Source organism: Bacillus sp. M5A3_1b, from assembly GCF_053345335.1.
Map to the genome: position 1 here is coordinate 1 of NZ_JBKEZY010000012.1, position 57,671 is coordinate 57,671.

53 protein-coding genes, 2 rRNA genes and 3 riboswitches (1 of these 58 running past the window's edge) are annotated in these 57,671 nt (G+C 37.0%); of the genes, 40 read left to right on the forward strand and 15 right to left on the reverse strand.

The window, feature by feature from the left end; genetic code table 11:
- Window positions 1-85 (forward strand): 23S ribosomal RNA (locus ACLBWW_RS24675); the annotation flags it as partial.
- 49 nt (window positions 86-134) lie between these two features.
- Window positions 135-250, forward strand: a 5S ribosomal RNA gene (gene rrf, locus ACLBWW_RS24680).
- Between the two features lie 43 nt (window positions 251-293).
- On the opposite strand, the gene ACLBWW_RS24685 is transcribed toward rrf, so the two are convergent.
- Window positions 294-560: a hypothetical protein gene (locus ACLBWW_RS24685; RefSeq protein ID WP_088110124.1), complete on the reverse strand. Its 267-nt coding sequence runs from the start codon at window positions 558-560 to the stop codon at window positions 294-296.
- A gap of 250 nt (window positions 561-810) precedes the next feature.
- Window positions 811-912: riboswitch (purine riboswitch) on the forward strand.
- Window positions 913-1,022: 110 nt separating this feature from the next.
- On the opposite strand from ACLBWW_RS24685, the gene purE reads away from it, so the two are divergent.
- The 12 genes from purE (at window position 1,023) to purD (ending at window position 14,001) form a co-directional block, all read left to right on the forward strand.
- Window positions 1,023-1,508, forward strand: a complete 486-nt coding sequence (purE, locus tag ACLBWW_RS24690; protein WP_000839368.1) for a 5-(carboxyamino)imidazole ribonucleotide mutase — start codon at window positions 1,023-1,025, stop codon at window positions 1,506-1,508.
- On the forward strand, window positions 1,505-2,656 hold the full coding sequence (gene purK, locus ACLBWW_RS24695; RefSeq protein ID WP_048542068.1) for a 5-(carboxyamino)imidazole ribonucleotide synthase: 1,152 nt from the start codon (window positions 1,505-1,507) through the stop codon (window positions 2,654-2,656). The genes purE and purK overlap by 4 nt, the downstream gene beginning before the upstream one ends.
- Window positions 2,653-3,960: an adenylosuccinate lyase gene (gene purB, locus ACLBWW_RS24700; RefSeq protein ID WP_000625686.1), complete on the forward strand. Its 1,308-nt coding sequence runs from the start codon at window positions 2,653-2,655 to the stop codon at window positions 3,958-3,960. The genes purK and purB overlap by 4 nt, the downstream gene beginning before the upstream one ends.
- A gap of 88 nt (window positions 3,961-4,048) precedes the next feature.
- Window positions 4,049-4,768, forward strand: coding sequence for a phosphoribosylaminoimidazolesuccinocarboxamide synthase (purC, locus tag ACLBWW_RS24705; RefSeq protein ID WP_001170543.1), 720 nt, complete (start codon window positions 4,049-4,051; stop codon window positions 4,766-4,768).
- Window positions 4,761-5,015: a phosphoribosylformylglycinamidine synthase subunit PurS gene (gene purS / locus ACLBWW_RS24710; protein WP_000278821.1), complete on the forward strand. Its 255-nt coding sequence runs from the start codon at window positions 4,761-4,763 to the stop codon at window positions 5,013-5,015. Before purC ends, purS begins: the two co-directional genes overlap by 8 nt.
- Window positions 5,012-5,695 carry a phosphoribosylformylglycinamidine synthase subunit PurQ gene (gene purQ / locus ACLBWW_RS24715; RefSeq protein ID WP_000666772.1) on the forward strand — a complete coding sequence of 228 codons (684 nt, stop codon included), beginning with the start codon at window positions 5,012-5,014 and terminating at the stop codon, window positions 5,693-5,695. Before purS ends, purQ begins: the two co-directional genes overlap by 4 nt.
- The gene (gene purL / locus ACLBWW_RS24720) at window positions 5,679-7,898 is read left to right on the forward strand and encodes a phosphoribosylformylglycinamidine synthase II (RefSeq protein WP_098049504.1); all 2,220 of its coding nucleotides are present in this window, start codon (window positions 5,679-5,681) and stop codon (window positions 7,896-7,898) included. The genes purQ and purL overlap by 17 nt, the downstream gene beginning before the upstream one ends.
- Window positions 7,883-9,298, forward strand: coding sequence for an amidophosphoribosyltransferase (gene purF / locus ACLBWW_RS24725; RefSeq protein ID WP_000879030.1), 1,416 nt, complete (start codon window positions 7,883-7,885; stop codon window positions 9,296-9,298). The genes purL and purF overlap by 16 nt, the downstream gene beginning before the upstream one ends.
- Window positions 9,299-9,399: 101 nt before the next feature.
- The gene (gene purM / locus ACLBWW_RS24730) at window positions 9,400-10,440 is read left to right on the forward strand and encodes a phosphoribosylformylglycinamidine cyclo-ligase (protein WP_001262447.1); all 1,041 of its coding nucleotides are present in this window, start codon (window positions 9,400-9,402) and stop codon (window positions 10,438-10,440) included.
- Window positions 10,437-11,024: a phosphoribosylglycinamide formyltransferase gene (purN, locus tag ACLBWW_RS24735; protein WP_000088583.1), complete on the forward strand. Its 588-nt coding sequence runs from the start codon at window positions 10,437-10,439 to the stop codon at window positions 11,022-11,024. Before purM ends, purN begins: the two co-directional genes overlap by 4 nt.
- 24 nt (window positions 11,025-11,048) lie before the next feature.
- Window positions 11,049-12,584 carry a bifunctional phosphoribosylaminoimidazolecarboxamide formyltransferase/IMP cyclohydrolase gene (gene purH, locus ACLBWW_RS24740; RefSeq protein ID WP_048542062.1) on the forward strand — a complete coding sequence of 512 codons (1,536 nt, stop codon included), beginning with the start codon at window positions 11,049-11,051 and terminating at the stop codon, window positions 12,582-12,584.
- A gap of 145 nt (window positions 12,585-12,729) precedes the next feature.
- On the forward strand, window positions 12,730-14,001 hold the full coding sequence (gene purD / locus ACLBWW_RS24745; RefSeq protein ID WP_048542060.1) for a phosphoribosylamine--glycine ligase: 1,272 nt from the start codon (window positions 12,730-12,732) through the stop codon (window positions 13,999-14,001).
- A 36-nt stretch (window positions 14,002-14,037) separates the two neighbouring features.
- Here purD and ACLBWW_RS24750 read toward each other — a convergent pair whose 3' ends face one another.
- The 3 genes from ACLBWW_RS24750 to ACLBWW_RS24760 all read right to left on the reverse strand — a co-directional run bounded on the left by ACLBWW_RS24750 (window position 14,038) and on the right by ACLBWW_RS24760 (window position 15,661).
- Window positions 14,038-14,202 carry a toxin-antitoxin system HicB family antitoxin gene (locus ACLBWW_RS24750; RefSeq protein WP_001085171.1) on the reverse strand — a complete coding sequence of 55 codons (165 nt, stop codon included), beginning with the start codon at window positions 14,200-14,202 and terminating at the stop codon, window positions 14,038-14,040.
- 16 nt (window positions 14,203-14,218) lie between these two features.
- Window positions 14,219-15,064 (reverse strand): SPFH domain-containing protein, encoded by an 846-nt coding sequence (locus ACLBWW_RS24755; RefSeq protein WP_000660687.1) that lies wholly within the window; start codon window positions 15,062-15,064, stop codon window positions 14,219-14,221.
- Between the two features lie 219 nt (window positions 15,065-15,283).
- Entirely contained in the window at window positions 15,284-15,661 is a 378-nt protein-coding gene (locus tag ACLBWW_RS24760; protein WP_000812332.1) for a YgaP family membrane protein, read from the reverse strand.
- A gap of 338 nt (window positions 15,662-15,999) precedes the next feature.
- Between ACLBWW_RS24760 and ACLBWW_RS24765 the strand changes: the two genes are divergently transcribed.
- The 7 genes from ACLBWW_RS24765 (at window position 16,000) to ACLBWW_RS24795 (ending at window position 25,085) form a co-directional block, all read left to right on the forward strand.
- A complete protein-coding gene (locus ACLBWW_RS24765) occupies window positions 16,000-16,689 on the forward strand; it encodes a heptaprenylglyceryl phosphate synthase (protein ID WP_048542058.1) in 690 nt (229 codons plus the stop codon).
- A gap of 12 nt (window positions 16,690-16,701) precedes the next feature.
- Window positions 16,702-18,951: a DNA helicase PcrA gene (pcrA, locus tag ACLBWW_RS24770; RefSeq protein WP_002108861.1), complete on the forward strand. Its 2,250-nt coding sequence runs from the start codon at window positions 16,702-16,704 to the stop codon at window positions 18,949-18,951.
- A gap of 15 nt (window positions 18,952-18,966) precedes the next feature.
- Window positions 18,967-20,976, forward strand: a complete 2,010-nt coding sequence (ligA, locus tag ACLBWW_RS24775) for an NAD-dependent DNA ligase LigA (RefSeq protein ID WP_048542056.1) — start codon at window positions 18,967-18,969, stop codon at window positions 20,974-20,976.
- Between the two features lie 16 nt (window positions 20,977-20,992).
- Window positions 20,993-22,186: a CamS family sex pheromone protein gene (locus ACLBWW_RS24780; protein ID WP_048542055.1), complete on the forward strand. Its 1,194-nt coding sequence runs from the start codon at window positions 20,993-20,995 to the stop codon at window positions 22,184-22,186.
- Between the two features lie 98 nt (window positions 22,187-22,284).
- Entirely contained in the window at window positions 22,285-23,055 is a 771-nt protein-coding gene (locus ACLBWW_RS24785) for a TSUP family transporter (RefSeq protein ID WP_048542054.1), read from the forward strand.
- Between the two features lie 153 nt (window positions 23,056-23,208).
- On the forward strand, window positions 23,209-24,756 hold the full coding sequence (pruA, locus tag ACLBWW_RS24790; protein WP_000259557.1) for an L-glutamate gamma-semialdehyde dehydrogenase: 1,548 nt from the start codon (window positions 23,209-23,211) through the stop codon (window positions 24,754-24,756).
- 191 nt (window positions 24,757-24,947) lie between these two features.
- A complete protein-coding gene (locus ACLBWW_RS24795) occupies window positions 24,948-25,085 on the forward strand; it encodes a hypothetical protein (RefSeq protein WP_000521651.1) in 138 nt (45 codons plus the stop codon).
- Between the two features lie 244 nt (window positions 25,086-25,329).
- Here the strand turns inward: ACLBWW_RS24795 and ACLBWW_RS24800 are convergent, their stop codons facing one another.
- The gene (locus ACLBWW_RS24800; RefSeq protein WP_048542051.1) at window positions 25,330-25,893 is read right to left on the reverse strand and encodes a cysteine hydrolase family protein; all 564 of its coding nucleotides are present in this window, start codon (window positions 25,891-25,893) and stop codon (window positions 25,330-25,332) included.
- Window positions 25,894-26,290: 397 nt separating this feature from the next.
- A riboswitch (SAM riboswitch) is annotated at window positions 26,291-26,396 on the forward strand.
- A 123-nt stretch (window positions 26,397-26,519) separates the two neighbouring features.
- Here ACLBWW_RS24800 and ACLBWW_RS24805 point away from each other — a divergent pair.
- The 3 genes from ACLBWW_RS24805 to ACLBWW_RS24815 are packed head-to-tail and all read left to right on the forward strand — an operon-like array spanning window position 26,520 to window position 29,070.
- A complete protein-coding gene (locus ACLBWW_RS24805) occupies window positions 26,520-27,539 on the forward strand; it encodes a methionine ABC transporter ATP-binding protein (protein ID WP_447614288.1) in 1,020 nt (339 codons plus the stop codon).
- On the forward strand, window positions 27,529-28,194 hold the full coding sequence (locus tag ACLBWW_RS24810) for a methionine ABC transporter permease (RefSeq protein ID WP_001261880.1): 666 nt from the start codon (window positions 27,529-27,531) through the stop codon (window positions 28,192-28,194). Before ACLBWW_RS24805 ends, ACLBWW_RS24810 begins: the two co-directional genes overlap by 11 nt.
- A 21-nt stretch (window positions 28,195-28,215) precedes the next feature.
- Window positions 28,216-29,070 carry a MetQ/NlpA family ABC transporter substrate-binding protein gene (locus ACLBWW_RS24815; RefSeq protein WP_000721587.1) on the forward strand — a complete coding sequence of 285 codons (855 nt, stop codon included), beginning with the start codon at window positions 28,216-28,218 and terminating at the stop codon, window positions 29,068-29,070.
- 175 nt (window positions 29,071-29,245) lie between these two features.
- On the opposite strand, the gene ACLBWW_RS24820 is transcribed toward ACLBWW_RS24815, so the two are convergent.
- From ACLBWW_RS24820 to ACLBWW_RS24830, 3 genes are all read right to left on the reverse strand, one after another.
- Entirely contained in the window at window positions 29,246-29,437 is a 192-nt protein-coding gene (locus ACLBWW_RS24820) for a DUF3926 domain-containing protein (RefSeq protein WP_048542049.1), read from the reverse strand.
- Window positions 29,430-30,611, reverse strand: a complete 1,182-nt coding sequence (locus ACLBWW_RS24825; protein ID WP_088110123.1) for an ArsA family ATPase — start codon at window positions 30,609-30,611, stop codon at window positions 29,430-29,432. Before ACLBWW_RS24825 ends, ACLBWW_RS24820 begins: the two co-directional genes overlap by 8 nt.
- Before the next feature lie 75 nt (window positions 30,612-30,686).
- Entirely contained in the window at window positions 30,687-31,169 is a 483-nt protein-coding gene (locus ACLBWW_RS24830; protein ID WP_000942477.1) for a MarR family winged helix-turn-helix transcriptional regulator, read from the reverse strand.
- A 231-nt stretch (window positions 31,170-31,400) separates the two neighbouring features.
- On the opposite strand from ACLBWW_RS24830, the gene ACLBWW_RS24835 reads away from it, so the two are divergent.
- From ACLBWW_RS24835 to ACLBWW_RS24880, 10 genes are all read left to right on the forward strand, one after another.
- Window positions 31,401-31,637: a YiaA/YiaB family inner membrane protein gene (locus ACLBWW_RS24835; RefSeq protein WP_001254393.1), complete on the forward strand. Its 237-nt coding sequence runs from the start codon at window positions 31,401-31,403 to the stop codon at window positions 31,635-31,637.
- A gap of 141 nt (window positions 31,638-31,778) precedes the next feature.
- Window positions 31,779-32,069, forward strand: coding sequence for an Asp-tRNA(Asn)/Glu-tRNA(Gln) amidotransferase subunit GatC (gene gatC / locus ACLBWW_RS24840; protein ID WP_000086999.1), 291 nt, complete (start codon window positions 31,779-31,781; stop codon window positions 32,067-32,069).
- A 15-nt stretch (window positions 32,070-32,084) separates the two neighbouring features.
- On the forward strand, window positions 32,085-33,542 hold the full coding sequence (gene gatA, locus ACLBWW_RS24845) for an Asp-tRNA(Asn)/Glu-tRNA(Gln) amidotransferase subunit GatA (protein ID WP_048542045.1): 1,458 nt from the start codon (window positions 32,085-32,087) through the stop codon (window positions 33,540-33,542).
- A 14-nt stretch (window positions 33,543-33,556) separates the two neighbouring features.
- A complete protein-coding gene (gene gatB, locus ACLBWW_RS24850) occupies window positions 33,557-34,984 on the forward strand; it encodes an Asp-tRNA(Asn)/Glu-tRNA(Gln) amidotransferase subunit GatB (RefSeq protein ID WP_001047688.1) in 1,428 nt (475 codons plus the stop codon).
- 470 nt (window positions 34,985-35,454) lie between these two features.
- Entirely contained in the window at window positions 35,455-36,360 is a 906-nt protein-coding gene (locus ACLBWW_RS24855; RefSeq protein WP_000977669.1) for a diacylglycerol kinase, read from the forward strand.
- A gap of 137 nt (window positions 36,361-36,497) precedes the next feature.
- Window positions 36,498-37,244 (forward strand): HAD family hydrolase, encoded by a 747-nt coding sequence (locus ACLBWW_RS24860; protein WP_048542042.1) that lies wholly within the window; start codon window positions 36,498-36,500, stop codon window positions 37,242-37,244.
- Between the two features lie 154 nt (window positions 37,245-37,398).
- Window positions 37,399-38,763, forward strand: a complete 1,365-nt coding sequence (gabT, locus tag ACLBWW_RS24865; protein ID WP_048542080.1) for a 4-aminobutyrate--2-oxoglutarate transaminase — start codon at window positions 37,399-37,401, stop codon at window positions 38,761-38,763.
- 115 nt (window positions 38,764-38,878) lie between these two features.
- Complete coding sequence (locus ACLBWW_RS24870; protein WP_048542041.1) at window positions 38,879-40,246, forward strand: sigma-54 interaction domain-containing protein; 1,368 nt, start codon at window positions 38,879-38,881, stop codon at window positions 40,244-40,246.
- Window positions 40,239-41,690 carry an NADP-dependent succinate-semialdehyde dehydrogenase gene (gabD, locus tag ACLBWW_RS24875; RefSeq protein ID WP_048542039.1) on the forward strand — a complete coding sequence of 484 codons (1,452 nt, stop codon included), beginning with the start codon at window positions 40,239-40,241 and terminating at the stop codon, window positions 41,688-41,690. The genes ACLBWW_RS24870 and gabD overlap by 8 nt, the downstream gene beginning before the upstream one ends.
- 47 nt (window positions 41,691-41,737) lie before the next feature.
- The gene (locus ACLBWW_RS24880) at window positions 41,738-42,061 is read left to right on the forward strand and encodes a DMT family transporter (protein WP_000263262.1); all 324 of its coding nucleotides are present in this window, start codon (window positions 41,738-41,740) and stop codon (window positions 42,059-42,061) included.
- 40 nt (window positions 42,062-42,101) lie between these two features.
- On the opposite strand, the gene ACLBWW_RS24885 is transcribed toward ACLBWW_RS24880, so the two are convergent.
- The 4 genes from ACLBWW_RS24885 to ACLBWW_RS24900 form a co-directional block, all read right to left on the reverse strand.
- Window positions 42,102-43,331 (reverse strand): aminopeptidase, encoded by a 1,230-nt coding sequence (locus ACLBWW_RS24885; RefSeq protein ID WP_048542037.1) that lies wholly within the window; start codon window positions 43,329-43,331, stop codon window positions 42,102-42,104.
- Between the two features lie 116 nt (window positions 43,332-43,447).
- A complete protein-coding gene (locus tag ACLBWW_RS24890; RefSeq protein ID WP_447614289.1) occupies window positions 43,448-44,530 on the reverse strand; it encodes a polysaccharide deacetylase family protein in 1,083 nt (360 codons plus the stop codon).
- Window positions 44,531-44,681: 151 nt separating this feature from the next.
- Complete coding sequence (locus tag ACLBWW_RS24895; RefSeq protein ID WP_048542032.1) at window positions 44,682-45,785, reverse strand: polysaccharide deacetylase family protein; 1,104 nt, start codon at window positions 45,783-45,785, stop codon at window positions 44,682-44,684.
- Between the two features lie 276 nt (window positions 45,786-46,061).
- On the reverse strand, window positions 46,062-47,258 hold the full coding sequence (locus tag ACLBWW_RS24900) for a NupC/NupG family nucleoside CNT transporter (protein WP_001200511.1): 1,197 nt from the start codon (window positions 47,256-47,258) through the stop codon (window positions 46,062-46,064).
- A gap of 202 nt (window positions 47,259-47,460) precedes the next feature.
- Window positions 47,461-47,562: riboswitch (purine riboswitch) on the reverse strand.
- 121 nt (window positions 47,563-47,683) lie between these two features.
- On the opposite strand from ACLBWW_RS24900, the gene rlmD reads away from it, so the two are divergent.
- From rlmD to ACLBWW_RS24920, 4 genes are all read left to right on the forward strand, one after another.
- Window positions 47,684-49,060, forward strand: coding sequence for a 23S rRNA (uracil(1939)-C(5))-methyltransferase RlmD (gene rlmD, locus ACLBWW_RS24905; protein WP_016133496.1), 1,377 nt, complete (start codon window positions 47,684-47,686; stop codon window positions 49,058-49,060).
- Window positions 49,061-49,220: 160 nt separating this feature from the next.
- Window positions 49,221-50,210: a tRNA dihydrouridine synthase gene (locus ACLBWW_RS24910; RefSeq protein WP_098132567.1), complete on the forward strand. Its 990-nt coding sequence runs from the start codon at window positions 49,221-49,223 to the stop codon at window positions 50,208-50,210.
- A gap of 510 nt (window positions 50,211-50,720) precedes the next feature.
- Window positions 50,721-51,239 (forward strand): YehS family protein, encoded by a 519-nt coding sequence (locus tag ACLBWW_RS24915; RefSeq protein WP_048542023.1) that lies wholly within the window; start codon window positions 50,721-50,723, stop codon window positions 51,237-51,239.
- Between the two features lie 94 nt (window positions 51,240-51,333).
- The gene (locus tag ACLBWW_RS24920) at window positions 51,334-52,041 is read left to right on the forward strand and encodes a M48 family metallopeptidase (protein ID WP_098077998.1); all 708 of its coding nucleotides are present in this window, start codon (window positions 51,334-51,336) and stop codon (window positions 52,039-52,041) included.
- A 62-nt stretch (window positions 52,042-52,103) separates the two neighbouring features.
- Here the strand turns inward: ACLBWW_RS24920 and ACLBWW_RS24925 are convergent, their stop codons facing one another.
- Window positions 52,104-52,799 (reverse strand): GNAT family N-acetyltransferase, encoded by a 696-nt coding sequence (locus tag ACLBWW_RS24925; protein ID WP_262720689.1) that lies wholly within the window; start codon window positions 52,797-52,799, stop codon window positions 52,104-52,106.
- Window positions 52,800-52,813: 14 nt separating this feature from the next.
- A complete protein-coding gene (locus ACLBWW_RS24930) occupies window positions 52,814-53,923 on the reverse strand; it encodes a mandelate racemase/muconate lactonizing enzyme family protein (protein WP_098122754.1) in 1,110 nt (369 codons plus the stop codon).
- A 92-nt stretch (window positions 53,924-54,015) separates the two neighbouring features.
- Between ACLBWW_RS24930 and ACLBWW_RS24935 the strand changes: the two genes are divergently transcribed.
- Complete coding sequence (locus ACLBWW_RS24935; RefSeq protein WP_048542014.1) at window positions 54,016-55,287, forward strand: hypothetical protein; 1,272 nt, start codon at window positions 54,016-54,018, stop codon at window positions 55,285-55,287.
- Here the strand turns inward: ACLBWW_RS24935 and nhaC are convergent.
- Complete coding sequence (gene nhaC / locus ACLBWW_RS24940) at window positions 55,276-56,697, reverse strand: Na+/H+ antiporter NhaC (protein ID WP_048542011.1); 1,422 nt, start codon at window positions 56,695-56,697, stop codon at window positions 55,276-55,278. The genes ACLBWW_RS24935 and nhaC overlap by 12 nt on opposite strands.
- 266 nt (window positions 56,698-56,963) lie before the next feature.
- Here nhaC and ACLBWW_RS24945 point away from each other — a divergent pair, with 266 nt between their 5' ends.
- Window positions 56,964-57,671 carry the 5' portion of a M20 peptidase aminoacylase family protein gene (locus tag ACLBWW_RS24945; RefSeq protein WP_048542007.1) on the forward strand. Its footprint extends 408 nt past the window's final position, so 708 of the gene's 1,116 nt are visible here — the first part of the coding sequence; it begins with the start codon at window positions 56,964-56,966; its stop codon lies off the right edge, out of view.

Consider the following 57,671-nt stretch of genomic DNA (forward strand, 5'->3'; position numbering starts at 1 on the left):
AAAGATGATCAGGTTGATAGGTTCGAGGTGGAAGCATGGTGACATGTGGAGCTGACGAATACTAATAGATCGAGGACTTAACCATATAATATGAAGCAAATGTTATCTAGTTTTGAAGGAATATGCCTTCATAGTTTGGTGATGATGGCAGAGAGGTCACACCCGTTCCCATACCGAACACGGAAGTTAAGCTCTCTAGCGCCGATGGTAGTTGGGACCTTGTCCCTGTGAGAGTAGGACGTCGCCAAGCAAAAACCTAAGTCGATTCGACTTAGGTTTTTTTGTGTTTATTTTTATTTACTAAATGTCATAATCCATAAATTGAATGACGCTAAAGAAGTGAAAAGAATGGAATAGAGGCTGTTTAAAGTACTAGCAATGATTTTTTGTTTTCTAGGTTTTCCGAGTGTTTCTAAAATAATCGTTATGATAGGAAACGTTATTTCTACCACAAGTATATATTCAAAAAAGTGGGATGATATAAATAAGTATTCAATCATTACAGCAAAGACTGCGATAAAAAGGAATAAATACGAAAAAAGTGTAGTTCGTTTTTTCATTATTGTCTTCCGTATAAATAAAATGAATATAAATGATATGCTTTATATTAAAGCATACGGAATAAGTATACAAACCGTTATGTGTACAATAGATCTCTAGAAATATAAATTCTAATTTCTTATCCTTCTTGCATATAGTTACAATTATTCTTTTGAATATAACTAAAACACGAACGTTATTGGTGAGTAATAAAAAAACATTCGATTATTTATTGACATTGTTTATGAAATATTGTTAATATAGCCATAGAAAGAATAATATATAAGACCTCATATAATCGCGGGGATATGGCCTGCAAGTCTCTACCTAACGACCGTTATTCGTTAGACTATGAGGGAAAGTCACTCGGTATTTTTCTATTCACAAGGGATACGTATGCCTGAGTAGAGCACTTTCTCTCATAGTAAAAGAGAAACTGTTCTATTTCAGGCTTTTTTTATTTGAATCGGGGGGATTCTAATATGAAATCACTAGTTGGAGTCATAATGGGAAGCACGTCAGACTGGGAAACAATGAAATATGCTTGTGACATTTTAGATGAATTAAATATACCGTATGAGAAAAAAGTTGTATCTGCTCATCGGACTCCGGATTATATGTTTGAATATGCAGAGACGGCTCGTGAACGTGGGTTGAAAGTTATTATTGCTGGAGCTGGTGGAGCAGCGCATTTACCAGGGATGGTTGCAGCGAAGACGAATCTTCCTGTAATCGGAGTTCCAGTTCAATCAAAAGCGTTAAACGGCTTAGATTCATTATTATCCATCGTCCAAATGCCAGGAGGGGTTCCAGTTGCAACTGTTGCAATTGGTAAGGCTGGTTCAACAAATGCTGGTTTACTTGCTGCACAAATACTTGGATCATTCCATGATGATATACATGATGCATTAGAATTGAGAAGAGAAGCAATTAAAAAAGATGTGCGCGAAGGTAGTGAGCTAGTATGACGAGAATCATTTTACCTGGAAAAACAATCGGCATTATTGGAGGCGGCCAGCTAGGAAGAATGATGGCATTGGCAGCTAAGGAGATGGGATATAAAATTGCTGTTTTAGATCCTACAAAAAATTCACCATGTGCACAAGTTGCTGATATTGAAATTGTTGCACCATATGACGATTTAAAAGCAATTCAGCATTTAGCGGAGATTAGTGATGTTGTCACATATGAATTTGAGAATATTGATTATAGATGTTTACAATGGCTTGAAAAACATGCTTACTTACCGCAAGGCAGTCAGTTGTTAAGTAAAACACAAAATCGTTTTACAGAAAAGAATGCGATTGAGAAAGCTGGGCTACCAGTAGCAACGTATAGATTAGTTCAAAATCAAGACCAGCTTACTGAGGCAATCACTGAGTTATCATATCCTTCCGTCTTGAAAACGACGACAGGCGGATATGATGGGAAAGGTCAAGTTGTTTTAAGAAATGAGGCTGACGTTGATAAAGCGCGGGAGCTTGCGAATGCAGCAGAGTGTATTTTAGAGAAATGGGTGCCTTTTGAAAAAGAAGTATCAGTTATTGTGATTCGTAGTGTAAGTGGTGAAACGAAAGTATTTCCGGTAGCGGAAAATATTCATGTAAATAACATTTTGCATGAATCTATCGTTCCAGCTCGCATTACAGAAGAACTTTCTCAAAAAGCAATTGCTTATGCAAAAGTGCTCGCGGATGAACTAGAACTTGTGGGAACACTAGCGGTAGAGATGTTTGCTACAGCTGATGGTGAGATTTACATTAATGAATTAGCACCAAGACCTCACAATTCAGGACACTATACACAGGATGCATGTGAAACGAGTCAATTCGGTCAACATATTCGAGCAATCTGTAATTTACCTCTTGGAGAAACAAATTTGTTAAAACCAGTTGTCATGGTAAACATTTTAGGCGAACATATAGAAGGGGTCCTAAGACAAGTGAATAGATTAACCGGGTGCTATTTACACTTGTATGGAAAAGAAGAAGCAAAAGCGCAGCGAAAAATGGGGCATGTTAATATTTTAAATGATAATATTGAAGTCGCTCTAGAAAAAGCGAAGAGTTTGCATATTTGGGACCATCAAGAACAACTGTTGGAGGGAAAAAGATGATTAGTCGTTATACACGCCCAGAAATGGGTGCAATTTGGACGGAAGAGAACAAATTTAAAGCGTGGTTAGAAGTTGAGATTTTAGCTTGTGAAGCATGGGCTGAGCTTGGCGATATTCCAAAAGAAGATGTTAAAAAAATCCGTGAGCATGCATCATTTGATATTGATCGTATTTATGAAATTGAAAAAGAGACACGTCATGACGTAGTTGCATTCACTCGTGCTGTATCAGAAACACCAACATTAGGTGAGGAACGTAAATGGGTTCATTACGGTTTAACATCTACAGACGTAGTAGATACAGCGCTATCTTACATCTTAAAACAAGCGAATGAAATCATATTAAAAGACTTAGAAAACTTTGTAAGCATTTTAGCTAACAAAGCGAAAGAGCATAAATACACGATCATGATGGGAAGAACACACGGTGTTCATGCAGAACCAACAACATTTGGTTTAAAACTTGGTCTTTGGTATGAAGAAATGAAACGTAACGTAGAGCGTTTCAAACAAGCTGCTGATACAGTTCGCGTTGGTAAATTATCTGGTGCGGTTGGTACATACGCAAATATCGATCCATTCGTAGAAAAGTATGTTTGTGAAAACTTAGGCTTAGAAGCAGCACCAATTTCAACACAAACATTGCAACGTGATCGCCATGCTCATTACATGTCAACACTCGCACTAATCGCAACATCTATCGAAAAGATGGCAGTTGAGATTCGTGGTTTACAAAAGAGTGAAACACGTGAAGTTGAAGAAGCTTTCGCAAAAGGCCAAAAAGGTTCTTCTGCAATGCCACATAAACGTAATCCAATTGGATCAGAAAATATGACTGGTTTAGCTCGTGTTATCCGTGGTTATATGATGACAGCTTATGAGAATGTTCCATTATGGCATGAGCGTGATATTTCTCACTCTTCGGCAGAACGCGTAATTTTACCAGATGCTACAATCGCATTAAATTACATGTTAAATCGTTTCGGTAATATCGTTAAAAACTTAACTGTATACCCAGAGAATATGAAACGCAATATGACAAGAACATACGGCTTAATTTATTCTCAGCGTGTAATGCTTACATTAATCGACAAAGGTATGGTACGTGAAGAAGCTTATGATATCGTACAGCCTAAAGCGATGGAAGCTTGGGAAACACAAGTACAATTTAAAGAGCTTGTAGAAGCTGATGAGCGTATTACGAGCAAGTTATCACAAGAAGAAATTAATGAATGCTTCAACTATGAGCATCATATGCAACACGTTGATACAATCTTTGAACGCCTTGGGTTAAACGAAGCGTAAAATTTCATATGGCACAGAATAGAGTCATTCTGTGCCATTCTTTATAAAAATATTATTCACATTTTTCAAACTACAGGGGGCTTGCGAAATGCAAAAGCTAGAATTGCTGTATGAAGGTAAGGCAAAAAGAATTTATCGTACAGAATCAGCAGATATGGTTTGGGTAGAGTACAAAGATAGTGCGACTGCTTTCAATGGGGAGAAAAAAGAGACGATTACAGGAAAAGGTCGTTTGAACAATGAGATTACAACTTTATTGTTCAGAAAGTTACAAGAAGTAGGAATAAAAACACATTTTGTAGAGAAGTTATCTGAAACAGAGCAACTTGTTAAAAAAGTGAGTATTATTCCTCTAGAAGTTGTCACAAGAAATGTAATTGCAGGAAGTCTTTCAAAACGATTAGGAATGGAAGAGGGAACTGTACTTGCAGAACCAATCGTAGAATTTTACTTCAAAGATGATGATTTAGGAGATCCGCTTGTAACGGAAGATCATATTCGTGTATTAAACGTTGCATCACCAGAGCAAGTAAGCGTATTACGAGATATGGCTCTACAAATCAATCAAGTGTTGATTGATCATTTCGCAAGCTGTCGTGTAAGACTAGTAGATTTCAAATTAGAGTTTGGTGTAACAGATGAAGGAGAAATCATTTTAGCAGATGAAATTTCACCAGATACTTGCCGTTTATGGGATGAAACGAGCAATGAAAAATTTGATAAAGACGTATTCCGTCGTGACCTTGGAAATTTAACAGAAGCTTATGAAGAGATTTTAAAACGTTTAGGGGGAATTTCACATGTATAAAGTTAAGGTATATGTAACGTTAAGAGAAAGCGTATTAGATCCACAAGGAACAGCAGTAAAAGGGGCACTTCATAGTCTTTCGTTCACAGAAGTACAAGACGTTCGAATCGGAAAATATATGGAATTAACAATTGATAAATCAGTATCTGACCTTGACGCAAAGGTAAAAGAAATGTGTGAAAAACTATTAACAAACGTTGTAATGGAAGACTTCCGTTATGAAGTTGAGGAGGTTGTCGCACAGTGAAATTTGCAGTCATAGTATTCCCAGGTTCGAACTGTGATGTCGATATGTTCCATGCAATTAAAGATGAGCTTGGTGAAGAAGTAGATTACGTTTGGCACGATAGAGAGAATTTAGATGAATATGATGCAATTTTACTACCTGGTGGATTCTCTTACGGTGACTATTTACGTTGTGGTGCTATTTCTCGCTTCGCGAATGCAATGAAAGCAGTACAAAAAGCTGCTGAGCAAGGAAAGCCGATTTTAGGTGTATGTAATGGATTCCAGATTCTTGTTGAATCAGGATTACTACCAGGAGCGTTAATGAGAAACGAAAACTTAAAATTTATGTGCCGAACAGTTCAGCTGCGTGTTGAAAATAATGAAACGATGTTTACATCACAATATGAAAAAGATGAAGTAATCAATATTCCAATCGCGCATGGTGAGGGGAATTACTATTGTGATGAAGAGACTCTTAAACAATTAGAAGAGAATAATCAAATCGCATTCCGTTACGTAGAAAATCCGAATGGAAGCGTTTCAGATATTGCTGGTATTGTAAATGAAAAAGGAAATGTACTTGGTATGATGCCACACCCAGAGCGTGCTGTAGATGAATTACTTGGCGGTGCTGAAGGGTTAAAAGTCTTTCAATCTATCTTAAAACAGTGGAGGGAAACATATGTCGTTAATGCTTGAACCAAATCCAACACAAATTAAAGAAGAGCGCATATATGCGGAAATGGGGCTAACAGACGAAGAGTTTGCCATGGTTGAAAAGATTTTAGGCCGTCTGCCAAATTATACAGAAACAGGATTATTCTCTGTTATGTGGTCTGAACATTGCAGTTATAAAAATTCAAAACCAGTACTTCGAAAATTCCCAACAACAGGTGAGCGCGTTCTGCAAGGACCTGGGGAAGGTGCTGGAATTGTAGATATCGGTGATAATCAAGCGGTTGTATTTAAAATGGAAAGTCATAACCATCCTTCTGCTATTGAACCATATCAAGGAGCAGCAACAGGCGTTGGTGGTATTATCCGTGACGTATTCTCTATGGGAGCACGCCCGGTAGCTCTATTAAACTCACTTCGCTTCGGTGAATTACAGTCACCACGTGTGAAATATTTATTCGAAGAAGTAGTAGCAGGGATTGCAGGATACGGTAACTGTATCGGCATTCCGACTGTTGGCGGCGAAGTACAATTTGATCCATGTTATGAAGGAAATCCACTTGTAAATGCAATGTGCGTAGGCTTAATTAATCATGAAGATATTAAAAAGGGGCAAGCGCACGGTGCTGGAAACACAGTAATGTACGTAGGAGCATCAACTGGTCGTGACGGTATTCACGGTGCAACATTCGCATCTGAAGAGTTATCTGAAAGCTCAGAAGCGAAGCGTCCAGCAGTTCAAGTAGGAGATCCATTTATGGAGAAACTTCTTATTGAAGCTTGCTTAGAACTTATTCAGTCGGATGCACTTGTTGGAATTCAAGATATGGGTGCAGCTGGTTTAACATCATCTTCTGCAGAAATGGCAAGTAAAGCAGGTATGGGTATTGAAATGTACTTAGATGATGTACCACAGCGTGAAACAGGAATGACACCATATGAAATGATGCTATCTGAATCACAAGAACGTATGCTAATCGTTGTGAAAAAGGGTAGAGAGCAAGAAATAGTAGATTTATTTGAGAAGTATGGTCTTGCAGCCGTTACGATGGGGAAAGTAACGGAAGACAAAATGCTTCGCTTATTCCATAAAGGTGAAAAGGTAGCTGAAGTTCCAGCAGATGCTCTTGCAGAAGAAGCGCCAATTTATCATAAGCCATCAAAAGAAGCAGCATACTTTGCTGAATTCCAGGCAATGAAAATGGAAACACCAAAAGTAGAAAATTATAAAGAAACGTTATTCGCTCTATTACAACAACCGACGATTGCAAGTAAAGAGTGGGTTTATGATCAATATGATTATCAAGTTCGCACAAGCACAGTTGTTACACCAGGTTCAGATGCAGCAGTTGTACGTGTACGCGGTACAGAAAAAGGATTAGCAATGACGACAGATTGTAACTCTCGCTACATTTATTTAGATCCAGAAGTGGGCGGTAAAATTGCAGTAGCAGAGGCAGCACGTAATATCGTATGTTCTGGGGGAGAGCCACTTGCAATTACAGATTGCTTAAACTTCGGTAATCCAGAAAAACCAGAAATCTTCTGGCAAATTGAGAAATCAGTAGATGGTATGAGTGAAGCTTGTCGTACATTACAAACGCCAGTTATCGGCGGAAACGTATCAATGTATAACGAACGTAGTGGTGAAGCTGTATATCCAACACCGACAGTTGGGATGGTTGGACTTGTACACGATTTAAAACATGTAACAACACAAGAGTTTAAGCAAGCTGGCGATTTAGTTTATGTAATTGGAGAGACGAAAGCTGAGTTTGGTGGAAGTGAATTACAGAAAATGATTCACGGCAAAATTTTCGGTCAATCACCAAGCATCGATCTAGATGTAGAATTAAAGCGCCAAAAACAAGTATTAGCAGCAATTCAAGCTGGCCTTGTTCAATCTGCTCATGATGTTGCAGAAGGTGGTTTAGCAGTTGCAATTACTGAAAGTGCAATTGGTGCAAAAGGTTTAGGTGCTACTGTGAAATTAGACGGAGAAGCAACAGCAGCATTATTCGCTGAATCACAATCGCGCTTCGTTATAACTGTAAAACGTGAAAATAAAGAAGCGTTCGAGAAAGTGGTAGAAGCAATTCAAGTTGGAGAAGTGACAAATACAAATGAAGTAACAATTCATAATGAAGAAAATGAAGTATTACTTACAGCAAATGTAGATGAAATGAGAAAGGCTTGGAAAGGGGCAATCCCATGCTTGCTGAAATAAAGGGGTTAAATGAAGAATGTGGCGTTTTCGGAATTTGGGGGCATGAAAATGCAGCACAAGTTTCGTACTACGGATTGCATAGTTTACAGCACCGTGGACAAGAAGGCGCAGGCATCGTCGTAAATAATGGTGAGAAAATCGTCGGTCACAAGGGGTTAGGTTTAATATCGGAAGTATTTTCAAGAGGTGAGCTAGAAGGCTTAAACGGAAAATCAGCAATTGGACACGTACGATATGCGACAGCTGGCGGAAGTGAAGTTGCTAACGTTCAACCATTATTATTCCGTTTTTCTGATCATAGTATGGCATTAGCTCATAACGGAAATTTAATTAATGCAAAGATGCTTCGTCGTGAATTAGAGGCAGAGGGAAGTATTTTCCAAACAAGTTCAGATACAGAGGTACTTTTACATCTCATTAAACGTAGTACGAAAGATTCTTTAATTGAAAGTGTAAAAGAGGCTCTAAATAAAGTGAAAGGTGCGTTTGCATATCTTTTACTAACTGGAAATGAAATGATCGTTGCGCTAGACCCGAATGGATTCCGTCCTCTTTCAATTGGAAAGATGGGAGATGCTTACGTTGTAGCATCAGAAACATGTGCTTTCGATGTAGTAGGTGCAACATACATTCGTGATGTAGAACCAGGTGAATTACTGATCATCAATGATGAAGGAATTCACGTAGATCGTTTTACAAATGAAGTAGATCATGCAATTTGTAGTATGGAGTACATTTACTTTGCACGTCCAGATTCTAATATTGCAGGTATTAACGTCCATGCAGCACGTAAAAACATGGGAAAACGTTTGGCGGCAGAAGCTCCTATTGAAGCTGATGTTGTTACTGGTGTACCAGACTCTAGTATTTCAGCGGCAATTGGTTACGCGGAGGCGACAGGAATTCCGTATGAGTTAGGATTAATTAAAAATCGTTACGTTGGACGTACGTTTATTCAACCTTCTCAAGAACTGCGTGAGCAAGGGGTTAAGATGAAGCTTTCAGCAGTAAGAGGCGTAGTTGAAGGAAAACGAGTTGTGATGATTGACGATTCTATCGTAAGAGGAACGACGAGTAAACGAATTGTTCGTATGCTTCGCGAGGCTGGAGCGACAGAAGTCCATGTAAGAATTGCTTCACCACCTCTTAAGTATCCATGTTTCTATGGCATTGATATTCAAACGAGAAAAGAATTAATCGCAGCAAATAATTCAATAGAAGAAATCCGTCAAATCATCGGAGCAGATTCTTTAACGTTTTTAAGTGAAGATGGATTAGTAGATGCAATTGGACGTCCATATGAAGGGAAATACGGCGGTCTATGTATGGCGTACTTCAATGGAGATTATCCAACAGCTCTTTATGATTATGAGCAAGAGCTTTTAGAAAGTATGAAATAAGAAGAAAAAAGCTTCTACTTCTTTTGATGTAGAAGCTAGCTTCTTTCTTAAAATGGCCGGCCCTGAATAGGGAGAAATTAAAAGACGAGGTGTAGATAACGATGGCGAATGCATATAAGCAAGCAGGAGTAGATATTGAAGCTGGATATGAAGCGGTATCTCGCATGAAAAAACACGTACAAACAACAATGAGAAAAGAAGTACTAGGCGGTCTAGGCGGTTTTGGAGGTATGTTTGATTTATCAAAATTTGCATTAGAAGAACCTGTATTAGTATCTGGAACAGATGGCGTGGGAACAAAATTGATGCTCGCTTTTATGGCAGATAAACATGACACAATTGGTATTGATGCAGTAGCAATGTGTGTAAATGATATTGTTGTCCAAGGAGCAGAGCCGCTTTTCTTCCTTGATTATATTGCTTGTGGTAAAGCTGAACCTAGTAAAATTGAAAACATCGTCAAAGGTATATCAGAGGGCTGTCGCCAAGCTGGTTGTGCATTAATTGGTGGAGAAACAGCTGAAATGCCAGGAATGTATTCTACGGAAGAATACGATTTAGCTGGTTTTACAGTTGGAATTGTTGATAAAAAGAAAATTGTAACAGGTGAAAAAATTGAGGCTGGTCAAGTATTAATTGGCTTAGCATCTAGCGGTATTCATAGTAATGGCTATTCTTTAGTACGAAAAGTATTACTAGAAGATGGAGAACTATCTTTAGATCGCATTTACGGACGCTTAGAACTACCTCTTGGTGAAGAATTATTAAAACCAACGAAAATTTATGTCAAACCTATTTTAGAACTATTGAAGAAATATGAAGTATACGGTATGGCGCATATTACAGGTGGCGGATTCATTGAAAATATTCCACGTATGTTACCAGAAGGAATCGGTGCAGAAATTGAATTAGGATCTTGGAAAATTCAACCGATCTTCAGTTTACTTCAAGAAGTGGGAAAACTAGAAGAGAAAGAAATGTTCAATATTTTTAACATGGGTATTGGTATGGTAGTAGCGGTGAAGGAAGAAGAGGCAAAAGATATTGTTCGTCTTCTTGAAGAGCAAGGAGAAACAGCTCGTATTATTGGACGTACTGTACAAGGAACTGGCGTTACCTTCAATGGGGGCACGGCACTATGAGTAGATTAGCAGTTTTTGCTTCTGGAAGCGGCTCTAACTTTCAATCTCTCGTTAATGCGGTAGAAGAAAAAAGATTGGATGCAGAAATTAGTTTATTAGTATGTGATAAACCAGAAGCACGTGCTGTTGGACGGGCACATTATCATCATATTCCGTGTTTCGCCTTTTCAGCGAAAGCATATGAGTCAAAAGAAGCATTTGAAAAAGAAATATTAAAGAAGCTAGAAGAGTATGAGATTGATTATGTTATTTTAGCTGGATATATGCGTTTAATTGGGCCGACTTTATTAGGAGCGTATGGTGGGAAGATTATTAATATTCATCCGTCACTATTACCGAGTTTTCCTGGTAAAGATGCTGTCGGTCAAGCGTTAGAAGCAGGTGTGAAAGTAACTGGAGTAACAATTCATTATGTAGATGCAGGTATGGATACAGGTCCAATTATTGCGCAAGAAGCAGTAGTTGTTTCTGAAGGGGATACGAGAGAAAGCTTACAAAAGAAAATTCAACAAGTTGAACATAAATTATACGTAAATACAGTGAATCAAATTGTTCAGTCTGCGAAAGAAACAACTGTTAACTAACATACAACCAGGGGTGAAGGATAAATGAAAAAGCGTGCATTAGTAAGTGTTTCAGATAAAACAGGAGTAGTAGAATTTGTTAAAGGTTTACTAGAACAAGGGATTGAAGTTATTTCAACAGGTGGTACGAAAAAATTACTAGAAGAAAACGGCTTACAAGTAATCGGTATTTCTGAAATAACTGGTTTCCCGGAAATTATGGATGGACGTGTAAAAACATTACACCCAAATATTCATGGTGGTCTATTAGCGGTTCGTGATAATGAAACGCATGTAGCACAAATGAATGAATTAGGTATTCAAGCAATTGATTTTGTTGTTGTTAACTTATATCCATTTAAAGAAACAATCGCTAAGCCTGATGTAACATTTGCTGATGCAATTGAAAATATTGATATCGGTGGTCCAACAATGATTCGCTCTGCTGCGAAAAATCATAAATTTGTATCGGTAATTGTAGATCCAGTAGATTACGATGTTGTATTAGCAGAACTGAAAGAGAACGGTGAAGTAAAAGAAGAAACAAAACGTAAATTAGCAGCGAAAGTATTCCGTCATACAGCGGCATATGATGCGTTAATCTCTAACTACTTAACAGAGCAAATGGGGGAAGAAAGCCCAGAAACATTAACAGTGACATTTGAGAAAAAACAAGATTTACGCTATGGAGAAAATCCACATCAAAAAGCAACCTTCTATAAAGCACCATTCGCTGTAACTTCTTCTGTTGCATACGCAGAACAATTACACGGTAAAGAATTATCTTACAACAATATTAATGATGCAGATGCAGCACTTAGTATTGTAAAAGAATTTACAGAGCCAGCAGTAGTAGCAGTAAAACATATGAATCCATGTGGTGTTGGAGTGGGTACTGATATTCATGAAGCATACACACGCGCTTATGAAGCAGATCCAATATCAATCTTTGGTGGAATTATTGCAGCAAATCGTGAAATTGATAAAGCTACAGCAGAAAAGTTACACGAAATTTTCTTAGAAATCATTATTGCACCTTCTTTCTCAAAAGAAGCTTTAGAAGTATTGCAAAGTAAGAAAAACTTACGTCTACTAACTGTAAATATTGAAAAAGCGACAAGTGCAAGCAAAAAACTAACTTCTGTACAAGGTGGTCTTCTCGTTCAAGAGGAAGATACGTTATCATTAGATGAAAGTACAATTTCAATTCCGACAAAACGTGAACCATCAGAGCAAGAGTGGAAAGATTTAAAACTAGCTTGGAAAGTTGTAAAACATGTGAAATCAAACGCAATTGTTTTAGCGAATGATAACATGACAGTTGGTGTAGGCGCGGGACAGATGAACCGTGTAGGTTCTGCAAAAATCGCAATTACACAAGCTGGCGAAAAGGCACAAGGTAGCGCACTTGCATCTGATGCTTTCTTCCCAATGCCAGATACAGTAGAAGAAGCAGCAAAAGCAGGGATTACAGCAATCATTCAACCAGGCGGATCAATCCGTGACGAAGATTCTATCAAAGTGGCGGATAAGTATGGGATTACGATGGTGTTCACTGGCGTACGTCATTTCAAACACTAATAGAGGATATTTAAAAGGTCCGGTCAAGATAACTGTCGCATGTCGTCGTTGCTCTTGATCCTCCTTTTTAAACTTTTATTGATATGAAAACAAACTAGGAGCAGAGCTTCTAGTTTGTACTTATTTAAGTATTGGGGGATGAAATATGAATGTTTTAGTAATTGGCCGCGGTGGGCGTGAGCATGCTTTAGCTTGGAAGTTTGCGCAATCTGAAAAGGTGGAAAAGGTATATGTAGCACCGGGTAATGAAGGTATGCGCGATGTTGCAACACCAGTTGATATTGATGAAAATGATTTTGATGCATTAGTGTTATTTGCTAAAGAGAATAAGGTTGAATTAACTTTCGTTGGACCAGAAATTCCGCTTATGAATGGAATTGTTGATCGCTTTAAAGAAGAGGGACTTCGTGTGTTTGGCCCAAATAAAGCGGCTGCTGTTATTGAAGGTAGTAAGGCTTTTACGAAAGAATTGATGAAAAAATATGATATTCCAACTGCGGCATATGAAACTTTTACAGACTATGAAGAAGCAGTACAGTATATTCAAAAAGTTGGTGCGCCAATCGTTATTAAAGCTGACGGCCTAGCTGCTGGTAAAGGTGTAACGGTAGCAATGACGCTTGAAGAGGCATTACAAGCTGTGAAAGAGATGTTACAAGATGTGAAGTTCGGCGAAGCAAGCAAGAAGGTCGTTATTGAAGAGTTTTTAGATGGACAAGAATTTTCATTAATGGCATTTGTAAATGGAACAACTGTGCATCCGATGGTAATTGCGCAAGATCATAAACGAGCTTTTGATGGTGATAAAGGTCCAAATACAGGCGGAATGGGTGCATATTCTCCAGTACCACAAATTCCAGAATCAGCAGTTCAAGAAGCAATTCAAACAGTATTACACCCAACTGCCAAGGCGATGATTGCAGAAAACCGTTCGTTTACAGGTATTTTATACGCAGGTCTTATTTTAACAAATGATGGTCCAAAGGTAATTGAATTTAATGCCCGCTTTGGGGATCCTGAAACAGAAGTTGTATTACCTCGCTTAGAAAACGATTTAGTTGATGTATGTAACGCTGTATTAGATGAAAGTGAGCTAACGTTACAATGGTCAGAGAAAGCAGTAATTGGTGTTGTACTTGCTTCGAAAGGATATCCAGAAGTATATAAAAAAGGTGACATTATTAACGGATTAGATGCACTGCAAGATGCGATTGTTTTCCATTCGGGCACAGCGATGAAGCATGGTGATTTTGTAACAAACGGTGGCCGTGTATTATTTGTTGCTTGCAAGGCGGACAGTTTACAAGCAGCGAAAGATAAGGTGTATAAAGCAATTGGTAAAATTGAGAGTGATGGTCTATTTTACCGAAGTGATATAGGATATCGTGCAATTGGTCATGAGATGACGAGAAGCTAATATGTAAAAATCCCGCTGATTTCTCAGCGGGATTTTTTATGCGTCTTTATCTTTTTTCAATTTTCCTTTTTGCTTTGCCATTTCTCGAAGTAAATACTCGATGTGTGCATTGACGCTACGAAACTCATCATTCGCCCATTTTTCGATGACTGCGTGTAATTCAGGATCAATACGTAATGGAAAGCTTTTCTTTTTAGCCATAATGATTTACAACCCGTTAGTATAGGCTTCCTGTATTAATAACTGGTTGCGCACCTTTATCTGAAACGATGGCAACTAATAAGTTGTTCACCATATTCGCTTTACGCTCGTCATCTAATTCCAGTACGCCTTCCTCATCTAACATATGGATTGAATCTTTCGCCATCTTCACAGCACCTTCAACAATCTCTTTTCTAGCAGCTAATACTGCTTTTGCTTGTTGACGTTGTAGCATTGCATGGGCAATTTCTGTTGCGTAAGCTAAATGTGTTAAACGAGTTTCTAATACTTCTACGCCAGCGATTTCAAGGCGCGCTTCTAACTCACGTTTTAATTCTTCAGAGATTTCTTCAGTATTTCCGCGTAACGTGATGCAAGTTTCATCTTGGAAATTGTCATAAGGATATTTTGTTGCGACGTGGCGGATTGCTGTTTCACTTTGAATTTCTACAAATCGATCGTAATGTTCAACACCGAACATTGCTTTTGCAGAATCAACAACTTTATATACGATAACGGCTGCAATTTCAATTGGATTTCCTTCAACATCGTTTACTTTTAACTTCTTACTATTAAAGTTTTCAACACGTAACGATACAGTTTGACGGAATGCGAATGGAATTGTTAAAAATAAACCGTTTTGACGAATTGTTCCTAAATAATTACCGAAAAACGTAATGACTTTTGCTTGGTTTGGCTGAACAATACCAATACCTGTAGCAAGAACTGCGGCTAAAATAATAGTTAATGCCGCTCCTATAAAAATTTCTTGTACAAGGAAAAATACACCGATAGCGGCTAAAATTAAAATTCCGATAATACCGAGAAAACCATTTACATAAAAAACTTGTTTTTCTTTCATATGATCGCCTCCTGATATAAAAATGATATCACTTTTATATCATTTTATGCAAGGGCTTTACACCTAATTTTCTGAAAAAAATGATTGGATATTTCTTATGTATATTTTGAGGTCCGAAACGGGAATGTACGTTCTGTTTTGTGGTAAAATAAAGAAGACTTAACCGCCCACTGCAGCAGCTAAGTCCCTTTGAGAGCATCTTGCATCGTGACAAATGATTCAAAGCGGTTTTGCCAGGATTATATCTTCAATCGCTGACTCAATCTCTTTGTCAGAAGCGTCAAAACTTCCATTTGACTGTGGTTTGTCGTGATTGGAAGTTTGATTCACTTCTTCTTTAGCATGTCCCTTTTCAGTAAAATTCATGCTAGGCATTTTAAATGCCCCCATATTCATGTATTTTCCGAATTTCCACATTTCAACAACAGGGCAGAAACGAACAATTCCCTCTGCAATTTTCATTGCACCAATCCATAGCAAGACGTTAGACCAAGTGCACCACGGCTTGCGTACAAGTTTAGCGCTACTACAGCCGAAGAGGATAAGTCCGAGCGTAATTCGAATTAGGGCATTTATTGTACCGATGTTTTGCTTCATTAGAAAAACACTCCTTTTTATGAAAGTTGAAATAGATAATACTATTTCTCTTATTAGTATCCCTTGTGATTTTTGGGATATGTAATCCAACATTTGACGTTGAAAAAGATGTTGGAATGTGCGTGTGTGTAAGTAGCTTTTTTTGTTATAATGAAAGAATGCACAAAAGGAAGTTCAAAGTTAAATCCTCTCGTTTGAAAAACTATGGAAGAGGGAATTCCAAACTTAATTCTCCGTTTTAAACAAATATTTAAGATGAAGTTAAAAAAATCCTGATGAAAATAAACTGTTATTTTGAACAGAAATATATATAACTAGAGAAAAGAAAGGGTGTTTTCATGTACGATATTTCCGGGTGGAAACATGTATTTAAGCTTGATCCAAATAAGGAGTTAAGTGACGAACATTTAGAAATGATTTGTGAGTCTGGAACAGATGCTGTTATTGTAGGCGGAAGTGATGGAGTTACAATTGATAATGTATTACACATGCTAGTTAGCATTCGTAGATATGCAGTTCCTTGTGTGTTAGAGATTTCTGATGTGGAAGCAATTACACCAGGATTTGATTTTTATTATATCCCAAGCGTTTTAAATAGCCGAAAGGTAGAATGGGTAACAGGTGTTCATCATGAGGCTTTGAAAGAATTTGGGGATATTATGGACTGGGACGAAATTTTCATGGAAGGGTATTGTGTTTTAAATCCGGAAGCGAAAGTAGCTCAGCTTACAGATGCGAAATGTGATGTAACAGAAGATGATGTAATTGCATACGCGCGTTTAGCAGACAAGCTATTACGTTTACCGATATTTTATTTAGAATATAGCGGTACGTATGGAGACGTTGAACTTGTTAAAAATGTAAAAGCAGAATTAAAACAAGCGAAGTTATATTATGGCGGCGGTATTTCTAATGCTGAACAAGCGAAGGAAATGGCACAATACGCTGATACAGTAGTTGTTGGAAATATTATTTATGATGATATAAAATCCGCGTTAAAAACAGTTAAAGCAGTAAAAGGAGAGTAGGTGCAGGCGTATATGAGTAAGACAGATAAGTTATTAAATGGTTTAAATCCACAGCAACAAAAAGCAGTACAAACAACGAACGGACCACTTCTATTAATGGCAGGTGCAGGTAGTGGTAAAACACGTGTATTAACACATCGTATTGCGTATTTACTTGGTGAAAAAGGTGTAGCGCCATGGAATGTACTAGCTATTACCTTTACAAATAAAGCGGCGCGTGAAATGCGCGAGCGTATTGATACACTTGTCGGACCAGAAGCAGAAGATATTTGGATTTCTACGTTCCACTCTATGTGTGTACGTATTTTACGACGTGATATCGATCGTATTGGTATTAATCGTAACTTTACAATCTTAGATTCAGGCGATCAGTTAACTGTAGTCAAAAAAATTATGAAAGAGCGCAATATTGATCCGAAGAAATTTGAGCCACGCTCCATTTTAGCTGGTATTAGTAATGCGAAAAATGAATTGTTATCTGCAGATAAATATGCGAAAAAAATTACCATCGCTGATCCATATGAAAAATTAACGAGCGATGTATATACAGAATATCAAAAACGTCTTCTGAAAAATAACTCATTAGACTTTGATGATTTAATTATGACAACCATTCAGCTATTTGAACGTGTTCCAGAAGTACTAGAGTTTTATCAGCGTAAGTTCCAATATATTCACGTGGATGAGTATCAAGATACGAACAAAGCGCAGTACCTTCTTGTAAAACATTTAGCAGCACGTTTTAAAAATTTATGTGTTGTAGGTGACTCAGATCAGTCTATTTACCGCTGGCGCGGGGCTGACATTTCTAACATTTTGTCATTCGAAAAAGACTATGAGAATGCGCAAGTTATTCTGTTAGAACAAAACTATCGTTCGTCACAAAATATTTTAAATGCAGCGAATGCTGTTATTGAAAAAAATTCAAATCGTAAACCGAAAAAATTATGGACAGACAATCAAGTTGGAAGCAAAATCTCATATTACCGTGCTGCGACGGAAAAAGACGAAGCATATTTTGTTGCGAAAAAAATTCGTGACGATATTCAAATGGGAAAACGAAAATATACTGATTTTGCAGTGTTATATCGTACAAATGCGCAGTCTCGTATGGTCGAGGAGATTTTCCTCAAATCTAATATTCCTTACAAAATTGTCGGCGGTACGAAGTTCTACGATCGTAAAGAGATTAAAGACATTTTGGCGTATTTACGTTTAATTGGGAATCCAGATGATGAGATTAGTTTCGCACGTATTATTAACATGCCAAAGCGCGGAATTGGTGCAACTTCTATCGATAAAATTATTAATTACGGTGTACAAAATGGAATTTCATTAACTGCTGTATTCGATGAGATTGAGCATGTTGGAGTAAGTGCAAAAATTACAAAGGCAGTAAAAGAATTCGCAGGTTTATTACACAACTGGGTAAATATGCAAGAGTATTTATCTGTTACAGAATTGGTAGAAGAAGTTATTGAAAAAACAGGCTATCGCGATATGTTGAAAAACGAGCGTACTTTAGAAGCAGAAGGTCGTTTAGAGAACTTAGATGAGTTTTTATCTGTTACGCAAACATTTGAATCTCAAAGCGAAGATAAGAGCCTTGTTGCATTCTTAACAGATTTAGCGCTTGTTGCTGATATTGATCGTGTCGATGAAGATCCAACTGCTGGTGAGGAAGTTATTTTAATGACGATGCACTCAGCGAAAGGATTAGAATTCCCAGTTGTCTTTATTGTTGGTTTAGAGGAAGGAATATTCCCGCATACTCGTTCTCTAATGGAAGAAGACGAAATGCAGGAAGAGCGTCGCCTTGCTTATGTAGGTATTACTCGTGCAGAAGAAGAGTTATATTTATCTAACGCACAAATGCGTACTTTATTTGGTAGAACAAGTATGAACGCCGCCTCTCGATTTATTACAGAAATTCCGGCAGAGCTAGTAGAATCGTTAAATGAAACAGCGCCAAAGCGTGAAACTTCGTTTGGTGCAAAAGGAAGAACGACAAGTACAAGTAGAATGACAACTACAACCACAACACGCTCTCGTTCAGCTTTCGCGCGTCCTGCAGCTAAGACGACAGGTGGCGAGCAAATTGGCTGGGCAGTAGGCGATAAAGCTTCCCACCAAAAATGGGGAGTCGGTACAGTTGTCAGTGTAAAAGGTGAAGGTGATGCAAAAGAATTAGATATTGCGTTCCCAAGCCCGATTGGTGTTAAACGTTTGTTAGCAAAATTTGCACCTGTGACGAAACAATAGGAAAGGAATGAGGATATGTCAAAAGAGATAGCAAAACAACGTATAGAAGAACTGCGTGATTTGTTAAATACATTTAACTATCAGTATCACGTATTAGACAATCCTTCTGTTTCTGATGCGGAGTATGACCGTAATATGCAGGAGCTTATAAAATTAGAAGCAGAGAATCCAGAGTTTATGAGTGAAGACTCCCCCTCCATTCGCGTTGGGGGAACGGTTCTTGATATATTTGAAAAAGTAACACATAAGTCACCGATGTTAAGTTTAGGAAATGCATTTAACGAAGGAGATTTACGTGATTTCGACCGACGAGTACGCCAAGGAATTGATGATGCGAATGTAAGATATATATGCGAATTAAAAATTGACGGACTTGCTGTTTCACTTCATTATGAAAAAGGACGCTTCATTCAAGGGGCAACGCGTGGTGATGGTGTAACAGGGGAAGATATTACCCAAAATTTAAAAACAATTAAAGCGATCCCGCTCCGTTTAAATGAAGAAGTAACGTTAGAAGCACGAGGCGAAGCTTATATGCCGAAGCGTTCATTCGTTAAGTTAAATGAAGAAAAAGAGCAAAATGGTGAAGATGTATTTGCGAATCCGCGTAATGCGGCAGCAGGTTCAATACGCCAACTTGATCCAAAAATTGCAGCGAAACGTAACTTATCTATGTTTGTGTACGGTCTTGCGAATGTAGAAGAAAAAACAATTCCATCACATAGTGAATCGCTTGATTTCTTAGGTGAACTTGGATTCAAAACAAATCCAAATCGTCGTACATGTGAAACAATCGAAGAAGTTATAGCTTATGTAGAAGAATGGCAAGAAAAACGTCCGCATCTTGATTATGAGATCGATGGAATCGTTATAAAAGTAGATGATGTTGCTCTTCAAGAAAGTTTAGGAACTACAGCAAAGAGTCCAAGATGGGCGATTGCTTATAAATTCCCGGCTGAAGAAGTTGTAACAAGATTAACAGGCATTGAATTAAGTGTTGGTCGCACAGGGGTTGTAACACCGACTGCAGAGCTAGAGGCAGTGCGAGTGGCTGGTACTATCGTTCGTCGTGCCTCTTTACATAACGAAGATTTAATTCGTGAAAAAGACATTCGAATTGGTGACTATGTTGTTGTGAAGAAGGCCGGAGATATTATTCCTGAAGTTGTGAACGTTATTTTTGATAAGCGTACTGGTGAGGAAGAAGAATATCATATGCCAACGCATTGCCCAGCATGTGAGAGTGAACTAGTTCGTTTAGAAGAAGAGGTAGCACTGCGCTGTATAAATCCAACTTGTCCGGCTCAAATTCGAGAAGGATTAATCCATTTCGTTTCAAGAAATGCAATGAATATTGATGGACTTGGAGAACGTGTCATTACACAACTCTTTGATGCTGATTATATTCGTACATTCGCTGATTTATATTCGTTGACGAAAGAGCAATTATTACAGCTAGAACGATTCGGTGAAAAATCAGCAACGAATTTAGTACAAGCAATTGAGAATTCTAAAGAAAACTCATTAGAACGATTATTATTTGGTCTTGGTATTCGCCATGTTGGAGCGAAAGCAGCACGTACATTTGCAGAGCATTTTGAAACGATGGATGCGCTTGTGAAAGCAACGGAAGAAGAACTAAAAGCAATTAATGAAATTGGTGAAAAAATGGCTCAATCCGTCGTGACGTATTTTGATAATGAAGACGTATTAGAGCTATTACAACAATTTAAAGAGTATGGCGTGAATATGGCATACAAAGGCATAAAAATTGCTGATTTACAAAATATTGAGTCGTACTTCGCAGGAAAAACTGTCGTTTTAACAGGGAAATTAGAAGTTATGGGACGTAGTGAAGCGAAGAAAAAGATTGAGGCATTAGGTGGAAAAGTAACAGGAAGTGTTAGTAAAAGTACGGATTTAGTTGTTGCAGGTGAAGCAGCAGGTTCGAAATTAGCACAAGCAGAGAAGCATAATGTTGAGGTTTGGAATGAAGAGAGGTTCTTACAAGAGCTAAATAAGTAAGAGGTGCAAACTTACCATGAAAAAAATAGCATTAGCGGTATTAAGCCTTGGCCTACTCGTAAGTGGGTGTAGTGCAGGTGCCGATAAAGATGAAAAAGTGGTTGAGAAATCGGGGAAAGCAAAAGAGCAAGCAATCGTTCCGAAGTACGCTATTTCGGATGAATACTATAAGGCGACTATTCCATTTCAAGCAGGAGCTGCACGTGGTTTAGTTGTACAAGGAGTAAGTAATCGTCTTGATATAGATGAATTTGAAACAGGATTAATGCGTATTGCGAAAGAATCCTTTAGTACGAAAGATCATTTCTTTAAAGGTGGAAGTACTCTAGATACTCAAAATGTGCAGATGCTTGTTAAAAGAAAGCGTACAGATGCTGAACAAAAGGAACTAGAGGACAAATTAAAAAAAGATGCAGTTAAATTTCCAAACATTGGGTTAAACCCAGCGTTAGGTGGAGGATCTGAATCATTAGAGGAAAAGAATAAAAAAAATCCAATATATATTTCAAATATTTTAGAGCATGATTATTATGTGAAAAAAGGTGAATCAGATGAGCGCCAAGGCATTGTAATTGGTTTAGCGATGAACTCGGTTCATTATTACGAGGAAGAGCATGGTTATCCGCGTGAGGCTAAAATTGAGCAAGAAAAAATGGTAGCTGAAGGGAAAAAAATGGCGCAAGAAGTCTTGAAATTTATGCATCAAAAACAGCCTGAAACAAAAAACCTTCCGATAACATTTGCAATTTATCGTCAGGCTCCAAAGGCTTCACTCGTGCCAGGTAACTTTGTTTCTTATGCGAATGTTGAAAAAGGCAGTGAAACGGTTGAGGATTGGAAACAAATTAATGAGAAATATTATTTGTTCCCATCTGAACAAGCGAAAACAGATAATAAACGTGAAGATCTGGCAAGAGTATCGAACTTTAAATCAAAACTAAGCGATTATTTCCAAGGCGACTACACAGCTGTTATCGGTACTGGTATGTATAGAGATGATGAATTAAGAGAAATAAAGCTTGATATTCCTGTCCAGTTTAATGGGAAAGCAGAAATAATTGGTTTTACACAATATGTAGCTGGGCTTGTTATGGAATACTTCCCGAATTATATGAAAGTACAAGTAACGATTAAATCTGTAGAACGTCCAGAAGCGATTATTATACGTGAAGCGAAGCAAGATGAACCATTTGTGAAAATTTTAGATTAAATAGGAGGGCTGTTCCTTTATGGAACGGCTTTTTTTCTTGAGGAATTTTGTTATAATTTAAAATGTTATAAATAATGGGGGGGTAAGGGGTAAAGCACATGGGCGAATTAAGTTTTCAAGTCATTATTTTATTAATTGCATTCGGCTTTTTAGCAGCTTTTATTGATTCAGTTGTTGGCGGTGGAGGATTAATTTCGCTTCCAGCACTTATGTTTGTTGGTTTACCACCAGCTTCGGCAATTGCAACGAATAAATTAGCTGCAACGATGGGGACGTTTACGAGTGCAGTTTATTTTATTCGATCAGGAAAGGTCGATCTTAAAATTGTAGGAAAGTTAATCCCGTTAACTGTTATAGGAGCGGTCGCAGGCGCTTTAGTAGTAAAGTTTATTCCGCCGGATATTTTACGTCCGTTAGTGCTTGTGATGTTGGTGTTTATTGCCATTTATATTATTGCAAAAAAGGATTGGGGAAGTGTATCTACCTATAAGAAGATGACGAAAAGAAAAACATTAATATTTTTCTTTGTTATTTTAATGATAGGGTTTTACGATGGATTTTTTGGACCAGGGACAGGATCCTTTTTAATTTTTGCATTTTTATTAGTTGGTTTGGATTTTATTCAAGCGGCAGCATCTGGAAAACTTTTGAACTTTGTTAGTAATATCGTATCTTTAATTACTTTTTTATTTTTAGACGTAATTCATTTTGAATACGGTATTATTATGGGATTGTCGATGATTTTTGGCGCTTATTTTGGATCGAAGTTTGCAGTTCAAAAAGGTGTTGGATATGTAAGAACTTTATTTTTGTTAGTAACTATTTTATTGATTGGAAAAAACATTTTGGAATATACTCATATTTTGTAGAGTTATACGTATGTATAACTCTATTTTTTTATTATATTTTAAAAATTAATTAATTTTTAAAATATAAGTCTAGGAATATTTGAATAAATCTAAATTATCGTGTAGAATAATGTTGTAAAATGTAAACGTTTTTCTAAGGGGAGGCTAAAAAGAATGGTAGTAGCATACAAACATGAGCCATTTACAGATTTTTCAGTGGAGGCTAACAAATTAGCGTTTGAAGAAGGTTTAAAGAAAGTAGAATCTTATCTTGGACAAGACTATCCATTAATTATTGGGGGAGAAAAAATCACTACAGAAGACAAAATTGTTTCTGTAAACCCTGCAAATAAAGAGGAACTTGTTGGTCGCGTTTCAAAAGCAAGCCGTGAGTTAGCTGAAAAAGCAATGCAAGTAGCGGATGAAACATTCCAAACTTGGAGAAAATCAAAGCCAGAAATGCGTGCAGACATTTTATTCCGTGCTGCAGCAATCGTTCGTCGCAGAAAGCATGAATTCTCTGCTATTCTTGTAAAAGAAGCAGGTAAACCATGGAATGAGGCAGATGCTGATACAGCAGAAGCAATCGACTTTATGGAATATTATGGTCGTCAAATGTTAAAATTAAAAGACGGAATTCCAGTAGAAAGCCGTCCAATTGAATATAATCGTTTCTCTTACATTCCATTAGGAGTAGGTGTTATCATTTCTCCTTGGAACTTCCCATTCGCAATTATGGCAGGTATGACAACAGCTGCTTTAGTTTCTGGTAACACAGTATTACTAAAACCAGCTAGTACAACTCCTGTAGTAGCAGCGAAATTCATGGAAGTATTAGAAGAAGCTGGCTTACCAGCTGGCGTAGTAAACTTCGTTCCAGGTAATGGTTCTGAAGTTGGTGACTACTTAGTAGATCACCCTCGTACACGTTTCGTGAGCTTCACTGGATCTCGTGATGTAGGTATCCGTATTTATGAGCGTGCAGCGAAAGTAAACCCAGGCCAAATTTGGTTAAAACGCGTTATCGCTGAAATGGGTGGTAAAGATACAATCGTTGTTGATAAAGAAGCAGATCTTGAATTAGCAGCTAAATCTATCGTAGCATCAGCATTCGGATTCTCAGGACAAAAATGTTCTGCATGTTCTCGTGCAGTAATCCATGAAGATGTATACGACCACGTATTAAATCGTGCTGTTGAATTAACGAAAGAATTAACAGTTGCTAACCCAGCTGTATTAGGTACAAACATGGGTCCTGTTAATGACCAAGCTGCATTCGATAAAGTAATGAGCTATGTTGCAATTGGTAAAGAAGAAGGTAGAATCTTAACAGGTGGCGAAGGAGACGATTCTAAAGGCTGGTTCATCCAACCAACAATCGTTGCTGACGTTGCAGAAGATGCTCGCTTAATGAAAGAAGAAATCTTCGGACCAGTAGTAGCATTCTGTAAAGCAAAAGACTTTGATCATGCACTTGCAATTGCAAACAATACAGAATACGGTTTAACAGGTGCTGTTGTTACTAACAACCGTGACCATATTGAAAAAGCACGTGAAGAATTCCACGTGGGTAACTTATACTTCAACCGTGGATGTACTGGTGCAATCGTAGGTTACCAACCATTCGGTGGCTTTAACATGTCTGGTACGGACTCTAAAGCTGGTGGCCCTGACTACTTAGCACTTCACATGCAAGCAAAAACTACTTCTGAAACTTTATAAGAAATAGTAGAAGAGATCTTCGCAGTCTGCGAAGATCTCTTTTTTTTTTTTTTTGAAAAAGTTTCTATATATGGATTAAGATAGATATAAGTAGAAAAACTAATAATGTAATAAGGTTTACTTCAGTAAATAAGGTATACTATATTTGTTGAATAGATTCTCTTTAAAGACAAGAAAAGTAGGTGAACAAAGTGGGAAAATATCAATTGGATTACAAAAGTCAGGTAGCCGTGGCAAAGTTTCATGAAAAACAGACGCCTGCCAAATTTGATAAAAAGCAGCAAATTGAAAAATTGCGTGCGGAGTATTTGAAAAAGAAGCAAAAATAAACAGATAAATAATATGTTACGTTTTTGATAGGAGAAACCAGTTCTAAGTACCATATATTACTATTCGGTACTTAGAACTAGCTAAATCCTATTAATATCGGGATAAACATGTAAATAGAAACAAAATAACGAGAAAAGTTGACTTATTAGTCATATTTTTTAGTATTCATTTTAAGGATTTCCTGTATAATACAATTTGAAAGAAAATCTATGGTTTGACAAGAAACACTCTTTTCGGTTTTGCTCACTGAAGGGAGTGTTTTTTTGTAGCCAAAAACTCCTCTGTACTCATTACAGTTGCATATACTCCATTTAAACTAGCCAAAATTGTGTTATGAATATAAACGGCTGGTATAGTAGCATTCTTAAAGGAAAGATCTTTTGTAGCACAAGCATCATGTATAACGGTACATGGAAAGCCGAAATCAAAAGCAGCCCTTACGGTAGCATCAATACACATATGAGTCATCATCCCACATATGACGACGTGCTCAATGTCTAAACGTTGTAATTGTTCTAGAAGATCAGTTTCGCGAAAACTATTTGGATAATGTTTGAGTATAACAGTTTCTTCTCTAAGTGGACGTACGCTTTCATGGATATGTACACCTTCTGTATTGGGTAGGAAAAAAGTAGCGTCATCTTTAATTGCTACATGTTGGATATGAAAAATAGGTTCGTTTTTCGTTCTAAAGAATTGTAGTAGCTGACTAGCGTATTCGCTTGCTTCTACTGGATTACGCAACTCCATCTTTCCATGTGGAAAATAATCATTTTGAATATCAACGAGTAAAAGAGCTGTTTTCATATATTTATCTTCCTCCGATTTCATATTCAAATAATGGTATTCAATTTATCCGACATTAACGGGCAGTAAAACTCCCACCTCAAAATTCGGCTGGAGCAAAGAAGTTAGGTGGGAGATCAACTGTCCGTAAATGTCCGATTGGTGAGGGCTGATAATCAGTGGGGGATGAACAAAACCCCCCCACTGATTATAGTTTCACTTTATAGAGAGGATTCTCCTTTTAAAAAATATGAAGGAAAAGAATTTTACATAACTTTAAAAATCACTATTGTAGTGTGATTTTTTCATTTGAAAATTTTAATAGAATAATAATTAATATTTTTCTAAAAAATGTATTGACTCTTATTATTCTGAGTTCTATAATGAGAATTAATTAAACGACAATTAAATCGATACATTCTTATCCAGAGAGGTGGAGGGACTGGCCCTACGATACCTCAGCAACGGGTTTTTTAATACCGTGCTAACTCCAGCAAGCCTATAAAAGGCTTGGAAGATGAGAAGATGTGACCGAGTACATATAAGTGCTCTCCTTCTTATCTTTATGGTTGATAAGAAGGAGAGCACTTTTTATTTTACCTCGAAAGCTCTACTTCAAGTTTTTACAGCATATAGGAGGGAAGAAAATGATTTCTTTTAACAACGTAAGTAAAGTATATGAATCAGGTGGGCAATCTGTTCATGCGGTGGAAGACGTAACATTATCAGTTGAGAAGGGCGAAATTTTTGGCATTATCGGTTTTAGTGGTGCTGGAAAGAGTACGTTGTTACGCTTAGTAAATATGTTAGAGAGACCGACGGCAGGAACGATTTCAATAGATGATAAAGATATTACATTACTATCGACGAAAGAATTACGGAAGCTAAGACAAAGAATCGGGATGATTTTTCAAAGTTTTAATTTATTTAATTCAAGAACAGTGTTTGGGAATATTGCTTATCCATTAAAATTAGCGAAAGTACCAAAGAATGAGATAAAAGAAAGAGTAAATAAACTGCTGAAGTTTGTAGGGTTAGAAGATAAAGCAAACTATTATCCAGAGCAACTATCAGGCGGTCAAAAGCAACGTGTTGGTATTGCAAGAGCACTTGCAACATCACCGGATATCCTTATATGTGATGAGGCAACATCAGCTTTAGATCCAGAAACAACGACAGAGATATTAAACTTATTAAAGAAAGTAAATCGAGAATATAATGTAACAATTCTTCTTATTACACATGAAATGCACGTTGTGAAAGAAATTTGTCACCGTGTAGCTGTAATGGAGAAGGGAAAGGTTATTGAAGAAGGAAAACTGTTTGATGTTTTCACACAACCAAAAACAAAGACGACTCAAAACTTTGTACGCTCCATTATTAATGATCATTTACCGGAAAGTGTTCTAGGGAAAATTCAAAATGGTGGACAGATTTATCGCTTAACATTTACTGGGGAAGAGACAGGGCAGCCGGTACTATCATATATCGCGAAAAACTATAACGTCGATGTAAACGTACTGTACGGAAATATTATTGAACTTCAAAATGTGCTATTTGGAAATCTACTTGTAGAACTGCAAGGTGAGCAGAAAGAAATTCAAAAAGCATTACAACATCTAAGACTGCAAGTGCAGCTGAAGGAGGTAGAAGCTCATGCGAGTTGATTGGAGTATATTTTGGCCCCGCATAGTAGATGCGACGGGGGATACCCTCTTAATGGTAATTGTAACCCTTATATTCGCTACAATTCTTGGTATACCTCTAGGTTTACTTTTATATGTAACGAGAAAAGGGAACTTTTTAGAAAATAAATGGGTCTTTTCTATTCTTAATATCATTATTAATACAATTCGTCCGGTTCCATTCATCATCTTCTTAGTAGCTTTAAGCCCACTAACAAGAAGTGTTATCGGAACGACGATTGGAACAGCGGCAGCAATCTTTCCAATGACGTTAGTTGCGTCAATTGGTATTGCTAGAATGGTTGAAACAAATCTTGTTTCAGTTCCAAAGGGAGTCATTGAAGCAGCTCAAGCGATGGGTGCTTCACCATTTAGAATTGTTTTTGAAATTCTTGTACCAGAAGCGTTAGCGCCATTAATTTTAGGTGTTACGTTTATGACAGTTGGTTTAATTGAATTTTCTGCAGTTGCTGGGCTTGTCGGTGGTGGCGGTCTTGGTGACTTAGCGATGACATATGGTTATCAACGTTTTGATACATCAGTTATGTTCGTAACGGTCGTTTTACTTATTATTCTCGTACAGGTAGCTCAAAATTTAGGAAACTACTTTGCGAAAGTCTTTTTACGCAGATCATAAAAAGGAAGAGGGGAAAAGAAAATGAAGAAAATTTTAGCATTTGCATTATCAGCGATTGTAGGAATTTCAGCGTTAAGCGGCTGCTCAAGTGGAGACACGGGGGCAGGAGCAAAAGAGAAAGTAGTTCGCGTTGGCGTAACCGGAACAGATGGAGACGCTTGGGAAATTTTAAAGAAAAAAGCTGAAAAAGAGGGAATTAAAATTAAATTGGTGGAGTTCTCTGATTACACAACGCCAAATAAAGCGTTAGCTGATGGAGATATTGAACTAAACTCATTCCAGCACGTTGCTTTCTTAGAGCAATTTAAAAAAGAGCATAAGTTAGATATTACAGCTGTCGGTACAACGCAAATTGCACCAATGGGCTTATACTCTGAAAAATATAAGAAGGCAAATGAAATTCCAGATGGTTCAGAAATTGCGATTCCAAATGATCCAACGAATCAAGCTCGTGCATTAAAACTTCTTGATGCAGCTGGATTATTAAAGCTTAAGAAAGACTTTGGCTTATTCGGAGATCCAAGTGGCATTGCTGAAAATCCGAAGAAGTTAAAAATTACACCGGTTATCGCACAGCAAACACCTCGTGTATTAAAAGATGTTGCAGCTTCAGTTATTAATAACGGTGTTGCTGGTCAAGCTGGATTAGATCCAGCGAAGGATCCAATTTTCTTAGAAGATCCAAAGAATGAAAATGCGAAGCCATATATTAATATTTTCGCAGCTCGTACAAAAGATAAAGATGATCCAACACTGAAAAAAGTAATTGAACTATATCATTCAAAAGAAGTAACAGATGCAATTAAGAAAGAAACAAATGATGGTTCCATTTCAGTAGATCTTTCACTTGAGGAGCTTGAAAAAATCGTAAAATAATTATCGGGTTTAACGATTAACAGTAGGAACCCCTCCGCTGTTAGCTCGTTCAACATATAATCTACTTAACAAACAAAACCCTAATTCTGTACCTTCCAATTCTGTATAACGTAGAATCCAATGTTTGTTAAGTAGAGTGATGGACCAGGAGTTTTCCTGGTCTTTTTTTTTGTGGTTATTCGATTACGATACTTTTTAAATTATCCTCATGATGCTCTTGTTTTTTCGGATAAGTAGCTAGTTCCTCTTGCAAAATGTTTAGTGCTTGCTTAGCTGATTGCTGGATTGGGGCAGGTAACTCTTCTAATATATTCATACCGACTTTTATTTTTGTACGAATTACCTTCCTTAGTAGTTCCTCACGCATGCACTACACCTCCAAATCGAATGTTTAGTACATCATCTTCGAATTTTGCTCCTTGAATAGAAAGGTGTGTTAACGTTTTTGGTAATGTGATGTTCCGTTTAACAGAACCAGCACGAATGATAAGCTCATCACCTTTTTGATTTAATGCAAGTTCACTTTTGTTTGAGAAGGGAATGGAGAGAACGAAAATATACTCATCGCCATCTTTTTTTACATATTGAGTGCGACCGTTAAATTTCACTTCCGTAGGAGAAGAATCTGATTTAAATAAAGCATCTCCTACACGCTCTAACATAGACAAACCGACAACCTCTTGTTCAAACATAGGAGCTTCGTAAATAGGAAGCGGCTGAAAACTATCTTGAATCAATGTTTTATATTTCTTTTGAGTATCTTTCCATGCTTGAAAATAAGGATCGGTGACAGTGTTAGGGATGACGCGATTAATCATAATGGCATCCACGTTATAATCGTATAAATTTAAATACGTAAAGCTACGCTGAGCTTCTTTAATGACCATCTTTTCAGGATTTACAACGATGCGGATACTTGTTATGTCTCGGTTTGATAAAATATTTCTCATTTCTCCAAGTTGTTCAAGTGTATTCGTTAATTCGTCCATAATATCATCGGTTGGAAGGGGGACACCAAGAAGTGGTTGAGCTACAGGACGAACAACTTTTAAAACTTTTCTTTTAATAGGAAATAATTTTTCCATCCACCAGCCGAGCATGTCTGGAAAGCTGAGCATTGCTAATGTTTCTCCTGTTGGAGCACAATCAATGATAATAACATCATATGTGTTTTGTTTATAATAATCGAGTACGCGAAGTAAGCTAATTAAATCTTCCATACCAGGAAACATCGTTAATTCTTCTGTTGTAATATCATCAGCTGCTTTGGAGGTGAAGAGTAGCGTAATATATTTCTGTAATTTCCCCCAGCCTTTTTCCATCTCATAAATCGTATTAATTTCTTGTGCCCACAAATTTTCACGAATTGCTAATGGCTCAGAAGATAGCTTTATACCAAATGAATCTCCTAAACTATGAGCAGGATCTGTACTCATTACTAATGTTTTTAATCCTTGTTTTGCGCTTTGAAGTGCTGTTGCTGCTGAAATGCTAGTTTTTCCTACGCCGCCTTTACCTGTATACAAAATAATTCTCATTATTCTATCCCCTTTGTTTCGAGTGTCGAATATTACGAGTACCGAAATAAAATGTTGAATAAAAACCCAACTAGGGTTTTATTCAATCGGAATGTTTTTCATTTTAGGTGTAGAAACTTTTTCTTCTGTTTTTTGCTGTGACGTAGCAATGTGATTCATGATCTTTTGGAAGATTTGTAGTAAGAATGCTTTTTCTTCTTCTGATAATGCTTCTGTCACTAGGTTAAAGTAATGGGCTGCATTTTGTTTTACTTCTTGAACGAGCATTACGCCGTTTTCTGTTAAACGAATTAATACAATGCGTCGGTCGTTTTCATCACGGTACCTTTCAATATATCCCTTTTTTACGAGGCGATTTACAACACCTGTCGTTGTACTCATCGGTATATCAAGAAGGTCAGCGATTTTTGTCATTGTAATATCTGTATTTCGCTCCATCCAAAGTAAACAAAACACTTCTGTTTTAGAAAGTGTTAAATCTAGGCTTACCCATTCTTCAGGATAAAAAAGTTTCTTGGCGTTATCTAGCAGTAAGTCTAAAAAATGTTCATATTGCAACAATTATTTCCACTCCCGTATATTTCGAGGTTCGTAATATTTGTTTTTATTTTATACAGAATTGAAATAAATGTCAATAATTTTAATTGTTTTTTTAGATTAGTCAGAAAATGTATTTTAAAATAGTATTCTTTTATGATAGATGTATAAATATAAAACTAGAACTTACATAAAAATCCATCATGGTAAATATACTTATCTATAATGGATGTATAGCTAACGAGGGGGAGAACGATGAGAAGACGTAATACGCAAGCGTTCACGTTTTTAGCATGGACTTCATTTGTTTGTGCACTTTCAGGTATGTTAATTGGGATTTATACGTTAGATGAAACGCTTAGTGTAAAAGGATATTATTTAATTGGAACATTATTTTTAACGATGTCTTGTTTTGTATTACAAAAAACAATTCGTGATAATGAAGAAGATAACGAGAGATTTCCGAAAAATAAACCGTTAGATAAAGAGTAAATCGTAAAGAAAGGCATTCGCCTTTCTTTTTTTATGTAAAAATGCAGTAAGTGCCGTGTGTTGACTTGCTTGAAGTACTGAAAATTTGGTATCATCAATAGTATTGTAGATTGAACGATATATTATGGAGGTGGCCTAGCCGTGTCAAGAATTTCCGTTGAGAATGTAAAGCACGTAGCACATTTAGCACGTCTTGCAATTACTGATCAAGAAGCTGAAAAATTTCAAAAACAACTAGATGCAATTGTTACATTTGCAGAACAGTTAAATGAATTAGATACAACTGATGTAAAACCAACAACTCATGTATTAACTATGAAAAATGTTATGCGTGAAGATGTACCAGAAAAAGGTTTACCAGTCGAAGAAGTATTAAAAAATGCACCGGATCACAAAGATAATCAAATCCGTGTTCCAGCAGTATTAGAATAGAGGAGGGGAATTTCGATGTCATTATTTGATCATTCCGTATCAGAGTTACATAAGAAGTTAAACAACAAAGAAATTTCCGTTACGGATTTAGTAGAAGAATCATACAAACGTATTGCGGATGTTGAAGATAACGTAAAAGCTTTTCTTACATTAGATGAAGAAAACGCACGCGCGAAAGCGAAAGAATTAGACACGAAAATTGGTGCTGAAGATAATGGTTTATTATTCGGTATGCCAATTGGTGTAAAAGATAACATTGTAACTAACGGTCTTCGTACAACTTGTGCGAGCAAAATGTTAGCAAACTTTGATCCAATTTATGATGCAACAGTTGTGCAAAAGCTAAAAGCTGCTGACACAGTTACAATCGGTAAGTTAAATATGGACGAGTTCGCAATGGGTTCTTCAAATGAAAACTCAGGTTTCTACGCTACGAAAAATCCATGGAACTTAGATTACGTTCCAGGCGGATCTAGTGGTGGTTCTGCAGCAGCTGTAGCAGCAGGAGAAGTATTATTCTCTCTAGGTTCTGATACGGGTGGTTCTATCCGTCAGCCAGCTGCATATTGCGGCGTTGTAGGTTTAAAACCAACTTACGGACGCGTATCTCGTTACGGATTAGTAGCATTCGCATCTTCACTTGACCAAATCGGACCGATTACACGTACAGTAGAAGATAATGCATACTTATTACAAGCTATTTCAGGTATTGACCGTATGGATGCAACTTCTGCTAACGTTGAAGTAGGAAACTACTTAGCTGGTTTAACAGGCGACGTTAAAGGTTTACGCATTGCTGTACCGAAAGAATACTTAGGAGAAGGTGTTGGCGAAGAAGCTCGTGAGTCAGTACTAGCTGCTTTAAAAGTATTAGAAGGTATGGGCGCAACTTGGGAGGAAGTATCTCTTCCACACTCTAAATACGCTCTAGCAACGTATTACTTATTATCTTCTTCTGAAGCATCTGCTAACCTTTCACGCTTTGATGGCGTACGTTACGGTGTTCGTTCTGATAATGTAAATAATTTATTAGACCTTTACAAAAACACACGTAGCGAAGGTTTTGGTGATGAAGTAAAACGTCGTATTATGCTTGGTACATTTGCACTTAGCTCTGGTTACTATGATGCATACTACAAGAAAGCACAACAAGTACGTACATTAATTAAAAACGACTTTGAAAATGTATTTGCTAACTACGATGTTATTATTGGACCAACAACGCCAACTCCGGCATTTAAAGTGGGCGAAAAAGTTGATGATCCAATGACAATGTATGCAAATGACATTTTAACAATCCCAGTAAACTTAGCGGGTGTTCCAGCGATTTCTGTTCCATGTGGATTCGGTGCTAATAACATGCCACTTGGTCTACAAATCATTGGTAAACACTTCGATGAAGCGACAATTTACCGCGTTGCACATGCGTTTGAGCAAGCAACAGACTATCATACAAAAAAAGCAAGTCTGTAAGGAGGCGAGCATAGATGAATTTAGAAACAATTATTGGTTTAGAGGTTCACGTTGAGTTAAAAACAAATTCGAAAATTTTCTCTGCGAGTCCAACAGAATTCGGAGCGGAGCCAAATACACAAACAAGTGTAATTGACTTAGGATACCCAGGGGTACTTCCTACTTTAAATAAAGAAGCAGTTAACTTTGCAATGAAAGCAGCAATGGCATTAAACTGTGAAATCGCAACGGAAACGAAGTTCGACCGTAAAAACTATTTCTACCCAGATAATCCGAAAGCTTACCAAATTTCTCAATTCGATAAGCCAATTGGTGAAAATGGTTGGATTGAAATTGAAGTAGACGGTAAAAAGAAACGTATCGGTATTACACGTCTTCATTTAGAAGAAGATGCTGGTAAATCAACGCATACAGCTGATGGTTCATTAGTAGATTACAATCGTCAAGGTATGCCTTTAATCGAGATCGTATCTGAGCCAGATATGCGTACGCCAGAAGAAGCATATGCATACTTAGAGAAGTTAAAATCAATCATTCAATACACTGGCGTATCTGATTGTAAGATGGAAGAAGGTTCCTTGCGTTGTGATGCGAACATTTCCCTTCGTCCAGTTGGACAAGAGAAGTTCGGTACAAAAGCGGAACTGAAAAACTTAAACTCATTCACTTACGTACAAAAAGGTCTTGAGCACGAGCAAGTGCGCCAAGAGAAAGAATTGTTATCTGGTGGTATCATCCAACAAGAAACACGTCGTTATGATGAAGCAACGAAGAAAACAATCTTAATGCGTGTGAAAGAGGGATCTGACGATTACCGTTACTTCCCAGAGCCAGACTTAGTTGAACTTTACATCGATGATGAATGGAAAGAAGAAATTCGTGCTTCGATTCCAGAACTTCCAGATGCACGTAAAGCTCGCTACGTTGCAGAAATTGGCTTACCAGCTTATGATGCACACGTATTAACATTAACGAAAGAGATGTCTGATTTCTTTGAAGCAGCAATTGAAGATGGAGCAGATGCGAAACTAACATCAAACTGGTTAATGGGTGAAGTGCTTGCATACTTAAACAAACAACAAAAAGAATTAAAAGACGTTGCATTAACGCCTGCTGGTTTATCTAAAATGGTTCAATTAATTGAAAAAGGTACAATTTCTTCTAAAATCGCGAAGAAAGTATTTAACGAGTTAATTGAAAAAGGTGGAGACCCAGAGGAAATCGTTAAAGCAAAAGGTCTTGTTCAAATTTCTGACGAGGGTACACTTCGTAAAGTTGTAACAGAAATTCTTGATAATAATGAGCAATCTATCGAAGACTTTAAAAACGGTAAAGACCGTGCAATTGGCTTCTTAGTTGGTCAAATTATGAAAGCTACAAAAGGACAAGCAAATCCGCCGCTTGTTAACAAAATCTTACTTGAAGAGATTAATAAGCGATAATAATAGTAACTTGTAAAGATTAAGCAGAAAAACACCCGTACATGGGTGTTTTTCTAGGTTAATCAAACGTTTGTTTAAATGAGAGAAGATCGTTTAAACAAACGTTTGATTAACTGTCAAAAGTGTAAAAATGTTTGTATAGCAACTATGGTATGATAGTTGCAAAAAGGTGGGAATAATGATAAATCTAGACATAGAGGTTTTTTTCATCTCATGAAATAATAGATAATTATTATTCGTTATATGTAAATTGTTGTGAGGAAATAGATGGACATAAATTTTTTGTCAAATAAAACAAAACCATTGAAATGAATATTTACTTTTGATGGACTACACGAATCGGGTTCTTACTGCCTGTTTGAGCGAGATAAAAGAAGGATAGGAAGATGAGAGGAGGTAGGCATGGGAATACTGAATAGAAGTTCGGTATGTTCTTTTTCAATATATAAAGAAATTTCCTGTGCTAATAAATGATGAAGCGAGCAAGAATTATTTATAATCCTACTTCTGGGCGCGAGCTATTTAAGAAGAGCTTACCGGAAGTATTACAAAAATTAGAACAAGCTGGATATGAAGCGTCTTGTCATGCGACAACTGGTCCTGGAGATGCGACTGTGGCAGCGAGGCAAGCTGCGGATCGTAAGTTTGATGTTGTTATCGCAGCTGGTGGTGATGGTACATTAAATGAAGTGGTGAACGGCTTAGTAGGACATGAACATCGTCCAAAGTTTGGAATTATTCCAGTTGGAACGACAAATGATTTTGCGCGTGCGATCGGTGTACCTCGTGCTATTGAAGAGGCTGCGGATATTATTTGTGAAGGAAAAACAGTTCCGTTAGACCTTGGTAGAGCGAATGATACATATTTCATTAATATCGCTGGTGGCGGCCGTATTACAGAATTAACATATGAAGTGCCAAGCAAGCTAAAGACGGTATTAGGCCAACTTGCTTACTATTTAAAAGGAATCGAAATGTTACCGTCATTACATCCAACATATGTTGAAATTGAGTATGATGGGAAATTACTACAAGAAGAAATTACGATGTTTTTAATTACGAATACTCGTTCAGTGGGCGGCTTTGAAAAGGTAGCACCATATGCATCGATTAACGATGGATTATTTGATTTATTAGTACTGAAAAAAGGTTCTATTGCTGACTTAATTAAAGCAGCAACACAAGCGCAGCGTGGTGAACATATTAATAACCCAAAAGTGCTATACACACAAGCAAATCGAATTAAAGTGCATTCACCAGATAAACTAATGATTAACTTAGACGGTGAATACGGTGGAGATGCACCGATGGAATTCGAAAATATATATCATTGTCTTGAACTATTTGTTCCTGAACAACAAGAGGATGCCCTGTAAAGGCATCCTTTTTATTATATAGAGGAATTGTAAATTGGAAGTTAGTTTGATTTTTATGGTATTTTTACAATTCGTTTATTTTATATCCATACTTTATTGATACACTGGAGGAGATAAGAAACGAGAGGTAGGGTGCTATGGAGAAGGTAAAAGCAATACTATTTGATAAAGATGGGACATTAATGGATTTTCATTCAATTTGGATAAAAGTAGCTGAAGAACTTGTGGCGGAATGTATAAATCTATATCAACTTCCAAAGTCAATGCAGCAGGATTTATTAAAAGAGATCGGTGTGAATGGGGTATTTGTGAACCCTCATAGCGCAATAGCGGCAGGAACAAGCCTTGATGTTGCAAAGGGGCTTTGTAAGTATATTATGTCATCTAAGGAAGAGGAAATGCATGAGTGGGTAAGTGAAAAATTATTTTCTCTTATGTATGAACACCGCTCCTATATGAAAATGACGGCGGATTTACCGAGGATTTTACAAGGTTTAAAGGATAGAGGATTTATTTTAGGTGTTGTGACAGCTGATGATTTTGCACCAACAGAATTATTTTTGAAACAATATCAATTAGAGTCCTTTTTTGATTATGTTGTAGCTTCAGATACATTTCCGGCACAAAAACCAGATAAAAGAATTGTAGAATCTTTTTGTGAGAAGTTTCATTTAGAAGCATGTGAAGTAGCCGTCGTTGGAGATACACCAACTGATTTATATTTAGCGAAAAATGGCGGCGATTGCTATGCAATTGGAGTACTGTCTGGTACAGGAGATCGTCAAACGTTAGAACCACTTGCAGATTTAGTAGTACAATCTGTTGGGGAGTTTATTTCTCATTCGGGTGAGTTGATTTGGGAACAAGGAAAGTCTAATGTGTAAGAAAAATAAGTCTATAAGGACTCTTAATGAGTCTTTATAGACTTATTTTTTATGTCGACATAGAAGGTATGCAGGATGAATGCTGGGAAAGAACGTTGGCATACATTTTGCAATGAAAAGAGAAAACAATGTAAAGAAAAGGATGGGGTACGTAATGAACACAAAAAAATTTGCTAAAGTAAATGAACAAATTCCTGGACCGAAAGCAGCGTCTTTATTAGAACGCCGCCAAAATATAGTACCAAAAGGAGTAAGTAACGGCATCCCAACGTTTGTACAATCTGCAAATGGTTCTCTTGTAACAGATGTTGATGGCAATCAGTACATTGATTTCGCGGGAGCAATCGGAACAATTAACGTAGGGCATTGTCATCCAGCTGTTAAAGAGGCGCTCCATAAACAAGTAGATCAATACATTCATACTGGATTTAATGTCATGATGTATGAGCCATATATTGAATTAGCAGAAAAACTTGCGGCATTAGCGCCGGGAAGTTTTGATAAGCAAGTACTATTTTTAAATAGTGGTGCAGAAGCGGTTGAAAACGCAGTGAAAATCGCTCGTAAATATACAAAAAGACCTGGTATTATTGCATTTTCTAAAGGATTCCACGGGCGTACATTAATGACAATGACGATGACAAGTAAAGTAAAACCATATAAATTTGGATTTGGCCCATTTGCGCCTGAAGTCTATAAAGCACCATTCCCGTACGAATATCGCCGCCCAGAAGGATTAACGGAAGAGCAGTACGATGACTTTATGATTGAAGAGTTTAAGAATTTCTTCATATCAGAAGTAGCACCAGAAACAATTGCAGCCGTTGTAATGGAACCTGTTCAAGGGGAAGGCGGATTTATCGTTCCAAGTAAGAAGTTTGTGCAAGAAGTACGCAATATTTGTTTAGAACACGGCATCTTATTTGTAGCGGATGAAATTCAAACAGGATTTAGTCGTACAGGAAAATATTTTGCCATTGATCATTATGATGTCGTTCCAGATTTAATTACGGTATCTAAATCATTAGGCGCTGGTGTACCGATTAGTGGTGTTATTGGGCGCAAGGAAATTATGAATGAGTCTGCGCCGGGAGAGCTCGGTGGAACGTATGCAGGAAGCCCACTAGGATGTGCAGCAGCATTGGCAGTACTTGATGTAATAGAAAAAGAGAATTTAAATGATAGAGCAATAGAATTAGGAAAAGTCGTAATGAACCGATTTGAAGAGATGAAAAATAAATATAATTGCATTGGTGATGTGCGTGGTTTAGGAGCAATGTGTGCATTCGAGCTTGTTCAAGATCGGAAGACGAAAGCACCTGATAAAACGTTAACAGCTAATTTGTGCGCAGAGGCAAATAAACGCGGATTACTCCTACTATCAGCAGGGACATACGGTAATGTTATTCGTGTGTTAATGCCATTAGTTATTACAGATGAGCAACTTGAAGAAGGATTAACAATAATTGAAGAATCATTGCAAGTCTGTTATGAGAAAGCAAATACTGCTCGTGTTTAAAAGCTAAATAATAAATCGCAAACATTCTAGCTGACTCTATATAAAATACAGAAAATTCATTTTATAATAAAGGTAGTGAAGTGAATCGATGGATTGAAAGTTAGAGGTGGCTAGGATGGTTGGAGAAAAGGAACGAGTGTTAATGGATTTACAAGATGTATTTGAATACGCGTTTGACGAAATTTTTGTGACTGACGAAAAGGGAATCGTTGTGCGTGTAAATAGTACATGTGAAAGGCACTATCAACTAGCTGCTAAAGAGTTGGTAGGTAAGCATGTGAAAGAATTGCAGAAGGATGGTATCTTTTATCCATCGGCAACGTTAGAAGTAATTGAAAAAAAGAGACCGATTGAACTCGTTCAAACGACAAAATCAGGAGAGTATTTACATGTTCGTACAAGGCCTGTTTTTGACGATGAGGGGAATTTAAGAAGAGTAATTAGTTATTCTCGTGATCTTACAGAACTCTACCAATTACGTCAAAAGGTAGAGGAAATGGATAATCAGTTAAAAACATATAAAAAAGAATTAAGAGAAACGTATGAGCATGAAGGACTTATTTTTAAAAGTATCGCTATGCAAAAAATAGTCGAGACAATTAAGAAAGTATCTGTGGTAGATAGTACAGTTCTCGTTTTAGGTGAGACAGGAGTAGGGAAGAGTCGATTAGTACGTCATTTACATGAAGTGAGTAACAGGAAGAATGAAAGTTTCTATGAAATTAATTGTGCGGCATTGCCAACGAATTTAATTGAATCAGAGCTTTTTGGATACTCAGGTGGATCTTTTACAGGTGCGAATCGTGAAGGGAAAAAGGGATTATTAGAATCAGCTCATAAAGGAACTCTTTTCTTAGATGAAATTGGCGAAATGCCACTTGAAATTCAAGCGAAACTTTTGCAAGTGTTGCAAGAAAAAACGTTTCGTCCTATTGGCGGAAGAGAATTAAAAAAGGTGGACGTTAGAATTGTAGCGGCAACAAATCGAGATTTAAGTATGATGGTGAAACAAGGAACATTCCGGAAAGATTTATATTATCGTCTAAATGTCATTCCAATTGTAATTCCACCACTCAGGGAAAGAACTGAAGACATTTTGCCACTCATTTATCATTATTTACAGCACTTTAACGAAAAATATGGCCGGAATGTAAAATTAGCGCCTAGTACATTGCAAATGTTTGTTGGTTACCCGTGGGAAGGAAATAATAGAGAGATTGAAAATGTGATTGAGCGAATTGTTATAACTGCTGATGATATCGTTACGATAGAAGATTTGCCAATAGCGATGCAAGAATCAACGGTTGAACAGTCCGGCCAAAGTCTCTATAAAATGTTAGAAGAAGTAGAACGGAATATTATTTTGAAAGCATATAAAACATATGGATCGAGTTATAAAGTAGCGGAGTTTTTAAAAATAAGTCAATCTGCTGCCACTAGGAAGATAAAGAAACTTTTAGAGGAGGAAGAACACATTGGATAAAAAAGCGACGTTTGTAAATGTAGAGAAAAAGGCGATGTATATAAATGGTGAGTGGATTACATTACAAGAACAAATCGAAGTAAATAATCCAGCAACGAAAGAAATATTTGCGACGGTACCAAAGGGCGGGGTAACAGAGGCAAAGCAAGCTGTTGATGCTGCTCATGAAGCTTTTAAATCATGGTCTAAGTTAACAGCAGCAGACCGTGCAGTGAAGTTAAAAAAATGGTTCACACTTATCGATGAAAATAAAGAAGAGATTGCAGCGATTATGACGAGAGAACAAGGAAAGCCGTTTGCAGAAGCACTTGGTGAAGTGAATTATGCAAATAGCTTTGTTGAATGGTATGCAGAAGAAGGAAAACGCGTATATGGTGAAATGATTCCTGCTTCTCATCCGAATAAACGTATTTTAGTTATGAAGCAACCAGTTGGAGTTATGGCAGCTATTACACCTTGGAACTTCCCTGCTGCTATGATTACGAGAAAGGTAGCCCCGGCACTTGCAGCAGGATGTACGGCAGTTGTAAAACCGGCAAGCCAAACGCCGTTAACTGCTTTGAAATTAGCTGAATTAGCCCATGAAGCGGACATTCCAAAAGGCGTAATAAATATTGTAACAGGCAGTGCGAAAGCAATTGCTGATACGTGGATGGAAGATGGACGTGTTCGAAAGGTTTCCTTTACAGGATCAACGGAAATTGGGAAGGAATTAATGGCCAGTGCTGCACAAACGATGAAAAAGGTTTCACTTGAGTTAGGTGGTCACGCGCCGTTTATTGTTATGAATGATGCGGACTTAGATAAAGCGGTAGAGGCGGTAATCGGTTCGAAATTCCGTAACGCAGGACAAACGTGTATATGTACAAACCGAGTATTTGTTCAGGAAGAAGTGTATGAAGTGTTTGTAGAGAAGTTCCAAAAGGCAGTAGGGCAGTTGAAAGTAGGAGACGGTTTCGGTGACGGAACGACTGTAGGACCACTTATTGACGAGAATGCAGTTTCGAAAGTACAGGAACATATTGAAGATGCTATCCAAAAGGGTGGAACAGTTTTATTTGGTGGTCATAAGGTTGCAGAGCTAGATGGACACTTTATGCAACCAACTGTAATTGGATTGGCGAACGATACGATGCTTTGTATGAATGAAGAAACATTCGGTCCAGTTGCACCAGTTGCGAAATTTAAAACGGTTGAAGAAGTAATCGAACGTGCAAATAATACACCATATGGCTTAGCTGCTTATATTTTCACAAAAGATATTAGTCAAGCATTCCAAGTTAGCGAAGCATTAGAGTACGGTATTATCGGATTAAATGATGGACTTCCATCAGTTGCACAAGCACCATTCGGTGGTTTTAAAGAAAGTGGTATTGGCCGTGAAGGAGGCCATTTCGGTATCGAGGAATATTTAGAAATTAAATATATTTCATTAGGACTATAAGTAGTATACTAGAATCTCTATAAGGTAACAGAGAAGGAGATTCTAGTATGGTATATTGGCTATTATTACTCGTAACAATTATTTTTGAAGTAGCTGGAACAATTGCGATGAAATTATCAAACGGTTTAACAAAGCTCGTTCCAAGTGTACTGATTTTCGTATTTTATGGAATTTGTTTTAGCGTATTTGCTATCGTTGTCAAAAAAATTCATTTAAGTATCGCTTATGCCATTTGGTCTGGTGTAGGAACATTACTTATTACAATCATTAGTGTGTATTTCTTTAAAGAGCACATTAGCTTATTCCAAGCATTTTGTATTCTTTTTATTGTTTTAGGAGTAATTGGGCTTAAGGTTTCATCGGCATCATAAAAGGCTATCTTCCGGTGTGGAAGATAGCCTTTTGTTTTTATTAAAATGCCCAGTTACCTTTACGGAAGATAGGCTCATGTCTGCCATCATCTGTAATACCATCGATATCAAGCTCGGCTGATCCGATCATGAAGTCATTGTGTGTAATACTAGTGTTCGCACCATTTTCAGCAAGTTCTTCTTTAGACATTGTTTTTCCACCAACTAAGTTGAAAGCATAAGCACTTCCGATTGCAAGGTGGCAAGATGCGTTTTCATCAAACAGCGTATTGTAGAATAAAACATTTGTGTTTGAAATTGGTGAATCATGAGGTACTAAAGCTACTTCTCCTAAGAAGTGAGAACCTTCATCTGTTTCTACTAAATGTTTTAAAGCCTCTTCACCAGTTTCAGCTTTATAATCTACGATACGTCCGTTCTCAAATGTTAACGTGAAGTTATCGATAATGTTACCTGCAAATGCTAACGGTTTTGTGCTAGATACTTGGCCGCTTACACCTGTTTTAAGTGGCATTGTAAATACTTCTTCAGTTGGAATGTTCGCCATAAATGGTACGTTCTTTTCATTTAAGCTACCAGCACCAGCCCATACATGCTTTTCTGGAAGTTCGATCGTTAAATCTGTTCCAGGAGCTGTATAGTGAAGGGCTTTATAATGTTTTTCGTTTAAGTAATCAACTTTTGTATGTAACGTTTCATCGTGTTCTTTCCATGCTTCCACAGGATTTTCTAAATCCGCACGAGTAGCTTTGAAAATAGCATCCCATAGTTTTGCTTCTTGTTCTTCTGGTGCAACGTCAGGGAATACTTTCGCAGCCCATTCTTTCGTAGGAACAGAAATGACACACCAGCTTACTTTATCAGCTTGTACGTAATCACGGTATACTTTCATTGCTTCACCAGCTACTTTATGAGCTGTTGCGATACGCGTTGATTCTACACCTTTTAATAAATCAGGGTTTTCTGCATAAATAGACATAAATGCAGCACCTTCTTTTGCTAATTCTTCACGAGCGTGTGCTTTCCAAGATGGGAACTCAGCGAATGCTTCTTCAGGAGCTAGGTCGAACTTTAAGCGTGTTAACGTCTCATCATTCCAGTCCACATATACGTGTTTTGCACCAGATTTATATGCTTTTTCTGTAACGAGGCGCACAAATTGTACAGCTTCAAGAGGTGCACTAATTGATAATGTTTGTCCTGGTTGAATATTAACACCAACATTGACTGCAAGAGCAGCATATTTCTCTAACGTTTGTTCAAATGACATATGTATAATCTCCTTTAATTTGAAAGATTTCTTACTATATATAATACAAGAAAATTCAAAAAATATATATAAATATAGCGTAAAAAGAGAGCTCAAAATATATTGAGCTCTCATCGTTATTTAATCGAAGAAGCAAATTGTTCTACGGTCGTCGTATGGTGTATGCGAACACGCTTCATTTTTAACAACTCATCGGGTTCACCTTTCGTAATGAATTTTCCGGGTTTTGTTGTCGTCGCAAATTGATAATATTTCTTCGTTTCTGCAACAACTTTATCATCCACATGACCGAATGGATAAGCAACTGCAGTAACAGGCTTACCTGTTATTTTCTCTAGCTTTTCCTTTGATTCTTTTAATTCTTCTTCATAGTTTGTAATTTTCGGCAAGTCTGCATGTGTTGCAGTATGAGATTGCATAGAGAAAATGCCGGAATCAACCATTTCTTTTATGTCAGATGTAGAAAGTGATCCTTCAGCATCGACATTATTAACAATCATATATTCTGTTGCTGTTGGTTTAAACGTATCATCTTTTAGCTTTTGTAAAATATGAAATCCATTTATATTATTTTTCATACCGTCATCAAATGTAACAAAGATAGGTTTATTAACTTTATTTATATCGCCCCAGCGTTCAAAAGTTAGTAATGTATAGCCGTTGTCCTTTAAATATTTCATTTGAGCTTCAAAATTAGCAGGTGATACGAATAAATCTTTAATGCCTTGTCCGTGATAATCATCGATTGCATGGTACATAAGAACGGGAACCTTTTGCTCGAAAGTAATAGCAGATTTTGTGAGTGGAATGGTTTTCCCATCCTCTTTCATTCCTATTGCTTCAATTTGGAACTCACCGCGTTTTCCTTCAAATTCTTTTATGTCAAAATGAAGTGAAAATTGCTTTTCCTTTTCTTTAGAAGAAAAAGGTTTAGCACTTTCCTTCCCATCAGCTGTGCGCCAAATTTTATATTGTACCTCACTTAAAGTATCCTTTATATCTGTCATATGAATAGTAGTGTTTGTAGATTCGTGTGTAATCGGATGATAAGAAATTTTACCTTGTTCTTGCACAGTCTCTTCTTGTTTCTTAACTTCTTGAACCTTTTTCTCTTTTTTAGGTTCCTGGTTTACATTGCTAGTATTACAGCCTGCTAGAATGGCAGATGTACATAAAGCAATTGCTGCGTATTTTCTCATGAAATCACCTTCTATTGTGTATTATGTTGCATACTCATATTTAAAATCCCCACCGCTGTAAGAGAGGTGGGGATATACCCTTGTACATCATATCATTTTAGTAATGAGACAGGTTTTTAATAGAGCCATTTCGACTGTTTTTTAGTAAAGTTTACTTTATAAGAGATATGAATTTTTCCATTGATGTATTAGGCCCTACAAAGTGGCGTTTAATTAAGTACTGTTCGTTTGGCATCCCTTTTGTAATGTGATTACCGTGATCAGTAGTTACTGCGAACTCATAATGTTTTTTTGTTTCTTCAACAGCTGGATCATTATAAGAACCTACTGGATAGGCAAGAGCGATGACCTTTTTACCAGTAAGGGCTTCGATTTTTTCTTTCGAACTACGTAATTCCTCATCATAATTGCTTGAATGAGCCATCATCGTATGATTAGCAGTATGTGATTGAATAGAAAAAATGCCTGAATCCATCATTTGTTTTATCTCATCTGTTGATAGACGATTTGGTTTGTCTATCTCATTTGAAGTAAGGAATTCAGTAGCCGTAGGTTGAAATCTATCATCCTTTAATTTTTGTAAAATATGAAGAGCGTTCATATTATTTTTTCGACCATCATCCATCGTTACAAAAACAGGTTTATTTACACGATTTATATCATTCCAACGTTCAAATGTAAGCATCGTATAACCGTTATCTTTTAAGTATTGCATATGTTTTTCGAATTGCTCAGGTGGTACGTATAAGCCGTAATCCCCATCACTTGGTCCAGGGTATTTTTCAATCGCATGGTACATTAATACGGGTACATGTTGCTGGAATGTAATTTTAGATGTTACTAGATTTGTTTCAGTATGATCTTCTTTGATTCCTACTGTTTCAATTTGAAATTCGCCACGTTTTAAATGAAATGATTTTAAATGTAGTGGGAGGGCAAAGTCACGTTCTTTTTCTTGTGAAGTAAAAGTTTGTTTGTTTTCAGGACCATCAGCAGTACGCCAAATATTGTAACGTACTTGTGTGAATGAATCTCTTAAATCCTTTGTATAAAGCGTGGTATTTTGTGCGTTATATTCATACGGATCCCATGTAATAATCCCTTGTGTTAAAGGCAGTTCAACCGCTTTCGCTTTTTTTTGTTCAACTGTTTGTTTCGCCGTTGCTTCTTTTATTTGTTTATCACTAGTGCTACTAGTGTTACAACCTACGAGAATAGCAGAAGAAAGTAAAGCGATATATGTATATTTTTTCATTCTATCATCCTTCTATTGTGTTTTAATTATCATCACTTATGTCTTGAAATTATCATTCGTATAAGTGACACTAACTCAAATTTTTGATTTTAAAAATTTGAGTTATACCCTTGTACATCATATCACTATAGAATATAGAGGGGAATACATTTTTGGAATAATTCGGAAAAACACCTTATATTTTTCTGGTGAGGTTTACATAAAAATACATTTAGAAGATGAAAAAACTCCACCTAAACTTCCTTTAGAAAAGGAGAAGTAAGGTGGAGTTTTTTATTAAATAAATAATCCAGCGATTGTTGCAGATAAAATAGAAGCAAGTGTTGATGCAAATAACATTTTCCAACCGAATCTAGATACGACACTTCCCTGTTTTTCAGAAAGAGCACGGATTGTCCCAACGATCGCACCAATTTGGCTAATACTTGCGAAGCTAATTAAGAATACTGTAACGATTCCGACTGTACGTGGAGATAATGTTGATGCAACACCTTTTAAATCAAGGATTGCTACAAACTCGTTTAATACAATCTTCGTACCCATAATTCCACCAGCTGGGATAATATCTTGAGTTGGAATACCCATTAAGAATGCGAATGGAGCAAGTATATAACCGAAGATTTGTTGTAAAGTAACAGCATATCCCATTGCACCTGAAGCTGCGCTAATTACGTAGTTTACAACTTCCATCACACCGATGAAGGCAATCATTAATGCAGCAACGATACCAGCTACTTTTAAACCATCAAGCGCACCGTTAATCATTGCGCCGATAAAGCTGTCTCCGAATAAAGTTCTATCAAATTTTTGAATCACTTCATCTTCTTTCTTCGTATCAACTGGTGTTAATAGCGAACAAACGATTAAGCTTGAGAATAAGTTTAGTGGAAGAGCTGCTAGTACATATTTCGCATCTAACATCATTACATATGATGCTGTAACAGAAGCAGAAACGGAACTCATTGCAGAACAACAAATAATAAACATACGGTTTTTGTTAAAATGCTGTAAATCGTTTTTAATAACGATTAACGCTTCACTTGAACCGAAGAATACAGAGTTTACTGCGTGGAATGACTCGACGCGTGGTAAACCAGTAATTTTTGAAATTGCACCGCCGACAACGCGAACGATGAATGGTAAAACACCTAAATAACTAAAGATAGAAAGTAGTGCTGAGAAAAATACGATAATTAATAATACATTTAAGAAAAAGACAAAATCTCTTTGAATTCCATTAAAGAGAAAATCGACACCTGTCGTACCAAGTTTAATTAGTTTGTTGAAAACTTTACTAATGAAGATGATAATTTGTTGACCAATTTTTGTGCCAAACATAAACCAACCGATTAAAATTTGGAAACCAATCATAATAGCAATTGCACGGAAGTTGATTTTACTTCTATTGTTTGACAAAGCAAAGCATAAACCTAAAACGACAAGAATACCGATAATGCTCATTACATATTGCATGTAGTTGCCCCTTTCAGAAGTTCGTATAAAGTTTGTACATAAAACGCTCGTTATATTACTAAAAATAAAACAAAGAGGTTTTATGTCATACGTAAGATGTCTGACCTTTTAGAAAAATAAAAATAAAAAAAGACCCATATGGATTCACTTTCATCTATGAGAGAAAGCTAATCAATATGAGTCCTTTTTTGCACATAGGCTAATATTCATTAGTTTTCCCCATAGTCCAGCAATTTAAGGTTGCCGGGTAGAAACTCTCGATCCATATTATCGAATATATATGAGGTAACATCGTCCGTATTAAATTAGTAGTAGCGTAACATTAACAGAGAACTATCGTCAATAGCTTTTTTTCTTCCGATAGAAATAGACCATATAAGTATGATAAAATGTAACGCAGTGTTATGAAAAAGAGAGGTCGGAAAATGAGTACAAAAATGACGCCACCAGTTGAAAAAAATGATTTTATAGATGTAGTATTTGAAGATTTAACACATGATGGTGCCGGTGTTGCGAAAGTAAAGGGCTATCCTATTTTCGTTAAAAACGGATTACCAGGTGAAGAAGCACAAATTAAAATTATTAAAGTGAAGAAAAACTTCGCATTCGGTCGTTTAATGAAGCTTCATACAGAGAGCCCATATCGTAAAGATGCAGAATGCCCAGTGTACAATCAGTGCGGCGGTTGTCAGCTTCAGCACTTAACATATGAAGGACAATTACAAGCGAAAGAAAAACAAGTACGTGACGTTATGCAGCGCATTGGCGGATTAAGCGATGTTCCTGTGCACCCTGTACTTGGTATGAAGAACCCATGGGTATACCGTAACAAAGCACAAGTACCAATTGGAGAGCGTGAAGGTGGACTTGTAGCTGGTTTCTATCGCCAAGGAACACATGACATTATTAATATGGAATCATGTTTAATTCAGGCAGAAGAAAACGATACATTAATCCAGGAAGTAAAACGTATTTGTGAAAAACATGGTATTTCGGCATACAACGAAGAGCGTAACAAAGGAACACTTCGCCACGTAATGGCTCGTTACGGACAAGTAACAGGGGAAATTATGCTTGTCTTCATTACTCGTACAGCAGAATTACCAAACAAAAAAGCAATCATTGAAGAAATTGCTGCGAAATTCCCAGAAGTAAAATCGATTGTTCAAAACGTAAACACGAAACGTACAAACGTAATCTTTGGAGACACAACGACAGTACTGTACGGATCAGAATACATTTATGACTTTATCGGTGACATTAAATTTGCCATTTCAGCACGTTCATTCTATCAAGTAAACCCAGAGCAAACGAAAGTGTTATACGATAAAACGTTAGAATATGCAAAACTAGATGGTAACGAAACAGTAATTGATGCCTATTGTGGAATTGGATCAATCTCCTTATTCCTAGCGCAAAAAGCGAAAAAAGTGTACGGCGTTGAAATCGTCCCAGAAGCAATCGAAGACGCAAACCGAAACGCAGCACTAAACAACATGACAAACGCTGAGTTTGGCGTAGGAGAAGCAGAAGTAGTTATTCCAAAATGGTACAAAGAAGGCATAATCGCCGACACAATGGTCGTAGATCCACCGCGTAAAGGTTGTGATGATGCACTACTAAACACAATCATCGACATGAAACCAAAACGCGTCGTATACGTATCATGTAACCCAGCAACATTAGCACGTGACTTAAAAGTACTAGAAGAAGGCGGATATAAAACGCAGGAAGTACAACCTGTTGATATGTTCCCGCATACGACTCATGTGGAGTGTGTAGCTTGGCTTAAGTTGGTATAATAGGAAAGCAGTTGATATAGGAGAATCTATACCATCTGCTTTTTGGTTTACAAAAATACCATTTATAAGCGATTTTAGTTAAAATAAATATTGCTGATTTTCATAAATTATAAATTGAGAGTTTGAAATTGTATTCATAGTGAGAGGATTTGAATTTGAAATGATAGATAATTTTTGGCGTGATTTACCACGACCATTTTTCGTACTTGCACCAATGGAAGATGTGACAGACGTTGTTTTCCGTCACGTAGTAAGTGAGGCAGGTCGCCCAGACGTATTCTTCACAGAGTTCACAAACTCGGATAGCTATTGTCATCCAGAAGGTATGAAAAGTGTACGTGGCCGTTTAATTTTTACAGAAGATGAACAACCAATCGTGGCGCATATTTGGGGAGATAATCCTGAATATTTCCGTCAAATGAGTATTGGTATGGCAGAGTTAGGATTTAAAGGTATTGATATTAACATGGGTTGCCCTGTACCGAACGTAGCATCAAGAGGAAAAGGTAGCGGCCTTATTCTACGTCCAGACGTTGCGGCAGAACTTATTCAAGCAGCAAAAGCGGGCGGACTACCTGTCAGCGTAAAAACACGACTGGGCTTTAAAGAATTAAGCGAATGGGAAGATTGGTTAACGCATATTTTTAAACAAGATATCGCAAACCTTTCTATTCACTTACGTACAAGAGAAGAAATGAGCCAAGTCGATGCGCACTGGGAGCTAATTCCAGAAATTAAAAAATTACGTGATCGTATTGCACCAAATACGCTAATAACAATAAACGGAGACATTCCTGACCGTAAAACTGGGCTGGAACTTGCTGAAAAATACGGCATTGATGGTGTAATGATCGGACGAGGTATCTTTAAAAATCCATTTGCTTTCGAAAAAGAGCCAAGAGAGCATAGCAGTAAAGAACATTTAGATCTTTTAAGACTACAACTCGATCTTCAAGATCAATATGCAGAAGTATTACCACGCTCTATCACAGGACTACATCGCTTCTTCAAAATTTATGTAAAAGGCTTCCCGGGAGCTGCTGAACTAAGAAATCAATTGATGAGCACAAAATCGACGGATGAAGTACGCGCATTACTTGATAAGTTTGAGGCGAGTGCTAATGTGGTAGAAGGTAGTGAAACGGTGTAACTTTTGAAAGTTACACTGTTTCATTTTAATTAAGGTGAACTGTACCACAAATAAAAAGTAAAACTTAAGTAAATATAATCAATATATTTCACTTGAATTTTACGTAACATTCACGTTTGAGTTGCCTACCAAATTAGAGTTGCATAAAAAGAAATGGACTAAACTATATCAGGTTAGTCCATTTTTAAGTGTGTTAATTAATAGTAAATCCCCATCCTTTTTTGCTTTATTAATATTATCCTTAAAGGAAGGAGCTATCCCACTACCAACTAAAATACCTTTTACAGTATTTGATTAAAGGCGTTTCTATCGATAGGACCTTTCTTAATTTCTAATACAATAAATTCGTTATTAGAAGTATCTCTTAATAATAAATAAAATCATCCCCACAAGCATTAATCCACCTAAGACTACAAAACCTCCCCCTAAAATGTTAAAGTAGTAACTTAACGACATTCATTTACACATGCTAAAAGCATTAAGATAATCAACATTTCAGGAGGCAAAACAATGGCAATGAGCAACAACGATATATTAAAAAGAGTAAGGTACGCTTTAGATATAAGAGATATAGATATGGTAGAAATCTTTAAACTTGGTGGTATGGAAGTAACGAAAGAAGACGTAGTTGATATGCTTACAAAAATAAAGAGAGCTCCTCAGCATGAAGCTGAAAATGATGATGTAATCGAAGATGAGTACGTAAAAACATGCGATATGATGATGTTAGAGGCATTTTTAAATGGATTTATTACTTTAAAAAGAGGAAAGCAAGATCCGAAACCAGGACAACCAGCACCTGTACAAAGCAAAGAGAGTGCGAATAACCTTCTTCTAAAGAAAATGAAAATTGCACTATCTTTAACGAGTGAGGATGTACTTGATATATTAGATAGCGTAGGCGTTACGGTAACAAAGGGAGAACTAGGCGCTCTATTAAGAAAAAAAGGCCATAAAAATTACAAAGAGTGCGGCGATAGATACGCAAGGAATTTCATTAAGGGATTAGGTGTAAAGTATAGAGGGTAATGAGTCCGATGAATCGGTAAATGATATAATAGGTAGAGTAGGGCGTTTGTGTCCTATTCTTTTTTATTTGTAAAATAATACACTAGGTGATGAAATGATACATACATATTTAGGTGAGACAATTAATTTTCATATAACTTATAAGAAGAAAAAGTCCGTGCGTCTTTTTGTAGATTCGTATGGAAATGTGGAAGTGCAGGCTCCGAAAGGGACACCTGTTGAATACTTAGTCCAGCTGCTGGAGGAGAAGTGGGATTGGATTCAGAAAACACGTAAGGAAATGCAGGAGCGAGCGCTTGGACCACAGGAAAAGGATTATGATCAAGGAGAGGGTTTTCTGTATTTAGGAAGTACGTATCCGATACAGATTTCCCAAGATGCAAGCATTGAGCAAGACAATGCAGTGTTTGAAGAGGATAAGCTACATATTTATGTGAAAGAGCTTAAGGATGAGAAAGTCCAGCAGGCTTTAAAACGATTTTATTATAAGCAGTGTAAAACTTTAGTAGAGAAGAGTATTAAAGTGCATCAAAGTAATTTCAAAACAAAACCGCGTTCTATTCGTATTACAGATAGTAGCCGCACATGGGGTACTTGCGATTCAAATTTACAGCTAACATTTAATTGGAAGTTAGCGATGGCACCACAGCAAGTAATTGATTATGTAGTTGTTCATGAAATGTGCCATATGGTTCATTTAAATCATGATCGCTCTTTTTGGCGTCTTGTCGGGAAAATAATGCCTGATTATAAGGAAATGGAGAATTGGTTAGCGTTATCTAGTTGGAAGATGACGGTTTAATTATTAATTTGGAATAAAACCAAGTAGAACCCTAATACATTAGGGTTCTTTTTGTATATGAATTATCTTCTAAACTTTACAATGAAAGTATCTTCTTTTTTTTCCATCTCATACCCACGATACCCCTCCGAAAGCAATGCCTGTTGTTTCCCAGCATCACTCATCAGAATATGCTTAACATCTGTCCAATCTCTTTCTTTATCACTGCGCAATTCCTTCACAAAAACATACCGCATACTCCCGCCATATTTTGCCTTCAATGCAGCAATCTCCATTCCTTGCGCAAATTTATCCTTTAAACTTGGAATGTTAAAAGGAGCAACGGTGCAGCAAACGTAATCGTATTTGCTGTCTTCTTTTTGTAATTCATCCATGATAACTGTCGCCAATATTTTTTGCATCCCATTTCCTCGGCTGTTCGGGTGAACATTTGAAATTTCTTGATAGATGACGCGGTGTAGTTCGCTTTCTGGTATACCAATATCAAGTCCTAAATGTTCATCGTCGATAGGAGGGACGAGTAGGGCACGAAATGCGATGAGTTCGTTTTCTATAAAAGCACCGATCATCATGCCGTTTCCTTCTAGAATGTATTGAAATTCTTCTAATGAGAGTGGTTGTAAGCGACTTTTATCCTCTAGCGCCTCAACTACAACGTTTTGTAGTGATAAGATTTGTTCAATGTTCTCTAGTGTTAGTAATGTAACGTGAAATGGTTCGTTATTTTGTTTTAATGATCCTTTGTATAGAACCGTCATGCGTTAGTCCTCCTTTAGCGTACAACGTCTTGAAAGACGGTTAGTTCTTGTAATGTATTTTGGTTTATTTCAATGCCGAGTCCTGGCTTTTCGTTTAAGCGAATAAATGGTACGTCGTAATGTAAGTTTCCGATGTCTTTCGTGAACTTTAATGGACCTGTAAGTTCAACGCTCGTAATGATTTTTTTCGAGAAAGCGACATGGAATCCTGCGGAAGAGGCAACGGATGATTCGACCATGGATCCAACTTGGCATTCAATGCCTGCCATTTCTGCTTGATGAGCGAGTTTTACAGCGGGATATATGCCGCCGCATTTCATTAGTTTTATATTTACTTTATCAGCCGCGTCTAATTTAATGATTTGGCGCATTTCACGAGAACCTTTTAATCCTTCATCAATCATAAGCGGAAGGTCTGTTTTAGAACGAATGTGAGCCATTGCGTCAATATCGTCCGCTATAACAGGCTGTTCAATCCAGTCGATGTTTAAATGATCTAATGAACGAAGTGCCGTTAATGTGTTGGCGCTATTTTTCCATCCTTGGTTTACATCAACGCGAATCGCAATATCATTTCCTACACGTCCACGTACCGCTTCAATACGTTTTACATCTTCTTTTACATTCGTACCGACTTTCATTTTGAAAGATCGGTAACCTTTTTGAATCATGGAAGCAGCTTCTTCAGCCATGTCTTCAGGTTCGGCGATACTTAAGACGTGAGTGACAGGGAAGTCTTCATGGTAGCGTCCGCCAATTAATTGATATACAGGTTGATTTAGTTTTTTGCCCATTATATCAAAACAAGCAATATCAATTGCGGCCTTCGCAGTAGGCACACCGTAAATTGTATTGTCCATCATATCGTGTATTTTCTCGATATTCATTGGATTTTGCCCGATGAGCGCAGGAGCAAGTGTATGTTTTAAAGTATGGAAAGTACTTTCCCATGATTCGCCTGTAACGTGATCATCAGCAACGCCCTCACCGTAACCGATAATGCCTTCATCTGTTTCCATTTTGACGATAATAGAAGGCATATCAGAATAAGAACCATAACTAATAACAAACGGATCGCGAAGTGGTAAACGAATTGCGTAAAGATGAATAGCTGTAATTTTCATTAGGTAGAGACCCCTTCCTGTTTACAATAGTTTTGTACATTTGATATAGTTGACGTTAAATAGTCGTTAATTAATGATAAGGAGTTAGAGAAATGATGATAAAAATTGCAGTTGTCGGTTCAAAAGAGTTTATGGAGACACTTTTACCTGTCGCTCATAAACTAGAAGAAATAGAGATTGATCCATATATTTACCTTCATCCGGCGGAATCTTCTGAACTTTTAAAGCGTTTAAAGCCTTGTGACTTCATCTTTTTCTCAGGTGCTTTACCTTATTATATGGCAAAAGAAATAAGAGAACAATTACGAATTCCAAGTACGTACTTACAGCAAGACGAGACAACGGTCGTATCTTCCATTCTTTCTGTCATGTATCACCAAGGTATTCAACCACATAACATTTCAATTGATTTAGTAGACCGCTCATTCATTACAAATGTGTTCCATGATATCGGTATAAAAGAAAGTCCGCAAGTGTTTGATTATGAAAATATGCTGTGGAGTAAAGAAGAAATAAATAGGATTATGGATTTTCATATAGCTAAATATCAATCAGGAGAAGCTCATTTAGCTTTAACTAGTATTCATGCTGTCTATGATGAACTTCAAAAAATAGGTATTCCTTCAGAGCGTATGATTGATCCAACACAGTCCATTATACATGGGTTAAAAGATGCAAAAATAAAAGCTGAGTTAGCAAAAAGCCATTCAGCTACTGTCGGTGCTTGTATGATTTCTTCTTTAGAATTACGAGAAGGTTTGCTTGAGCAATTAGATGCTATTTCAAAAGCACTATGTGGTTCATTTAAAAAAGTTGATGAAGTGACGTTCATTTTGTATACGACTCGTGGTGATATTGAATCGATTATAAAAACAAATATGATAAATAATTTATTTGCGAATATAGAAAGAACGATAGCTATTGGATTTGGTTACGGAAAAACTGTGAAGGAAGCAGAGCAAAATGCTAAAATCGCTCAAAGTTTCGCGAAGAATAATCCAATAGACCACTGTTTTTATATACTAACAAGTGATAAAGAACTATTTGGTCCGTTCCCGAAAGAACAGAGAGTACAAAGTTTGAAGAATGACAACCCGGAACTCATGAAAATAGCGAAGGAAACGAAACTAAGTCCAGCAAACTTATCAAAAATTATTCAATTTAGTCAATCACATCCATCATTGAATTTTACAGCAGCAGATCTTTCTGAATACTTACAAGTGACTCGCCGATCAACAGAAAGGTTATTAAAGAAACTAGTTGATTATGGGTATGCTCATATTTGCGGCGAGGAAATGCCCTATCAACAAGGGCGCCCCCGCGCAATATATGAAATGAATTTACCGGTATCTCTAAGCTTCTAGTTGAGCCTTTTGTTTTTTTAGTAGTTCCGCTTTTTCAATGTCTGATAGTTTCGTAATTGTGAGACCAGTTATGCCGTAAAGGATTGAAATAATAGGTACGATGAAATTCAATATAGCATAAGGAGCATATTCGAATGCGCCAACTCCAAGTGTTGCGAGTATAAATACACCACATGTATTCCAAGGTACGAAAACAGAAGTTAATGTTCCGCCATCTTCTAATGCTCTGGATAAATTTTTAGAATGTAGTCCTTTTTCTGTGTATGCATTTGCGTACATTCTTGAAGGAACAACAATCGAAATATATTGTTCAGAGCAAGTAAGGTTGGTTGCAAAGCAAGATGCGATAGTAGAAGCGATAAGTCCTTTTGCTGATGTCGCTAATTTTAAAATTTGATTTACAATTGCGCGAAGAATACCAGTATGTTCTAATACTCCTCCAAAGGTCATAGCGACAATTGTCATCGAAACTGTATTCATCATCGAATTTAAGCCACCACGGTTAAAGAGTTCGTCTACTAGCTTGTTGCCAGTGTCTATGACAAATCCATTTTGGAGTGCACCGACAGATGAGGAGACAGAACCACCTTGAATAAAGACTTGTGATAAAAATCCTAAAATGATACCTACGAGAATAGCTGGTATAGCAGGAACTTTTTTAGCGACCAATACCATAACGACTACAGGTATGATTAGTAGGAAAGGAGAGATAACAAAGTTTTGTTGCAATACTTGTAATGTTTGATCGATACCTTTTGCATCAATATTGTTAGCGCCGAAGCTTCTTCCTAAGAACGCATAAACGATAAGAGTAATAATTAAACCTGGAATTGTAGTAAATAACATATGACGAATATGTGTGAATAAATCTGTATTTGTTAATCCTGCGGCTAAGTTTGTCGTGTCTGAAAGCGGTGACATTTTATCGCCGAAGTAAGAACCGGAAATGATAGCACCGGCAACCATTGGAGCTGGGATTCCCATACTTAGGCCAATTCCCATTCCTGCAACACCAATTGTTCCCATTGTAGACCAAGAGCTACCGATAGCTAATGCAACAATAGAACAAATAATTGTAATTGAAACTAAAAATAGTGATGGAGTTAAAAGATTTAAACCGTAATAAATCATTGTTGCGACGATTCCGCCGCCAATCCAAGCACCGATCGTTAAACCTACTAGAATAATGATAACGATAGCGGGTAATGCGAGGCGAATTCCTTTATACATTGCTTCTTCAATGTCGTTCCATTTGTAACCGTAACGCCAAGCGACGATAGAAGCAACGGTTGTACCGATAATAAGTGGGACGTGAGGGCTTTGTTTTAATACAACAATTGTAACCATCATAACTGCAACTGTAATGATAATAGGGATTATTGCTACGCCAAAAGGTATTTCTTTTTTCATAAACTGCCTCCTCATTATGTATGTTTATATTTTTAGAATTGTCGCAAAATAGACGCTATTAAGTTATAATAACTAAAAAATGATATAAGCGTCAATAAAAAACAGAAAATAAGGAATGTTCTATCGTTATGAAGTGAGTTGTCGATTGCATTTAAAAATAAACAATTGACTTTTTTCTTAAAATTCAATATGTTCATAAAAACATCTGTTTTTCATAAGTATAATTAACCTGAATGGTTTTGGAATTTGGGAAGGAGAATGTAGCTTTGAAAACATTAGAACTACAAGAGCGGTTAACTGAAATTTTTCAGTATTTACATGAAAACCCTGAAGTGAGTTGGAAAGAGCATGAAACGACAGCGTATATTACTAACTTTTTAAAAGAAGAAGGAATTTCATATAAAATATTTGATGATTGCCCAGGCGTGATTGCTGAAATTGGAAGCGGAAATCCAGTTATTGCAATTCGTGCCGATATGGATGCACTTTGGCAAGAAGTGGACGGAGAGTTTAAAGCGAATCATTCATGTGGTCACGATGCTCATATGACAATTGTGATGGGGCTTATTTTACAATTGAAAAATATGAGATGGGATAGTGGAACGGTTAGGTTTATTTTTCAGCCGGCAGAGGAAAAAGGAAATGGTTCTTTAAAGATGGTAGAGAAGGGTGCCGTGGATGATGCTGACTTCTTATTTGGTGTTCATCTAAGACCGATTGAAGAACTACCTTTGAACCAAGCTGCCCCATCTATTCGTCACGGAGCAGCAGGATTTTTAGAAGGAACGATTCATGGAGATGATGCACATGGGGCACGTCCGCATCAAGGGATAAATGCAATTGATGTCATTTCTATGATTAATATCGGTTTAAAAAATATATGGTTACCACCGCAAAGCTCCTATTCAGTGAAGATGACAAGGTGCCAAGCTGGCGGAGATAATTTAAATATTATTCCGGGTAACGGCCATTTT

Coding starts and splice junctions, on each gene's coding strand:
- ACLBWW_RS24685 (WP_088110124.1), bottom strand. CDS start 560: ATGAAAAAACGAACTACACTTTTTTCGTATTTATTCCTTTTTATCGCA.
- purE (WP_000839368.1), top strand. CDS start 1,023: ATGAAATCACTAGTTGGAGTCATAATGGGAAGCACGTCAGACTGGGAA.
- purK (WP_048542068.1), top strand. CDS start 1,505: ATGACGAGAATCATTTTACCTGGAAAAACAATCGGCATTATTGGAGGC.
- purB (WP_000625686.1), top strand. CDS start 2,653: ATGATTAGTCGTTATACACGCCCAGAAATGGGTGCAATTTGGACGGAA.
- purC (WP_001170543.1), top strand. CDS start 4,049: ATGCAAAAGCTAGAATTGCTGTATGAAGGTAAGGCAAAAAGAATTTAT.
- purS (WP_000278821.1), top strand. CDS start 4,761: ATGTATAAAGTTAAGGTATATGTAACGTTAAGAGAAAGCGTATTAGAT.
- purL (WP_098049504.1), top strand. CDS start 5,679: ATGTCGTTAATGCTTGAACCAAATCCAACACAAATTAAAGAAGAGCGC.
- purF (WP_000879030.1), top strand. CDS start 7,883: ATGCTTGCTGAAATAAAGGGGTTAAATGAAGAATGTGGCGTTTTCGGA.
- purM (WP_001262447.1), top strand. CDS start 9,400: ATGGCGAATGCATATAAGCAAGCAGGAGTAGATATTGAAGCTGGATAT.
- purN (WP_000088583.1), top strand. CDS start 10,437: ATGAGTAGATTAGCAGTTTTTGCTTCTGGAAGCGGCTCTAACTTTCAA.
- purH (WP_048542062.1), top strand. CDS start 11,049: ATGAAAAAGCGTGCATTAGTAAGTGTTTCAGATAAAACAGGAGTAGTA.
- purD (WP_048542060.1), top strand. CDS start 12,730: ATGAATGTTTTAGTAATTGGCCGCGGTGGGCGTGAGCATGCTTTAGCT.
- ACLBWW_RS24750 (WP_001085171.1), bottom strand. CDS start 14,202: ATGGCTAAAAAGAAAAGCTTTCCATTACGTATTGATCCTGAATTACAC.
- ACLBWW_RS24755 (WP_000660687.1), bottom strand. CDS start 15,064: ATGAAAGAAAAACAAGTTTTTTATGTAAATGGTTTTCTCGGTATTATC.
- ACLBWW_RS24760 (WP_000812332.1), bottom strand. CDS start 15,661: ATGAAGCAAAACATCGGTACAATAAATGCCCTAATTCGAATTACGCTC.
- ACLBWW_RS24765 (WP_048542058.1), top strand. CDS start 16,000: ATGTACGATATTTCCGGGTGGAAACATGTATTTAAGCTTGATCCAAAT.
- pcrA (WP_002108861.1), top strand. CDS start 16,702: ATGAGTAAGACAGATAAGTTATTAAATGGTTTAAATCCACAGCAACAA.
- ligA (WP_048542056.1), top strand. CDS start 18,967: ATGTCAAAAGAGATAGCAAAACAACGTATAGAAGAACTGCGTGATTTG.
- ACLBWW_RS24780 (WP_048542055.1), top strand. CDS start 20,993: ATGAAAAAAATAGCATTAGCGGTATTAAGCCTTGGCCTACTCGTAAGT.
- ACLBWW_RS24785 (WP_048542054.1), top strand. CDS start 22,285: ATGGGCGAATTAAGTTTTCAAGTCATTATTTTATTAATTGCATTCGGC.
- pruA (WP_000259557.1), top strand. CDS start 23,209: ATGGTAGTAGCATACAAACATGAGCCATTTACAGATTTTTCAGTGGAG.
- ACLBWW_RS24800 (WP_048542051.1), bottom strand. CDS start 25,893: ATGAAAACAGCTCTTTTACTCGTTGATATTCAAAATGATTATTTTCCA.
- ACLBWW_RS24805 (WP_447614288.1), top strand. CDS start 26,520: ATGATTTCTTTTAACAACGTAAGTAAAGTATATGAATCAGGTGGGCAA.
- ACLBWW_RS24810 (WP_001261880.1), top strand. CDS start 27,529: ATGCGAGTTGATTGGAGTATATTTTGGCCCCGCATAGTAGATGCGACG.
- ACLBWW_RS24815 (WP_000721587.1), top strand. CDS start 28,216: ATGAAGAAAATTTTAGCATTTGCATTATCAGCGATTGTAGGAATTTCA.
- ACLBWW_RS24820 (WP_048542049.1), bottom strand. CDS start 29,437: ATGCGTGAGGAACTACTAAGGAAGGTAATTCGTACAAAAATAAAAGTC.
- ACLBWW_RS24835 (WP_001254393.1), top strand. CDS start 31,401: ATGAGAAGACGTAATACGCAAGCGTTCACGTTTTTAGCATGGACTTCA.
- gatA (WP_048542045.1), top strand. CDS start 32,085: ATGTCATTATTTGATCATTCCGTATCAGAGTTACATAAGAAGTTAAAC.
- gatB (WP_001047688.1), top strand. CDS start 33,557: ATGAATTTAGAAACAATTATTGGTTTAGAGGTTCACGTTGAGTTAAAA.
- ACLBWW_RS24855 (WP_000977669.1), top strand. CDS start 35,455: ATGATGAAGCGAGCAAGAATTATTTATAATCCTACTTCTGGGCGCGAG.
- ACLBWW_RS24860 (WP_048542042.1), top strand. CDS start 36,498: ATGGAGAAGGTAAAAGCAATACTATTTGATAAAGATGGGACATTAATG.
- gabT (WP_048542080.1), top strand. CDS start 37,399: ATGAACACAAAAAAATTTGCTAAAGTAAATGAACAAATTCCTGGACCG.
- ACLBWW_RS24870 (WP_048542041.1), top strand. CDS start 38,879: ATGGTTGGAGAAAAGGAACGAGTGTTAATGGATTTACAAGATGTATTT.
- ACLBWW_RS24880 (WP_000263262.1), top strand. CDS start 41,738: ATGGTATATTGGCTATTATTACTCGTAACAATTATTTTTGAAGTAGCT.
- ACLBWW_RS24885 (WP_048542037.1), bottom strand. CDS start 43,331: ATGTCATTTGAACAAACGTTAGAGAAATATGCTGCTCTTGCAGTCAAT.
- ACLBWW_RS24890 (WP_447614289.1), bottom strand. CDS start 44,530: ATGAGAAAATACGCAGCAATTGCTTTATGTACATCTGCCATTCTAGCA.
- ACLBWW_RS24895 (WP_048542032.1), bottom strand. CDS start 45,785: ATGAAAAAATATACATATATCGCTTTACTTTCTTCTGCTATTCTCGTA.
- ACLBWW_RS24900 (WP_001200511.1), bottom strand. CDS start 47,258: ATGCAATATGTAATGAGCATTATCGGTATTCTTGTCGTTTTAGGTTTA.
- rlmD (WP_016133496.1), top strand. CDS start 47,684: ATGAGTACAAAAATGACGCCACCAGTTGAAAAAAATGATTTTATAGAT.
- ACLBWW_RS24910 (WP_098132567.1), top strand. CDS start 49,221: ATGATAGATAATTTTTGGCGTGATTTACCACGACCATTTTTCGTACTT.
- ACLBWW_RS24915 (WP_048542023.1), top strand. CDS start 50,721: ATGGCAATGAGCAACAACGATATATTAAAAAGAGTAAGGTACGCTTTA.
- ACLBWW_RS24920 (WP_098077998.1), top strand. CDS start 51,334: ATGATACATACATATTTAGGTGAGACAATTAATTTTCATATAACTTAT.
- ACLBWW_RS24925 (WP_262720689.1), bottom strand. CDS start 52,799: ATGACGGTTCTATACAAAGGATCATTAAAACAAAATAACGAACCATTT.
- ACLBWW_RS24930 (WP_098122754.1), bottom strand. CDS start 53,923: ATGAAAATTACAGCTATTCATCTTTACGCAATTCGTTTACCACTTCGC.
- ACLBWW_RS24935 (WP_048542014.1), top strand. CDS start 54,016: ATGATGATAAAAATTGCAGTTGTCGGTTCAAAAGAGTTTATGGAGACA.
- nhaC (WP_048542011.1), bottom strand. CDS start 56,697: ATGAAAAAAGAAATACCTTTTGGCGTAGCAATAATCCCTATTATCATT.